This window comes from Bradyrhizobium campsiandrae, assembly GCF_014529705.1.
Lineage (GTDB): Bacteria > Pseudomonadota > Alphaproteobacteria > Rhizobiales > Xanthobacteraceae > Bradyrhizobium > Bradyrhizobium campsiandrae.
Map to the genome: position 1 here is coordinate 1 of NZ_JAANIH010000012.1, position 56,843 is coordinate 56,843.

Sequence of the window (56,843 nt, forward strand, 5' to 3'; positions counted from 1 at the left end):
GTTGCTATCGGCAGCGGACGCGAGCGTGGTCCACAAGGTCCTGCCGACAGGCCATCAGCTCTCGCAGGCCGATGTAACACTCGCCCGCGACTGGATCGGCAACGTCGCCGCCGAAGTGGCCTGATCCAAACGACCCGGCGCACCGGTTCTCCGGTGCGCCGCTTTCCTCAAACAAGCGACCTTCCGCCGCAGCTGCGCAATCGGGCGCCAGCTTGCGCGAAATTTCCGCTTGCCCGCTTCCGCGACAGACTTAAAATTTGGGACATAGTTCCGAAATATGGAACCTGCCCGGATCAGCCTGCATGAGCGCCCTGACGAACGCGATCGAGATTCTCCGCTGCTTCTCCAGCGCGCGGCCGGATCTGTCGTTCGCGGATGTGATGGCGCTCACCGGCAAGCCGAAGAGCTCGACCTCGCGGCTACTACGTTCCTTGCGAGACTGCGGCCTGCTCGAGCAGGATCCGCATACGCGCCGCTATCGGCCGGGCCTGCTCACCTTTGAACTCGGGCGGCTGCACCGCGCCCACGACGACCTCATCAGCATGGCCGAGCGCGAGCTGCGCGAGGTTTGCGCGCGCACCGGACACACCGGTTACATCGCCGTGCTCGACGGTTACGAGCAGGTCGTGCTCCGCATCGTGCCGGGCTCCAATCCGCTGCGCGTCGTCAATCCGCCAGGCCAGCGCACGCCAGCGCTCGCGACTTCGAACGGCCGCGCCATGCTGGCCCGCCTGTCGGACGAAGACATCCGCGCGCGCGTGCCCGCGACCTATCCAAAGCTGCCGCGCAACTCGCCACAGAATTTCAGGCAATTAATGGTGCGTCTCGACGAGATCCGCCGCACCGGCGTGTCGGAAGCGGCCGATGAATCGATCGAGGGCGTTGGTTCGCAAGGCTTTGCGCTGAAGAGCGGCGAGACCGGCGAGATGGTCGGAATCGCGGTGTCCTATTCAGTGCAGGCGACCACAGCCGCCGAGCGCGCCAACGTTCGGCGCGAACTCGCCGCGATGGCCGCGAAATTGCGACGACTGACCGGCGATCCGCTCGATCAGGACGCCGCCCACATCCGGACAGGGACGCGATGAGCAGCGTAGCCAGCCAACGCCCCAATGGCCTTGCGCTCTTCATCCTGCCGGGCGCGCTCCTGTTCGCCTCGTTCTTCTTCCTGCCGATCGGGCTGATGGCGCTGATGAGCGTGCTCACCGGCAATCCCGTGGTTATGCCGAAGGTCTCCTTCACCACGCGCCATTACGCCCGCATGATCGGCGATCCCTATTATCTCGAAGTGATCTGGACCACGATTCGGATCGGGCTCGTGACCACACTCGTCGCGCTGCTGATCGGCTATCCGCTGGCACATTGGATGGCACGGATCAAGAGCCGCACCGGGCATGCGCTACTGCTGATGGCGGTGCTGGCGCCGATGCTGACCGGGATCGTGGTGCGGACCTTTGCTTGGATGACGCTGCTGTCCGACAAGGGCGTGGTCAACCAGACCCTGATGTCGCTTGGACTCATCGCTCAGCCGCTGAAGCTGATGTACACCGAAACCGGAATCGTTGTCGGTCTCGTCCACATCTATGTGCCTTTCATGGTGCTGACGCTCACCGGCGTGATCGGCCGCATTGACGAGAGGCTGGAGCAGGCTGCGGAAAATCTCGGCGCCAGCCCGTTGCGCGCCTTCCTCGAGGTGACGCTGCCGCTCAGCCTGCCCGGCATCCTCGCGGGCTCGCTGCTGGTATTCGCGCTGGCGATCAGCGCCTATGTCACGCCGATCCTGCTCGGCGGCTTCCAAATTATGACGCTGCCGATCCTGATCTATCAGCAGATCTCCGCGAACTTCAACGTCGGCTTCGCGGCGGCGCTCGGCATCGTGCTGCTCGTGATCTCGCTTCTGCTCGTCATCGCCTATAACCGCGCACTCGGCCTCGTCTCTGGCCAACGCGAATTGCAGTGAGGCCGATGATGCAGACCTCGGCCTCGCATAGTCCCTCACTCCCGACGGCCCGGCAAACGACGTCTGTGCGGATGCCCGGGCCGGCCAGGCATTACGGCCGCTACCTCTACCTCGCGCTCAACGCCGCGATCCTGATCTTCCTGCTGGCGCCGATCGCGATCGTCGTCGTGTTCGCGCTGAACCCCACGCCGTTCATCCAGTTTCCTCCGGTCGGCGTCTCCTTGCGCTGGTTCGAGAAATTCTTCGCCTCGCGCGATTTCATGCAGGCGCTCGGCTTCAGCCTGGAAGTCGCCGTGCTCACCACGCTGTCGGCAACCGTGCTCGGCGCTTCGGCCGCCCTGGCGCTCGCGCGCGGCAACCTGCCGGGCACGCGGCTGATTGTGGCGACCATGCTCTCGCCCTTGATGCTGCCGGCGATCCTTACGGGCCTCGCGCTGTTCCAGACCTACGTGCTGCTCGATGTGGGACGGCCGACCTGGGGCCTGGTTGCCGGCCACACGCTGGTGACGCTCCCTTACGTGGTGCGGACCACGCTCGCCGTGCTGCATAATTTCGATACGCGCCTGGAGGAAGCCGCACAAAATCTCGGCGCGAGCCCGCTGCGCACCTTCTTCGAAGTGACGCTGCCACTGATCAAGCCTGGCGTCATGGCCGGCGCGATATTCGCTTTCATCGTCTCCTTCGACCAGTTTCCGGTATCGCTATTCCTGGTCTCGCCGGGCAACGAGACGCTTCCAGTGACGCTGTTCAACTATCTCAAGTTCGATCTGGACGGCACCATCGGCGCGGCTTCGGTGGTGTCGATCGTGCTCGCCTTCGTTGTCGTCATCGGGCTCGACCGCACGGTCGGCCTGCGCTCCTACGTCAAATTGTAACGCACACCCGAAGGAATCGACACATGATGAAAGCTCTGGGATCGTCACGGCTCAGCCGCCGCCGCTTTCTGATCGCAAGCGCCTCGCTCGGCGTCGGCACCATTGCCGCTCCTTACGTCGCTCGCGCCGACGATCCGACGCTGCGCATCACCGGCTGGGGCGGCAAGTGGGGCGAGGTCATGAAGGCCGAGATCGGACCCGCCTTCGAGAGCGAGTTCAAGTGCAAGCTCCAGATTGACTCCGCCTTCCCTTATCTGCCGAAACTGCAAGCGAGCTCGCGCTCGGCGCCGATCTACGACGTGCTGCACACCAACTCCAACGAGCAGTGGGCGGCCGCCGAGATGGGTCTGGTCGAGCCGAAGATCGATCCCAACCTGGTGCCGAACCTCGCCGACGTCTATCCCTACGCGGTCAGCGACAAGATCGTCGGCGTCTCGATCTTCACCAGTGCCATCGGCCTCGGCCTTCGCACCGACAAGGGCTATGGCCCCATCACCTCCTGGAAGGAGCTGTGGGACGCGAAATACAACGGCGTCCGCGGCGGCTATGTCATTCCCGTCAACAGTCTCGGCCAAGCCTTCCTGATGATGTGCGGTACGCTGTTCGGCAAGGGCCAGACCGATCTCGACGCAGCCTATGCCGCACTCGAGAAGCTGAAACCGATCAAGATCGTCGATTTCACCGGCGCGATGGAGAAGATGCTGCTGTCGGGCGAAGTCAGCCTCTGCGTCATCCACGATTCCGGCATCTACCGCTATGACGGCCAGAACCAGCCGACCGATTTCGTCTCGCCGAGCGAAGGCGTGCTGTCGCTGGAGCAGGTCCTGACCATCACGCCCGGCAGCAAGATGAAGGAGCTCGCCAACGCCTATGTGAACTATATGCTGCGTCCGGAGGTGCAGAAGCGCCTTGCGGAGACCGTGTGGTACTCGCCGGCCAACAAAAAGGTGAAGCTCGACGCCAAGTACGACGCCAAGCTGCTGACCACGCCGGAGAAGGTCTCGAAGCTGATCCAGGTCGATTGGAAATGGTACAATGAGCGCAAGGACGAGATCGACCAGCGCGTCAACCGGATCTTCCGCGCATGAGCGCCTCGATCGAGATCGCCGGCGTCAGCAAGGTCTATGACGGCGGCGTCCGGGCGGTGGACACGGTCGCGATGGATATTCGGCAGGGCGAATTCTTCTCCCTGCTTGGTCCGTCCGGCTGCGGCAAAACCACGACGCTGCGCATGATCGCCGGCTTCGAGACACCGAGCGCCGGCGCGATCCGGGTCGACGGCGCCGACATCACCCATGTGCCCGCGCACAAGCGCGACATGGGCATGGTGTTCCAGAACTACGCGCTGTTCCCGCACCGGACCGTCGCCGAAAACGTCGCCTTTGGTCTGCGCATGCGCGGGCTCGACAAGACGACCATCGCCGCCAAGGTGAAGGCGGCCCTCGCCATGGTCGAGCTCTCCGGCCTGGAAGACCGCCGGCCTGCGCAACTCTCGGGCGGACAGCAGCAGCGCGTGGCGCTTGCCCGCGCCATCGTCATCGCCCCCCGCGTTCTGCTGTGCGACGAGCCGTTAGGCGCCCTCGACAAGAAGCTGCGCCAGCAGATGCAGTTTGAGCTCAAGCAACTTCAAAAGAAGCTCGGCCTCACCCTGGTCTTCGTCACCCATGATCAGGAAGAAGCGCTCGCCATGTCCGACCGCATCGCCGTGATGAACGGCGGTCGTGTCGAGCAGGTCGGAACGCCGACCGAGATCTACGACCAACCGAAGACGCGCTTCGTCGCGGACTTCATCGGGGACACCAACATCTTTCGTGGCGAGCGCGTCGGCCCGAACCTGGACGTCGGCAAGAATTTGATCCTGGCCTTGCCGGCCACCGAGGCGCAAGGTGCCGCCGTTCTCTCGGTTGCGCTGCGGCCCGAGAAGATTCGACTCACGCTGCGCGCTGACGTCGCCGGCGCGGCCGGAAGTTCCGTCCACGGCATGGTCGAGAACACCAACTTCCTCGGCGGTGCCGTACTTTACCGGGTCACGCTCGAGGGCGGCCATCGCGTCCTCGTGCAGCAGCCCAATGCAGGCACGACCCACCTGTTCGTCCCCGGCAACGGTGTCACGCTCGAATGGACGCCGGCCGATCTCGTCGTGTTGAAGGACTAGGCCAGATGAATATGCCATTGAAGCACCAGCGCATCGGAGTGGTCGTGATCGGCCAGAGTCCGCGCCCCACCGTTGCGGCCGAGATCGCCGCCGTGCTGTCGCCGGGCATTCAGATCGAGCTCCGCGGCGCACTCGACGGCATGAGCCGCGCCGAGATCGATGCGATCCCGCCGATGGACGGCTACGACACGCTGTTCACGCTGCTGCCGAACGGCGACGGCGTCACCATCAGCAAGAAGGAAGTCGAGCGGCGCGCGAGCCAGCAGATCACCCGCTTCAAGCACGAGGGCGTCGGCGTGACGCTGATGGCCTGCACGGGCAAATTCCCCAATCTTGCTGCCGACGGTCTCGTCATCCTACCCTCGGCCGTTCTGCACAACCTCGTCGAGGCCGTGCTGCCGAAGGGCCGGCTCGGGGTGTTCTCGCCTTTGCCCGAGCAGACCGCACTGATCGACAAGAAATGGCAGCGCGACGGTGTGGAGGTCGTCGGCATCACACTGCGTCCCGGCTCCGGCGACGCCACGGTGGACGAGGCCGCGCGCACGATGGCGGACCTCGAGCCCGCTCTCGTGGTGATGGATTGCATCAGCTACTCCAGCGCCAACAAGGCGCGCGTGCGCAAGGCCTATCCGGGTCCCGTGATCCTCGGCATCGCTGCCGCGGCCCGCATCGTCGAGGAGCTGGTGTCGTGAGCACGGTGGAATTGAAGACGATCAGCCTCGACGAGATCGAAGCACTTGCGGTCGGTGCCTGGATCCTCGGCACCGGCGGCGGCGGAAGTCCGTATCTCGGCCTGCTCAACCTGCGCCGGCTCTACGCCGAAGGCCACCTCGTGCAATTGATGTCGCCGCTCGATCTCGACGACGAGGACTGGGTCGCGGTGGTCTCCAACATGGGCGCGCCGCTGGTCGGACAAGAACGCCTCGCCGACAGCCGCAACATCGCGCGCGCCGTGCGCATGCAGGAAGAGATCAACAATATCAAGTTCCGCGCGGTGATGTCGGTGGAGATCGGCGGCGGCAACGGCGTGCAGGCGCTGATGGCGGCTGCGCATCTCGGCATCCCGGTGGTCGACGCCGACTGCATGGGCCGCGCCTTCCCCGAGGCGCAGATGACCTCGGTCGCGATTGGGGACTTACGTCCGTACCCTTGCACGCTGTACGATCCTCGCGGCATCGAGGCCGTGGTGACGAAGGTACCCACCTGGAAGTGGATGGAACGGGCGAGCCGCAAGATTTGCGTCGAGATGGGCTCGATCGCCTCGACCAGCAAGGCGCCGCGCACGGGGCGCGAGGTCAAGGACTGGGGCATCCACTTCACCACCACCAAGGCTATCCGCATCGGCCGCGCCGTGCAGGAGGCCAAGCGCCGCCACGAAGACCCGATCGCGGCGCTGCTCGGAACCGAGGGCGGCAAGAAGCTCTTCACCGGCAAGATCGTCGACGTCGCCCGGCGCACCACCGAAGGCTTCCTGCGCGGCATCGCGATGGTCGACGGCAGCGATGCCGATCGCGGCACCAAGCTCAAGCTCTCGTTCCAGAACGAATGGATCGTGGCCTGGCGCGATGAGGAGGCGATCGCGACCTCGCCCGATCTGATCTGCGTGCTCGACAGCGTCAACGGTCACGGCATCGGCACGGAGACTATCCGCTATGGCCAGCGCGTCACCGTCGTCGCCCTGCCTGCCCCGCCGGTGCTGACGTCTCCCCGCGGCCTCGAATTCGTCGGCCCGCGCGCCTTCGGCTACGATCTCGATTTCCATTCCCTCTTCTCGTCCGCAGCAGCCGGAGCTTAAGATCCCATGAAGCGTATTGGCATCGATGTCGGCGGCACCAACACGGACGCCGTGCTGATCGTCGACGAGAAGGTCGTCCATTCCGTCAAGCGGCCGACCACGGCCGACGTCACCTCGGGCATCCTCGATGCGCTGAAGGCGCTGCGCGCCGAGCCGACCGCGGCCGTCAAGGTCGACGCGGTCGTGATCGGCACAACGCATTTTATCAACGCCGTGGTGCAGCGCCGCCACGTGCAGAAGATCGGCGCGATCCGCATCGGCATGCCCGCGAGCGCCTCACTGCCGCCGTTCTGCGACTGGCCGACGGATCTCGCATCCCTCGTCAACGGCTCGATCTTCATGCTGGAGGGCGGCCACGATTACGACGGCCGACCGTTCATGCCGCTCGACGTTGCCGGCCTCAAGAGCGCCGCGCGCAAGATCAAGGATGCGGGCCTGCGTTCGGTCGCGGTGTGCTCGAGCTTCTCGCCGCTCGATCCCTCCTGCGAGACCACCGCGCGGGAGATCCTCGCGGACATCTGCCCCGACGTCGCGGTGACGCTGTCGCACGATCTCGGCCGCATCGGCCTGCTCGAGCGCGAGAATGCCGCCCTGCTCAACGCCTCGCTGCACGATCTCGCCGTCACCACGGTCGCGGCCTTCCGCAAGGCGATCGCCGACAGCGGCGTCGATGCACCGCTGTTCCTGACCCAGAACGACGGCACGGTGATGCAGGCGGAGATCGCCACCGCCTTCCCGGTGATGAGCTTTGCCTCCGGCGCCACCAATTCCATGCGCGGCGCCGCGCACCTCTCCGGCCTCGATGACGCCATGGTCGTCGATGTCGGCGGCACCACCAGCGACATCGGCCAGTTGCGTCACGGCTTCCCGCGTGAGGCGAATGCCGTGGTCGAGGTCGGCGGCGTGCGCACGCTGTTCCGGATGCCCGACCTGCTCTCGATCGGCCTCGGCGGCGGCAGCCATGTCGACGAGGATCCGGTACACGTCGGCCCGCTCAGCGTCGGCTATCGCCTGACCTCGGACGCGCTGGTGTTCGGCGGCGCGCGCCTCACGGCGACCGACGTCGCGGTCGCCGCCGGCCTGATCGACATCGGCGACCGCTCGCGCGTCGCGAACCTGCCGAAGCGCCTGGTCGAGGGCGCGCTGCGCGATGCATGGCGCAAGCTGGAAGAGGACATCGACCGCATGAAGACCGAAGCCGGCGACGTGCCGCTGCTCGCGGTCGGCGGCGGCGCCTTCCTGGTGCCCGATCGCCTTCCCGGCATTTCCGAGATCGTGCGCGTGCCGCATGGCGACTGCGCCAATGCGGTGGGTGCTGCGATCGCGCAGGTCTCCGGCGAGGCCGACCAGGTGTTCCGCGACCTCAGCCGCGAGGATGCGATCGCGGCTGCGCGCGACATCGCCGCCGACCGCGCGGTCCAGGCAGGCGCCGCGCGCGACAGCCTCAAGACCGTCGACGTCGAGGACATGCCGATCGCCTATCTGCCCGGCAACGCACTCCGCGTCCGCGTGCGCGTCGCAGGAGCGATCGCCGATCCGGATCTACCCGCGGCGGCCTAGGCCTCCGCCAAAATCCGAAAACAACCCCATGCACAGTAGCCGGGGAGTAGGAAAATCAACGGTTTGCCCCCGGCCAAACCGCAACCCCGCGAAGGCGCCCGTATCGGCCGGCCCGGCTGCCCTCTCCGCAAGCCGAGCACACAACCCGTTTGACTCGTCGGGCAAAACAGGAGCATACTGCCATCTTCTGAAAATCCGTATACCGGCATCATTCCGCCGGCCCGCAAAGCTCGACACATTTGCCGCGCGTCGGAGCGCGAGCCGGCATCGTGGTCGGTGCTCGTCGGTTGCTATTTCTGTTGAATGCGATTCAGATAATCGATGACAGCGAGGATGCGCGTTCGCACGACAATTTCCGGATTTTGCTCCGGTCCGGCCTTTTGCCAATAATAGGGATCGACGGAGTGCGGCAAATTGACGATGGGGTTGAAGCGTTCCCCCCATATCGGCATTTCACGCGTGCCGTGAGCGACAACGGGCTTCGAACCATAGATGGTTTCATAGACGGCATTCGTTGGAAAAACGCCGTTGTTGGTCTTGGCCAGGATCGTCAAATCGGCAGGCGGCACCTTGAGCTGCTCGCTGACGGGCCCTTTGCCCTTTCCATCCGCGCCATGACAGCTTGCGCACGAGGACAGGAATTCCGACTTGCCGATATCGATGTTTTCGGCCTGAGCCGCGCCGGCAAACCCGGCGACAAGTCCGGCAATCATCAATCCCTTCAGGCACGAGATCATCATGGCTGCGCCCCGTTTTCGGCTGAGCCTTGTTAGCAGCCCCGGTCGGGTTCGGTTTGACGCAGGTCAACGACCTCTGGGGCGTAGGATCTGCCCTGGCGTTCGCTGATGCCCACGACGTCATCCCTCGAGGCTCCCGGCGCACCTCAGGATGACGGCAGCGTGCTTGTGGTCAATATGATGAAACAACCTTGAGTACGCCGCCGAATCCGCCTTCAAGACCGGCGCCACGACTTCTCATCCCGTCATCCTGAGGCGCGAGCCCGGCGGCGCGGCTGCGCTGCCGGGCGAGCCTCGAAGGATGAACGGCCGAGATCCCGCCGGACGCACGCTTACTTCTTCAACTTAGGCGCTCCCGCGCGCCTGCGCGCGAGCAGGCTCACCGATTTCCAATCCGAACGAATGAGCGCCTCCTTCTTGGCACGGCTCCATCCCTTGAGCTGTCGCTCGGCCGTAATGCCGTCGGTGATCCGCTCGAAATACTCCGACCACACGAGCACGACCGGGCGTCTCGAATAGGTGTATCCCGGATAAGCGCCGGCATTGTGCTGATCGACCCGCTTGGATGTATCCTCGCCGGTGGCGCTTCCAATGTAGAAGGAGCCATCGGCACAGCGCAGCATATAGACATAGATGCCCACGACGTCATCCTTCGAGGCTCCCCGCACGGTGCTTTGCACCGCGCGGCTGCGCTGACGGGCGAGCCTCGAAGGATGAACGGCCGAGATGCTGCCGGGCCGTCGCCCCTCGAGGCTCCCGGCGCGATGCTTTGCATCGCGCCATTCGCACCTCGGGATGACGGTGACGTTCCGTGTCCGTCCGAAGCTACTCCCAGGACCAGGCCGAGAGGTCGTTCTCGAATTGCGGGACTTCCTTCCAGACGCCTTTCAGCTTCTTGCTGACGACCGTGGGCCATTGCGGCTGGAACAGGAAGCCGGCCACCGCGTCGGTTGCCAGCATCTTCTGGGCGTCGCCGAGCAGCTTGGCCCGGCCGGCCTCGTCCGGCGTCGACACGATCTGCTTGTAGAGCGCGTTGAAGGCCTCGCTGTTGTAGCCGAGATAGAAATCCGGCTCGGTCAGCTTGACGAGATCGAACGGCTCGACATGGGAGACGATGGTGAGGTCGTAATTGTGCGGCCCGTTCGGCGCGAAGGCCTGCGACAGCCACTGCGCCCACTCGACGTTCTCGATCTTGGCGGTGATGCCGACCTTGGCGAGCTGCGCTGCGACGATCTCGCCGCCCTGCCGTGCGTAAGGCGGCGGCGGCAGCTTCAGGCTGAGTTCGAGCGGCGTGGTGACGCCGGCCTCCGTCAGCAGCTTCTTCGCCTTCTCGGGATCGTAAGGGTTGATGGCGGTGGTGTCGACATAGCCGAGCGATCCCGGCGTGTAGAAGCTGCCGATCGGCGTGCCGAAACCTTCGACGGAGCCGTCGATCAGGGCCTTGCGGTCGATCGCGGCGAGGATCGCGCGGCGCACTCTGACGTCATCGAGCGGCTTCTTCTTTTCGTTGATGGCCAGAATGGTCTTGGCCTTCGAGCCTCCGATCAGCACGGTAAAGCGGGGATCGGCCTTGAACTGGGCGACGACGCGGGTCGCGATGCGCGGAAATGCGTCGACGTCGCCCGAGAGCAGCGCCGCCGCCTGGGCCGCAGGATCGGAGATGAAGCGGATCGTCACCTTGGACAGCTTGATCGCAGAGGCGTTGCGATAGTCGGCCCATTTGTTCAGCGTAATCGAGGAGCCCTTGGCCCAGGCGCCGAGCTGATAGGGGCCGGTGCCGACCGGCTGCGTGACATTGGTCGCGGCGCTCTTCGGCTCGACGATCGAGGCGCTTGCCTGCCCCAACAGGAACGGCAGGTTCGGCTCGGAATTCTTCAGCGTGATGGCGACCGTGTCCGCGTCGGGCGCCTCGACCTTCTCGAACGCCTGGAACAGGCTCTTGTCCTTGTTGGTGCTGTTCGCGGCCGCGTTGCGCTCGAACGAGAACTTCACCGCGGCGGCATCGAACGCCTCGCCGTTCTGGAATTTGACGCCCTTGCGCAGCTTGAAGGTATAGGTCTTCAGGTCAGGCGACGCCGTCCAGCTCTCGGCCAAGAGCGGCGAGACCGAGCCATCCTCGTTGATCTTGGTCAGGGTCTCATAGATGTTGTAGAGCGTCACCTCGGCGATCGCCGCGGCCGCGGCGTTGGTGGGATCGAGCCCCGGCGGCTCCAGCGTCATGCCCATGACGACGCTGTCCTTCTTTCCCTGCGCCAGCACCGGCAGCGGCGCCGCCGCCAATGCAGCGGCAAAAGCGACGATCGATAGCTTCTTCAACATGCCCAACTCCCGGCCTTCTCTGTTCTTCAGCCTACGCCAATCTCGCGGCGGACACTAACCTTCCAGGGCCGCCTGCGGCAATGCCATCACCGCCTCCGCCTTGTGGCAGGCGGCGAGATGCCCCTCACCCACCCTGCCTAGCAAGGGCGGGACCTCGCGGCAATGCTGGTCGGCGAGCGGACAGCGCGCGACATAGGGGCACCCGCTGGCGGCCGCCGATTGCGAGGCGATCGCCTGGGCTCCGCGCCGGCGCCGGCTACCGCCGGCGCGCGCCCGCGGCACCGCATCCAGCAGCGCCCGCGTATAGGGATGGGCGCAGCGCTCGAACAAATCCTCCGGCCGCCCCTGTTCGACGACCCGGCCGAGATACATCACCGCGACCTCGTCGCAGAGATAATCGACGACGGCGAGGTCGTGGCTGATCAGGATGTAGCTGAGGCCGAACTGCTCCTGGAGGTCCTGCATCAAATTGAGCACCTGGGCCTGTACGGAGACGTCGAGCGCGGAGACCGGCTCGTCCGCGACGATCAGTTTCGGCTGGGTGATCAGCGCACGCGCGATCGCGATGCGCTGGCGCTGCCCGCCGGAAAACTCGTGCGGATATTTGTCCATGTCCGCTTCGCGCAAGCCGACCTGCTTCAGCACGGCGGCGACGCGGGCGCGGAATGTGGTGCGGTCGGCATCGTCAAGCACGGTGAGCGGCTCGGCGACGATGCGGGCAATGGTCTGGCGCGGGTCGAGCGATCCGTAAGGGTCCTGGAACACCATCTGGAAATCGCGCCGGGCGCGGCGCAATTCGTCCGGAGAGATGCGGTTGAGATCGCGGCCGAGCAGCGTGACCTCGCCCGCCGTCGGCCGCTCCAGCGCCATCACCACCCGCGCAAAGGTGGACTTGCCCGAGCCGGATTCGCCGACGATGCCGAGGCTCTTGCCGGCCTCGACCTGCACGCTGACGCCGTTCAGCGCCCGCACCTGGCCGGGCGGACGGAACAGGCTTTCGCGCGGCAGCGTATAACGCTGCTCGAGATTCCTGACGTCGAGAAGAGGTGCTGCGCTCATGCGGGTAGCGCTCCGACATTCGCAGCCATGGAGACATCGGTCCTGATGCAGCGCACGACATGGCCGGGACCAACGTCGACCATCGGCGGAAGCGCGGTGCGGCACTCGTCGATCACCAGCGGACACCGATCGGCGAACGTACAACCCATCGGCAGATCGGCGAGCTCCGGCACGGTGCCGGAGATCGTCTTGAGACGCGTTCCCTTGCGCGCGCCGAGCTTCGGCCGGGCGCGAAACAGGCCTTGCGTATAGGGATGGCCCATGCGGCGGAAGACCTCGTCGGTCGGCCCGCTCTCGACGACGGTGCCGCCATACATCACCATCATGCGCTGCACGTTCTCGGCGATGACGCCGAGATCGTGCGAGATCAGGATCATCGACATGCCGCGCTCCTCGACGAGGTCTGCGATGAGATCGAGGATCTGGCCCTGAATGGTGACGTCGAGCGCGGTGGTCGGCTCGTCCGCGATCAACAGGTCCGGCTCGCAGGCGAGCGCCATGGCGATGGTGACGCGCTGGCGCTGGCCGCCGGAGAACTGATGCGGATAGGCGTCGACGCGCCTGGCCGGATCGGGCAGCCCGACACGGTCGAGCAAGGCGATCGCCTCTCTCCGCGCCTGCGCGGCGGAATATTTCTTGTGACGCCGCAGCGGCTCGGCGACCTGATGGCCGATCGTGTGCATCGGGTTCAGCGCCGTCATCGGCTCCTGAAAGATCATGCTGATGCGGTTGCCGCGCAGCTTACAATAATCCGCGTCCGGGAGCCGCGCGAGCTGGCGCCCATCGAGCCTGACGCTGCCGGTGACGATTGCGCTGTCGGGCAACAGGCCCATCAGCGACAGCGCCGTCACCGATTTGCCGCAGCCGGACTCGCCGACGAGCCCGAGCGTCTCGCCGCGCTTCAGCGCAAAGCTGACGTCGCGCACGGCCTGCGCCGGGCCGCGGCTGGTGTTGAGACGGACGCCGAGATTGTCGACCTCGATCAGCGGCATGGTGGCGGGATCAGCCATCGTCATCGCTCCCGCGCCAGTCGGGGATCGAGCAGATCGCGCAGGCCGTCGCCGAGCAGATTGAGGCCAAGCACGGCGATCGCGATCGCCGCGCCCGGATAGACCGCGAGCGTCGGCGACTGGAACAGCAGGGTCTGCGCATCGTTCAGCATGCGGCCCCAAGACGGCTGCGGCGGCTGGGTGCCGAGGCCCAGATAGGACAGCGCGGCTTCGGCGAGGATCGCGAGCGCGAACTGGATGGTCGCCTGCACGATCAGGATCGACAGGATGTTCGGCAGGACGTGCTCGACGGTGATGCGGAAGGCGCCCTTCCCCGAGGCGCGCGCCGCCAGCACGAATTCGCGCGCCCAGATCGCGTTGGCCGAGCCACGCGTCAGCCGGGTCAAGGTCGGGATCTGGAAAATGCCGATCGCGATGATTGAGGTCACCATGCCGGGCCCCGCGACCGCGGCGAGCATGATGGCCGAGAGCACGGCGGGAAAGGCGAAGGTGAAGTCGGAGAAGCGCATGATGATCTCTTCGGTCCAACCCCGCTTGGCCGAGGCGATCAGGCCGAGGCAGACGCCGAAGGAAAGACCGATGCTGACAGCGATGATACCGACCAGGATGGTCGAGCGCGCACCCGCGAGCAGCAGCGAGACGATATCGCGGCCGAAGGAATCGGTGCCGAGCCAGTGCGCCGCCGACGGCGGCTGAAGTTTCGAGGCGATATCGATCTCGGCGGGCGGCCACGGCGTCCACACCAGCGAGAGCAGCGCCGAGGCGACCACCAGCAGGCTGAGCGCGCCGCCCAGCACGAAGCTGCGATGGCGCAGCGCACGGCCCCAGAACGTGCGGGCGGGCAGGAATCGCGTTGCGACCGGCGCGTCGTCAGGCGTGGAAAGCTGCGCGCTCACAGGTCATGCACCTTGATGCGGGGATCGATGAAGGCGTAGAGCACGTCGACCACGAAATTGACGATGACGACCATGGCGGCCAGCAGCATCACGCAATTGCGCACCACGATCAGGTCGCGGTTGGCGATCGACTGGAAGATCAGGCGGCCGAGGCCGGGCAGATAGAACACGTTCTCGATCACGATGGTGCCGGCCAGCAGATTGGCGAATTGCAGGCCCATCACCGTCATGACGGGGATCATGGCATTGCGCAGCACGTGGCTCCACAGCACTTCTCGCCTGCCGAGCCCCTTTGCGCGCGCGGTGCGGACGAAATCCTCGCGCAGAACCTCGAGCACGGCCGACCGCGTCACACGGGCGAGGATCGCCGCCTGCACCACCGCAAGCGAGATCGACGGCAGCAGCAGTGATTTGATGCCTGGCCAGATCCCGTCATCCCAACCGGCGAAGCCGCCCGCGGACAGCCATTGCAGCCGCACGGCGAACAGCAGAACCAGGAGAATGGCGAACCAGAAATTCGGCAGCGCGATGCCAATTTGCGTCAGCGACATCACGCCGACATCGCCGAGCTTGTTGTGGTTGGCCGCGGTGTAGATGCCGGCCGAGAGCGCCAGCACCACGGTGATCAGCATCGACATGATCGCCAGCGGAATGGTCAGCACCAGCCGCTCCGCGATCAGGCTCGCGACCGGCGTGCCGTAGACATAGGAATTGCCGAGGTCGCCGACGAGGAGCCCCTTGATCCATTGCAGATAGCGGACCGCCAGCGGCTGGTCCAGCCCGAGCTTGACGGTGAGCGCACGGACCGCGTCGGCCGAGGCATCGGCGCCCATCAGCATCTGCGCCGCATTGCCCGGCAGCGCATCCAGCACCAGGAAAATGATCACGGACGCGCCGACCAGCGTCGCCAGCAATGTCAGGACACGTCGGAGGACAAATACGCTCATGCGCGATCGGTTTCAGGGCTCATCGGCGGCACGAACACCATGTCCGGACGTCCGATGCAAGCCCTTTGCGAGCGCAGCGCCCCTCCATAACCGTCACCCCGCGCAACGGCAAAGCCGTTGTCGCTGGAGGTGCGCGCCCTTCGGCGCGGCGCGCCGCAGGGCAAGCCTCGAAGGGCGACGGCCCGGCTGCATCTCGGCCGTTCATCCTTCGAGGCTCCCCATGGGACGCGTTGCGTCCCATGCCTCGCACCTCAGGATGACGGGACTGCAAGCTGTCATCAGTCCGGTCGACGGGCCAAGAGATCAGCCGAAGCCTCAAACAGCGCGCTGACGCGCAGCAATTCCGCATCGGCCCGGAAGCGGCCGACGAGCTGGAGCCCGATCGGCAGCCCGTCGCGGGCAAAGCCGCAGGGCAGACTGATCGCGGGATGGCCGGTCATGTTGAACGGCATGGTCCAGGGAAACCAGTGCGGGCGGACGCTGTCAAAGCGCTGGCCGTCGATGTCGATGGTGCCGAACAGGTCCTGGTCGATCGGCAGGGCGGTGCGGGTGATGGTCGGCATCGCCAGCAAGTGCCCGCGCGCAAGCAGGGATTGCACGCGACGAAACAACGTCGTGCGCGCGAACATCGCCTCCTGATAGTCAACGCCGCTGACATTGCTCGCGAGTGCGATCTGCTTGATGAAGGCCTCACTGAGGACCTCGCGATGCTCGGCCACCAGCTTCGAAAAACGCGAGCGCCAGACGGTGTGATTGATGGCGCGCCAGATCGGCTCGACGTCGTAGCCCTCGCCGGAGAACTCCTCGAGCTCGGCGCCGAGGCTTGCGAGCCGGTCGAGGCTCGCCTTGAAGGCCGTGGCGACGTCTGCTGACACCGGGCGTCCCGGCGGCGAGGCGCAGAACAGGATCTTTTGGCCGCGCAGATCGCCCCGCGGCACGGCGGTGCCGATGAAGTCGGGCACTGGCATGCCGATCGACCAGGGATCACTGGCATCCTCGCCTGCCATCGCCTGCATCATCAAGGCGGTGTCGGCGACGGTGCGCGTGGTCGGCGTGACATAGGTCTGATTGCCGAATGCATCGAGCGCCTGGCTGTGTGCGATCACGCCGTTGCTCTGCTTCAGGCCAACGACACCGTTGCAGGCGGCGGGAATTCGCGTCGAGCCGCCGCCGTCGGTCGCGATCGCCAGCGGCGCGATGCCGCTCGCCACCGCCACGGCCGCGCCGCCGCTGGAGCCGCCGGAGGAACGCCGCGCGTCCCAAGCGTTGCAGGTGCGGCCGAACAGCGGGGAATCGGTCAGGCACTTGCTGCCGAATTCCGGCGTCGTGGTCTTGCCGATCAGGATCGCGCCTTCGCTGCGCAGCTTTGCGACTGCAACGGCATCCTCGGTGGGGACGTTGTCCTTGTAGGGAACGGCGCCGAAGGTGGTCTTGACGCCGGCGGTGTTGACGATGTCCTTGACCGTGACAGGCAGGCCATGCAGCAGGCCAAGCGGCTCGCCCGACATCACCTTGCGCTCGGCCTCGCGGGCCGCTGCCATCGCCTCATCGCCGCAGATCGTGATGAAGCAATTCAGCCTTGGCTGCAGCGCCTCGGCGCGCTCGAGCACGGCGCTGGTGAGCTCGACCGGCGAGACCGTCTTGTCAGCAATGCGTTCGCGCAGTTCGGTCGCGGAGAGGAAACAGAGGTCGTTGCTCATACTGATAGGCTCGCGTCAGGACGCGCAGACCTTGCCAGCAGGCAGCCGACCTGTCCATTTCAGCTGGCGCATGGCCACCGCCCGCCGTGAACATCGCGCCGCGCCAGCCGGACTACCAGCTCCAGCTGACCTCATGGCTCCAGGGCGGATCGGCGCCCGGGCGGGTGCAGGTGAGGCCGGCGCAATTGGCGGCAAAGGACAGCGCGCGGCGGAGCTCGTCGGTGCTGATGTCCCTGAGCTGCTGCCGCGCGAGGCAGCCCTGCTTGTGCAGAGCGAACAGCAGCGCGGCCTGAAAGCTGTCGCCGGCGCCGATGGTGTCGGCGACCGCGACTTTTGGCGCCTGGACCTCGATCTGGCCTGCCTTCGCGTGCCAGGCGATGGCGCCGTTGTTGCCGCGGGTGATGACGACGAGGCTTGGCCCCTGCGCCAAGAGCGCATGCGCGCGCTGCTGATATGGCTCTTCGCCGAAGAGATAAGCGAAATCGACATCGGACATCTTAATGAGATCGGCGTCGCCGGCGAACTCCGCCATGCGCGCGAGATAGGCCGGCTTGTCCTTGACGAGGTTGGGCCGGCAGTTCGGATCGAAGGAGATCGTCGACGACGCCTTCGCGTCGGCGACCAGGGCCCTGGTCTCGGCCGCGCCCTGGTCGTTGACCAGCGTGGTCGAGCCGACATGGATGGCCTCGACCGCATCAAACGCGATGGTGCCGCGCCGAAACGTCCAGTGCCGCGTCGCGGTCTCGGCGTCGTAGAAGGCGTAATGCGATTCGCCGGCGACGATGCGGACGAAGGCGAGCGTGGTCTGGTGGTCGCTGCGGGTGGCAAGGCCCAGCTCGACATGCGAGGCGGCGGCGTGGTCGGCGATCATGCGCCCGAACATGTCGGTCGAGATGCCGCCGACAAAGCCGGTCGCCGCGCCGAGCCGCGCGATGCCGATCGCAACGTTGAGGCAGGAGCCGCCGACGGCCGGCATCACCGCTTCGCGGCCGTCAGCGGTTTTCGTCGGCACGAAATCGATCAGCGCATCGCCGCAGGAAATCAGCATGTCCCTCAACGTGTCCTTCTAGCTTTTGGCGATGTCGGCCATCGCCGCCCGGCTGCCGCGATCGACCTCACGCAGCAGCTTGTAGACCTCGCGCTTGCGTTTGTGAAACGCGGACATGTCGGGCGCGGTCGGCTCGCTCTTGCGTCCGAGCGCCGACATCTTCGCCATGGTTTCGCCGATCGAGACACAGGCCCCGCCGGCGACGGCACCCAGCATCGCCGCGCCCAGCAGCACCGGCTCCCTGGTCTGCGGCAGCGCCACGGTGAGACCGGTCGTATCCGCCATGATCTGCCGTACCAGAGGACTACGGCTGGCGCCGCCGCCCATGATCATGCTGCCCGCATGCACGCCCTGCGCGGCAAAGGCTTCGATCACCTCGGCAAGCCCGTAGGCGAGGCCGCAGAGGCCGGCGACGAACAACCGCTCCATCGCGCCGACGTCGGTGTCGAGATCGAGCCCTGCGATCACCGCGCGGGTGTCAGGATCGGCATGGGGCGAGCGGTTGCCGATGAATTCGGGGAGCACGTGCACGTCGCGGGCGAGCAGTGCTGCGCGGCTGGCATCGCCGGCGCGCGCAATGATGCGGCGCTCGAGGAATTCGATGAGGTCGACGCCCTCGCGACGCGCTGCCGCGCTCGCCTCGGCATGGCCCGGGTGTGACTTGAGAAGATGGTCGATCGCCGCGCCCGCGGCCGACTGGCCGCCCTCGTTGAGCCAGAAATCCGGCACCATGCCGGAATAATAGGGACCCCAGACGCCCGGCACGAAGCACGGCTCCTTCGTCGTCGCCATGATGCAGGCCGACGTTCCCATGATATAGGCGAGGCGATCGGTGACGTCGGTCGTCCCGCCCGATCCGTCACGCCCGCCGATCGCGCCGATGCCGCCGGCATGGGCGTCGATCAAGGACGCGCCGACGGGCGTGCCGGCGGACAGGCCGAGATCGCCGGCAGCCGTGCGGGTGAGACCGGCGCCGAGCCGCGTGCCGGGCGCCACGATCTCGGTGCCGATGCGGGCGTATTTTTCGCCGACGAAGTCGGACAGGCCGATGCGTTTGAAGAACGGCGCGCTCCAGCCGCCGCCGTCATGGGCGAGATAGTTCCATTTGCAGGTGACGGTGCAGGTCGAGCGCTGCAGCGATCCGGTGGCACGCCAGGTCAGATAGTCCGCCAGATCGAAGAAATGCCCCGCGGCATCGAAGCTCGCGCGCAGGTGACGCTTGAGCCACAACAGCTTCGGCATCTGCATCTCCGGTGAGATCGAGCCGCCGACATAGCGCAGCACGGCATCCTCGGTCTCGTTGATCAGCCGCGCCTCGGCGATGGCGCGATGGTCCATCCAGACGATGACGTTGCGCTGCGCCTCGCCGGAGGCGCTGACGGTGAGCGGCTCGCCCTTGAAGTCGAGCACCACCAGGGAACAGGTCGCATCAAAACCGATACCGCCGACCTGATCGGGCGCAATGGCCGCTTCCGCCATCGCCGCGCGGACCGATGTGACGCAGGCCTGCCAGATGTCCTCGGACGATTGCTCGACGATGTCGCCGGCCTCGTGCCAGATCCGGATCGGATGCCTGGCGGTCGCAAGCAGCGTTCCCGCCTCGTCAAACACCCCTGCCCGCGTGCTCGTGGTCCCCACGTCGACGCCGATATACGCTCGCGGCATTGTCGCTCCCGGAAGCTCTCGCCAGTTTTGACGGCGAGCCTACCAGCAAGTGTAGCCGCCATCCACCAGCACGATGCTGCCGGTCATCAGGCTCGCGGCCTCCGAGGCCAGGAACAGCACGACCGAGGCAATCTCCTCGACCTGCCCCATCCGGCCCATCGGGGTTCCACCGATCCAGGCATCGTACATTTTCGGGGTGCTTTTGACGAAGGCGTTGAGCGGCGTGTCGATATAGGTCGGCGCCACCGCATTGACGCGGATGCCGCGCGCGCCCCATTCGGCGGCCAGCGACTTGGTCAGATGGTGCACGCCGGCCTTGGAGGCATTGTAGAAGCACTGCTCCTGCGGCTTGTTGACGATGAAACCGGACATCGAGCCGACATTGACGATGGCGCCGCTCTTGGCGCTCAGCATGTGCTTGCCGAACTCGCGGCAGCACCAGAAGGTGCCGTTGAGGTTGACGTCAATGACATTGAGCCAGTGCTCGTCGGTCACGGTCTCGGCCGGCGTCTCGCTGCGGGCAATGCCGGCATTGTTGACGAGGATGTCGACCTTGCCGTGGCGGGCGACGAGATCATTGGCGACCTCCGCCACACGCCTGGTGTCGGTGACGTCCATGATCGCGGTCTCGATGTCGTAGCCTTTCGCCTTCAGGCCGGCCTTGGCGTCGCCGGCGACCTTGCTGTCGCGGTCGCCGATGATGACCTTGGCGCCGGCCTCGGCCAGCGCTTCGGCGCAGGCAAGCCCGATGCCCTGCCCGCCGCCGGTGATGAACGCGGTCTTGCCGCTCAGCTTGAATTTTTCCAGGTACATGGTCTCATTCCCGTTTCTTGTCAGTTCCGAAGCGCGTTCCCGCTCTGGTCGAAGCGGTGAATGCGCGCGGGGTCCGGCACCAGCGACACGCGGTCACCGGCATGCAGGCTCAATTCGCCGATGTAGCGCGCGGTCAGCATCCCGAGCGGCCCGGCATCGACGTAGAGAAAAGTATCGCTGCCGAGATGCTCGGCAACGGCGATCGTGCCCTGCCAGCCGCCGCCGCCGTCGCGCTCGATCTTGAGATGCTCCGGCCGCACGCCGATCGTGGCTGCGCCCTTCTGCGCGGCGCTCTCGCCTGTCACGAAGTTCATCTTGGGCGAGCCGATGAAGCCGGCGACGAATAGGTTGGCGGGCCGCTCGTAGAGCTGCAGCGGCGAGCCATATTGCTCGATCTTGCCGCCGTTGAGCACGACGATCTTGTCGGCCATGGTCATGGCCTCGACCTGGTCGTGGGTGACGTAGATCGCGGTGGTGCCGAGCTGCTTCTGCAGCCGCGTCACCTCGATGCGCATCTGCACCCGCAACGCCGCGTCGAGATTGGACAGCGGCTCGTCGAACAGGAACGCCTTGGGTTCGCGGACGATCGCCCGCCCGATCGCAACGCGCTGGCGCTGGCCGCCGGAGAGCTCGCGCGGCTTGCGCTCGAGATACGGCGTCAGGTTCAGCGTAGCCGCGGCCGCCTCGACCTTGCGGTTGATCTCGTCCTTCGCCAGGCCCGCCATCTTCAGGCCGAAGCCGATATTGCCGCGCACGCTCATATGCGGATAGAGCGCGTAGGACTGGAACACCATCGACAGGCCGCGCTTGGCCGGCGGCGTGTCGACGACGTTCTTGCCGTCGATCAGGATGGCGCCGCCGGTGACGTCCTCGAGCCCCGCGATCAGCCGCAACAGCGTGGTCTTGCCGCAGCCGGAGGGACCGACGAACACGACGAATGAGCCGTCGGCGATGTCGAGGTCGGCACCCTTGATGATGTGCACGGGGCCGAAGGATTTCTGCACGCCTTGAAGTGTGATCTGACCCATGATCCGGCAGCCCCTTTACTTCACCGCGCCGAAGGTGAGCCCGCGCACGAGCTGCTTCTGGCTGAACCAACCGAGGACGAGAATGGGCGCGATCGCCAGCGTCGAGGCCGCCGACAATTTTGCCCAGAACAGCCCTTCCGGGCTCGAATAGGAGGCGATGAACGTGGTGAGCGGCGCGGCGTTCGAGGTCGACAGGTTCAACGTCCAGAACGCCTCGTTCCACGCCAGGATCAGGTTGAGCAGCAGCGTTGACGCCAGCCCCGGGATCGCCATCGGCGTCAGCACATAGACGAGCTCGCGGCCGATCGTGGCGCCGTCCATGCGCGCGGCTTCGAGGATGTCGCGCGGGATCTCCTTGAAATAGGTGAACAGCATCCAGATCACGATCGGCAAATTGCCGAGGCAGAGGATGAAGACGAGCCCGATGCGGGAATCGAGCAGACCGAAGCTCTTGTAGATCAGATAGATCGGCACCAGGACGCCGACCGGCGGCATCATCTTGGTCGACAGCATCCAGAGCAGGATGTCCTTGGTGCGCTTGGTCGGCGAGAACGCCATCGACCAGGCCGCGGGGATCGCGATCAAGAGCGCAATCAGCGTCGAGCCGCCGGCGATGATGATCGAGTTCATCGCGTGGAGGACATAATCGCTGCGCTCCTGCACCGTCGCGTAGTTCTCGGTGGTCCAGTGGAAGAACAGGAAGGATGGCGGAATGGCGAAGGCCTCGAGCTCGGTCTTGAAGCTCGCCAGCACCATCCACAGGATCGGGAAGAAGATCAGGAAGCCGAAGAACCACGCCCCGATCGTCGAAACCACCACCCGTCGTGTCGTTGACTTGCGCGCCATGATGTCAGGCTTCCAGGTTGCGGCCGACGATGCGGACGAGGAAGAACGCGACGATGTTGGCGATGACCACGGCGACGAGGCCGCCCGCCGAGGCGCTCCCGACGTCGAACTGGATCAGCGCCTGCGAATAGATCAGGAAGGCGATGTTGGTGGTCTGCAGGCCCGGCCCGCCGCCGGTGGTGACGAAGATCTCCGCGAACACGGTGAGCAGGAAGATGGTCTCGATCAGGATCACCACGGTGATGGGACGCGCGAGGTGCGGCAGCGTGATGTAGATGAAGGTCGAGACCGCGCTCGCGCCATCCATCTCGGCCGCCTCCTTCTGCTCCTCGTCGAGCGATTGCAGCGCGGTGAGCAGGATCAGGGTCGCGAACGGCAGCCATTGCCAGGCGACGATCAGGATCACCGAGAACAGCGGCACGTCGTTGAACCAGTCGATCGGCGTCAACCCGACCAGCTTTGCAAGCCAGGCGAACAGGCCGGACACCGGGTGCATCAGGAGATTCTTCCAGACCAGCGCGCTCACCGTGGGCATCACGAAGAACGGCGCGATCACCATCAGTCGCACGAAGTTGCGCCCCACCACGGGCTGGTCGAGCAGCAGCGCGAGCGGAATGCCGAGCAGGATGGTCAGCGCCAGCACCGATCCGACCAGCACCAGCGTGTTCTGGAGCGAGGCCAGAAAGGCGGGATCGGTGAGGAAGTAACGGAAGTTTTCCAGCCCGACGAATTCCTCGGAGCCGGGATCGAGCAGGCTGTAATGCAGCGTGGAGAAATAGAGCGTCAGCGCCAGCGGGACGATCATCCAGATGAACAGCAGCCCGACGGCCGGGCTCAGGAGCGACCGCGCCAGGAACTGGGTTTGCCGGGTTGCCATCCTCGGACTCTCCGCTTGGAGAAAGAAGGCGGCCATCCATCGCGCAAGGAGTGGATGGCCGCAAGTTTGAGCTCAGGGAGAGCTCGGGTTCACTTGATGTAGCCGGCGCGCTTCATCTCGCGCTCGGTTGCGGATTGCGCGGCGGCAAGCGCCGCATCGACCGTCATCGATCCCGCAAGCGCCGCGGAGAACTGCTGCCCCACTTGCGTGCCGATCCCCTGGAATTCGGGGATGGCGGCGTATTGCACGCCGACGTAAGGCACCGGCTTCACCGTCGGCTTGTTCGGATCGGCGGCATCGATCGAGGCCAGCGTCATCTTGGCGAACGGCGCGGCCTTCACGTAGTCAGGATTCTGGTAGAGCGAGGTGCGCGTGCCCGGCGGCACGTTGGCCCAGCCCTCTTTCGAGGCGACGAGCTTGGTGTAGTCCTTGCTGGTGGCCCAGGCGATGAACTTCTCGGCCGCGTCCGACTTCTTCGAGCCGGCGGGAATCGCCAGACTCCAGGCCCACAGCCAGTTGGCGTTCTTGCCCAGCCCCGTGTTGGGAGCGAGCGCGAAGCCGACCTTGTCGGCGACCTTGGAATCCTTCGGGTTCGTGACGAACGATGCCGCCACCGTGGCGTCGATCCACATCGCGCACTTGCCGGCGTTGAACAGCGCCAGGTTCTCGTTGAAGCCGTTCGAGCTCGCCCCGGGAGGGCCGGCTTCCTTCATCAGGTTGACATAGGTCGTGAGCGTCGTCTTCCATTCCGGCGTGTTGAATTGCGGCTGCCACTTCTCGTCGAACCAGCGCGCGCCGTAGGAATTCGACATGGCGGTGAGGAACGCCATGTTCTCGCCCCAGCCGGCCTTGCCGCGCAGGCAGATGCCGTAGACGCCGCCCGCCTTGTCGGTCAGCTTCTTGGCGGCATCGATGACGAAATCCCAGGTCGGCTTCTCCGGCATCTTCAGCCCGGCCTTGTCGAACAGGTCGGTGCGGTACATCACCATCGAGCTCTCGCCATAGAACGGCGCGGCATAGAGTTTGCCGTCGAGGGAGACGGCATCCTTGATCTTGGGCAGGAGGTCGGCGACGTCGTAATCGGCACCGAGATTGGCGAGCGGCACCAGCCATCCCTTCTTGGCCCAGATCGGCACCTCGTAAGTGCCGATGGTCAGCACGTCGAACTGGCCGCCCTTGGTGGCGATGTCGGTGGTGACGCGCTGGCGCAGCACGTTTTCCTCGAGCGTCACCCATTTCACGGAAATGTCCGGGTTCGCCTTGGTGAATTCGCCGGTCAGGCCCTGCATGCGGATCATGTCGCCGTTGTTGACAGTGGCGATCGTCAGGGTCGTTTCGGCCATCGCGGGGACGGCAAGCAAGACGGACGCGCCGCAGACGGCGCCCAGAATGTGTTTCACGGTGAACCTCCCTAGCCCGCGCTTTTGAGCATATGCCCACGCGTTGGGCGTATGTTCGGACGAGGTGCGGCCGATGTCAAGCACACGGACGGGCGTTCCAGCAACTTATGCGTGCTGCGGTGCGGGAGACGGTGGCAATGGACCGAAACAAGGTGCTGCTGGTTTTCACCTCTCCCGCTTGCGGGAGAGGTCGTGTCGCATCGCAGATGCGATACGGGTGAGGGCTTCCTCCGCTGGGGGAATCCCACTGCGGAGACACCCTCTCCCCAACCCTCTCCCGCAAGCGGGAGAGGGAGCGCGGTCCCGCTCGCACCGCGGCTCAACGCTCCAGAATCGCTCTCGCGGTGGCCTCGTCGGTGATCAGGCCGTTGATCAAGCCCCCGCTCAGCGCCGCTGCGATCGCCGGGACCTTGGCCGCGCCGATCGCGGCGCCGATCGTCATGGTCTTCGCCGGCACTTCCGGCGGAATGCTGGTGAGGCGCTTGTTGGTTCCAGCCTTGAGCAGCCGTCCCTTGGCATCATAGGCCCAACCGGTGATCTCGCCGATGGCGCCCTGCCGCATCATCTCGAACAGTTCATCGCGCGTGAGGAAGCCGTCGACATGGACTTGCGCCTTCTGGTCCATCTGACCGACACCGACCAGGCGCAAATCGGCTTTGGCCGCGACCGCTTTCACCTTCGCGATCGGCTCGATCCGCACCATCTTGTTGCGCTCGTCCTCGGACGACATCAGGAACGGCAGCGGCATCGGGTAGTGCCGCGCGCCGGTGCGGTCGGCAAGCCGGCCGACGGTGTCGTAGAAGCTCGCCGAGCCGTCCGCCGAGATGTTGCCGACCAGCGAGACGATCTGGTGGTTGGGCCGGTCGATCGGCGTGACACGCTCGACCGCGGCACGCACCGCCCGCCCGGTCCCGAGCGCCACGATCACAGGGGTCTCCGATCGCAGCGTCGCATCGAGCAGATTGGCGCAGCGCTCGGCGATGCCCGCGGTCGCCTGCGGGGCCGCAGGATCTGCAGGCACCACCTCGGAGTGGCGAAGGTCGAACCGCTCCCGCAACCGCGCCGCCAACTCCATGCAGGCGGCGATCGGGTGTTCGAGCCGGAACGTGATCAGTCGCTCGGCCAGGCACAGCGACACCAGCCGCTGCGCCGAGGCGCGCGACACCTGGAGCATCCTGGCGATCTCGTCCTGGGTGTGGCCGGCAATGAAATAGAGCCAGCCCGCACGCGCGGCGTCGTCGAGCCTGGATTTTTCGTTCTCGGCGGCCATGCGGCCTCACGCCTCCCAGAAATCGCTCATCTGCGCAAAGACCCGATCGGCTCCGGCTGCGGACAATATAGCCCGGCCGTCACGGCCGCGATAATGGCCGCCGCCGACAAATCCCCAGACGGTCATGCCGGCCGCCTTGGCAGCCTGCACGCCGCTGACGCTGTCCTCGATCACCAGCGTGCGCGCGGGTTGCGCGCCCATCTTCTCGGCGGCGTAGAGAAAGAGGTCCGGTGCGGGCTTACCGTGCTTGACCATCTGTGCGGTGTAGAGCCGGTCGGCGAAATGCGATGCGAGGCTGGTCACGTCGAGGGAGAGCGAGACGCGATCGATGTCGCTGGACGAAGCCACACAAAACGGCACGCGCAATTCGGAGAGCACGGCGGCGATTTCGGGAATCGGCCGGAGCGCTCCGGCAAAGGTCTTCAGCACATGCGGCTTCAGGCGCAGGAAGAAATCGTTCGGCAGGATCTGCCCACGTTCTCGATAGTATTGGGCGATTGCAGCTGTACTGCGCCCGAGAAACAGTTCGAGCGCCTGCTCCACGCCGAGTTGCAATCCAAACTCAGCCAGCACTTGTGACAGGCACTGACAGCTCAACAGTTCGCTGTCGACGAGCACGCCGTCGCAGTCGAAGATGATGAGATCGGGCCAGCCGGGATCCATCGGGCCATTCGATCATATACTCATCGACTGGGCAATAGCTCAGCCGCAATTGATAAGCTGCCGCAACACCCGTCATTGCGAGGAGCTCTTGCGACGAAGCAATCCAGAATCTTTCCGCGGAGGGATTCTGGATTGCCTCGCTGCGCTCGCAATGACGGAGAGAGACGTAGCCCGCATGGAGCGTTGCGGAATGCGGGGCGGCGGTCCCGGATTACGCTGCGCTCCATCCGGGCTACGGCGTCCCTCACCTCCGCTGATTATAAACGTCGATACACACGGCCCCGAGCAGCACCAGGCCCTTGATGACCTGCTGGTAATCGATGCCGATGCCGAGGATGGACATGCCGTTGTTCATCACGCCCATGATCATGGCGCCGACCACGGCGCCGCCGACGCGGCCGACGCCGCCATAGGCCGAGGCGCCGCCGATGAAGCAGGCGGCGATGACGTCGAGCTCGAAGCCGAGACCCGCCTTAGGCGTCGCGGTGTTGAGGCGCGCGGCAAAGACGAGGCCCGCGAGCGCGGCGAGCACGCCCATGTTGACGAAGGTGAAGAAGGTCAGCCGTTCGGTCTTGATGCCCGACAGGCCGGCCGCCTTGGCGTTGCCGCCGACGGCATAGATCTGCCGGCCGATCACGGTGCGGCGGGTGACGAAGCCATAGAGCGCGATCAAGGCGCTCATGATCACCAGCACGTTGGGCAGGCCGCGATAGGTCGCGATCAGATAGGTGAAATACAGCACGGCGCAGGCGAGCACGACGCTCTTGCCGAGGAAGAACGCATAGGGCTCGACCTCGACGCCGTGCGACACCTCGCGCGCACGGCCCTTGGCGCTGGCATAGACCAGGCCCAGCGCCAGCACGGCGCCGATCAGCATGGAGGTCGGATGCAGCGTACCGGTTTCGGGCAACAGCTCCGGAATGAAGCCCGACGACAGCTTCTGGAACGTCGACGGGAACGGCCCGAGCGACTGGCCCTGCAGCACGGCAAGTGCTAGGCCCTTGAACACGAGCATACCCGCCAACGTCACGATGAAGGACGGGATCTTGAAATAGGCGACCCAATAACCCTGCGCGGCGCCGATGGCTGCGCCGACCACGAGGCAGGCGATGAAGGCAAGCGTGTAGTCGACCTTGTAGGTCACCATGAGAAGCGCCGCCACGGCGCCGACGAAACCGGCGACCGAGCCGACGGAGAGGTCGATATGGCCGGTGACGATCACCAGCAACATGCCCAGCGCCATGATGACGATGTAGCTGTTCTGCAGCACCAGATTGGTCAGGTTGAGGGGCTGCAACAACGTGCCGCCGGTCATGACCTGGAAGAACAGCATGATCGCGATCAGCGACATCAGCATGCCGTAATTGCGCAGATTGTTCTTGATGAAGCTGCCGTGGCTGCGCTCGTCGGGCAGCGACACCGTCTTGTCGGTCATGGCTGCGATCCTCCCATTTCCGCGGCCTTCGCCGCGCCGTTTCCGTTGCTTCGTTCGTTGCGCATGATGGCGCGCATGATCTTTTCCTGTGTCGCCTCAGCGCCCGGGAACTCGCCCACGAAGGCGCCGTCGTTCATGACGCAGATGCGATCGCAGATGCCGAGCAGCTCGGGCATCTCCGAGGAGATCACCACGACGCCGCGACCGGCTTCCGCCAGCTCGTTGATGATACAGTAAATCTCATACTTGGCACCGACGTCGATGCCCCTGGTCGGCTCGTCCAGGATCAGAACTTTGGGGTCGGTCATCAGCCATTTCGACAGCACCACCTTCTGCTGGTTCCCGCCGGAGAGCTGGCCGGTTTCCTGATAGACGTCCGAGCAGCGGATGCGCATCCGGTTCCGGTAGTCGCTGGCGATCTTCAGCTCGGCGATATCGTCGATCACCCTGCCCGGCGCCACCTGGTCGAGGCTTGCCAGCGTGATGTTCTTGCGGACGTCGTCGGCCAGGATCAGGCCGAGCTGCTTACGGTCCTCGGTGACATAGGCAAGGCCGGCGTCGATTGCCGCGGCGACGCTCGGCAGCACTATCTGGTGACCCTCCAGGGCGATGCGGCCGCTGATATTGGTGCCCCATGAGCGACCGAACAGGCTCATCGCGAACTCGGTGCGGCCGGCGCCCATCAGGCCGGCGATGCCGACGACCTCGCCGCGCCTGACGCTGAAATTGACGTTCTTGATCACCTGCCGTTCGGGATGGATGGGGTGATAGACCGACCAGTTCTCGACGGTCATGACAGGCTCGCCGATCTTCGCGCTGCGTTCCGGGAAACGGTGAGCCATATCGCGGTTGACCATGCTGCGGATGATACGGTCTTCCTGGATCGGCTCGGCGCGGCAGTCGATGCCGTCGACGGTGCGGCCGTCGCGAAGCACGGTGATGTGGTCGGCGACCTTGGCGACCTCGTTGAGCTTATGCGAGATCAGGATCGAGCCGATGCCCTGCTCGCGGAAGGCCATCAGACGCTCCAGCAAAGCGGCGCTGTCGGCCTCGTTCAGGCTCGCGGTCGGCTCGTCCAGGATCAGCATCCGCACCCGTTTGGACAGCGCCTTGGCGATCTCGACCAATTGCTGCTTGCCGACGCCGAGATCGGTGATCAGGGTGTCAGGCGATTCCTTGAGGCCGACTTGCGCGAGCAGTTCCCGGGTCCGCCGGTAGACCTCGTCGCGATCGATCACGCCGAACTTCGACGGCGGATGTGACAGAAAGATGTTCTCCGCGATCGACATCAGCGGGATCAGCGCCAGTTCCTGATGGATGATGATGATGCCGAGCGCCTCGGAATCGTTGATGTCGCGGAAGCGGCGCTCCTCGCCCTCGAAGACGATGGTGCCCTCATAGCTGCCTGCGGGATAGACCCCGCTCAGCACCTTCATCAGCGTCGACTTGCCGGCGCCGTTCTCGCCGACGAGGGCGTGGATCTGGCCGGCCTCGACCGAGAAATTGACGTCGCGCAGAGCCTGCACGCCGGCAAAGCTCTTGCTGACGTTGCGCATCTCCAGCATGGCGGTCATTGCGTTGTCCCTTGCCTTACTTCCGCTCTCCCCGCGTGCGGGAAGAGGTTGAATGAAATAACTGCATCCACACCGTCATTGCGAGCGAGGCGAAGCAATCCAGACTTCAGCCTCGCCCCAACCCTCTCCCCGTAAGAACGGGGAGAGGGAGAAGAGAGAGTCTTACTGGAATTGCGACTTCTTGTAGTAGCCGCTGTCAACCAGCACCTTCTCCCAATTGTCCTTGTACACCACGACCGGCTTCAGCAGGTATGACGGCACGGTCTTGGCGCCGTTCTCGTAGGTCTTGGTGTCGTTGACGGTGACCTGCTTGCCGGCAAGCGCGGCGTCGACCATGTCGGCGGTCACCTTGGCGAGATCGCGGGTGTCCTTGAAGATGGTCGAGTACTGGTCGCCGCGCAGCATGGCCTTGATCGAGGGCACCTCGGCGTCCTGGCCCGAGATGATGGGCATCGGCTGGTCGGCGCTGCCGTAGCCGACACCCTTGAGCGAGGAGATGATGCCGATCGAGAGGCCGTCATAAGGCGACAGCACGGCGTTGACCTTCTTGTTGCCGTAGTAGGCGCTGAGCAGATTGTCCATACGGGCCTGGGCGGTGGCGCCGTCCCAACGCAAGGTCGCGACCTTGTCCATGCCCATCTGACCGGAGACGACGACGAGCTTGCCGCTGTCGATATACGGCTTCAGCACGCTCATCGCGCCGTTGTAGAAGAAGTAGGCGTTGTTGTCGTCGGGCGAGCCGCCGAACAGCTCGATGTTGAACGGACCCTTGCCCTCCTTGAGCCCAAGGCCCTTCTCGATCGACTCCGCCTGCAGTACGCCGACCTGGAAATTGTCGAAGGTGGCGTAATAGTCGACATTCGGCGTGCCGCGGATCAGGCGGTCATAGGCGATCACGGTGACGCCCTTGGCCTTGGCCTGCTTGAGCACGTCGGACAAGGTGGTGCCGTCGATCGCCGCGATCACCAGCACCTTGGCGCCCTTGGTCACCATGTTCTCGACCTGCGAGAGCTGGTTCGGAATGTCGTCCTCGGCATATTGCAGGTCGGTGTTGTAGCCGCGCTCCTTCAGCACCTTGACCATGTTGTTGCCATCGTCGATCCAGCGCGCGGAGGATTTGGTCGGCATCGCGATGCCGACCGTTGCCTTCTCCTGCGCGGAGACGGAGACGCTTGCGGCCATCGTTGCGGCGCCGGCCAGCGCCAGCGCGAGAAATGTCGTCTTCAGTTTCAACATGCTTCACTCCCTTTGGGTGTCAGACTGTTTCTTCGTTCGTCGCGTCCAGTGGTGGTAGAGGTCGGCTTCGGATCTCCTATGCGAGCTTGACATCAGGCTCCGCACGCCCGCGTGCGGATGCCTCCAACAGAAAGGTGCAGCCTCCTTGCGGATCGGCGGCGCGCGCTTCGGCGTCCATGTCCTGCCAGGCGGAGGTGACGAGCAGGCGCGATAAATCCGGGCCGACGAAGGCCGGGCAACTCGCCTGCTTGGCCGGCACGCGCAACGAACGCAGGCGCTCGCCTTGCGGAGAATAGACGTCGACCCGGCTGGCGCCCCAGCAGGCGTTCCAGATCCGGCCGTCGGCGTCGCACACCGAACCGTCGAGGCCACCGACGCCGGTATGGCGCAGCAGAACTTCGGGCTCGCCGCGCGGCAGGCCGGTGGCAGGATTGAGCGGCACCGCATAGAGCACGGCGCGCGCCGTATCGGTGAAGTAGCCCGTGGCGCCGTCCGGCGAGAAGCAGATCGAGTTGGGAATGCTGATGCCGGGAAACAGCGTCGAGATCCTGCCGAGATGGAGCGCGTAGATTGCACCGGCAGCCCGCTCGGCGTTGCGCCCCATGGTGCCGATCCAGAACGTGCCGGATTGATGCACGCGGCTATCATTGGAGCGCGTGGCGGGATTGTCCGCTTCGAGCGGACAGAACAGCGTCATCGCACCGTCGGCGACGTTGCGGATATAGCAGCCATCTTCTGCGACGATCAGCTGGCGCTCGGCATCGATGCGTCCGAGCGCGCTCGCCATCCGGCCGAGCGCGTGAACGCGGATGCTGCCGCTGCCGAGATGAGCCTCGAACAGACGTCCTTCGCGAATATCGAACCACCAGGCGGTGTCCGTGGAGACATCATAGGTCGGGCCTTCGCCGAGATGACATCGTTCGGCGGAGAGAACGGTGGTTGGTACCTCTTCGATCATGGCGCCCTCACTCCGAAGCGATAGACGGTATGATGGCGATAGACGCCGCCCGGATCGAGGCGCGGGCTCGGAAAATCCGGCCGGTTCGGCGCGTTCGGCCAGATGTGCGGCTCGAGGCAGATGGCGTCCGACTGCCGGATCAGCTTGCCACCCTTGCCGGAGATCGTGCCGTCGAGATAATTGCCGGAATAGACTTGAAGGCCGGGCTGATCGGTGAACAGTTCCATGATCCGCCCCGAGCGCGGTGCCTCCAGCCGGGCCGCAAGCGCGAGCTTGCCGTCGCGCGCAAGGCAGTACGTATGGTCATAGCCCCTGCCGTTGCGCAATTGCTGTTCGCTTTCGCGGATGCGCGCACCGACAGGGTGGGCCTCGCGGAAGTCGAATGGCGTACCGGCGACGCTGCGCGGCGGCTCCGGCAGCGGAATGGCGGTAGGGTCGATGGCCAGGAAATGCTCGGCCTCGACCGTGAGCCTGTGGTCGAGCGTCGACATGCCCGACGTCGCGCCTTCCAGATTGAAGAAGCTGTGATTGGTCAGGTTGACGATGGTCGGCCGGTCGGTCCGCGCCTCCATCGTCAGCGACAGCTCGGTCGGACCGGTGACGCGATAGGTCAGGCGGACATCGAGTTTGCCCGGATAATTCTCCTCGCCATGCGCGCTCGTATAGGTAAGCGTGACGGCAGGGCTGGCGCCATCGTCGATCTCGGCAATGCCCCAGAGCTTGCGGTCGAAACCGTCAAGGCCGCCATGCAGCGCATTCGGACCGTTGTTGACGGCAAGCCGGAAGGTTTCGCCGTCGAGCGAGAACTGTCCGTTGGCGATGCGGTTGGCATACCGACCGACGGTCGCGCCAAAGAACTTCCGTTCGGCGAGATAGCCGGCGAACGCATCATGGCCGAGCACCACATCGTCGGTACCGCCTTTGGCATCCGGCGCGATCAGCGCCTGGATCACCGCGCCATGGGTGATGATACGGGCCTCGAACCCGCCTTCCCCGCGCAACACGATGCGCTCGACATCGCGTCCATCAGGCAGCGTTCCGAAGACGTCTCTTGTTATTCTGGAGCCGACCATGCCTAGTCCACGAACGGTTCGACGATGTTACGCTTACCGAGCAGAAAAGCGTCGGCAACAAGGCGAAGCGGTGCAAGATCGACATCGCTCGCGCCTGAAGCTGCGAGCTTGACGAAGTGCCGGTACAGTTCGCGATATTCCTCGTCGGGCGCCTCCGCGACGACCTTGCCGTCGATCTCCATGATCCGGCCGCCGCGCGACAAGGTCATGCGGCCCTGATCGGTTTCCGCGACGATGTCCCAGCTCTGCGGCCCGGTCTGGCGAAAGTCGAATTCGGCCGTGACAGGCAGGCCGTCGATCGTGGTCAGCTTCAGGCTGGCGGCGATGGGTGACTGGCAATTGGCCGGAAAGGCCAGCTCGGCCGCCGTGACGAACAGCGGATAGGGCAGGATGCGGGTCAGGATCGAGAGCGCATTGATGCCGGGGTCGAACACGCCGAGGCCGCCAGGTTCCCAGATCCAGGTCTGACCGGGATGCCAGACACGGACGTCTTCCTTCCAGATGATGTGGACCGATTTGATCCGGCGTTTGGCCAGCCACTCGCGCGCCGGCTCGACCGCGGGCGCATGGCGCGAGTGCCAGGTTGCAAAGAGGGTCCGCTTTGCCTTCGCCGCCATCGCGACGAGCGGGTCGAGCTCGGCGACGCCGGTGCCGGGCGGCTTTTCCAGCATGACATGCTTTCCGGCGGCCAGCGCCGCCGCGGCCTGGGCACGGCGCACCTGTGGCGGCGTGCAGAGCGACACCGCATCGATCGGGGGACCCTTCTCCAAAAGTTCCTCGACGGTTGCGAAATGCGGCAGGCCCGGTAGCGACGCGTTGCGGCTGGCGATGGCGGCGAGCGTCGCGCCCGGCACGGCGGCGATTGCGCCGACATGCTGGTCGCGCGCGATCTTGCCGAAGCCGACGATGGCGATACGAAGTTCCGTCACGCTCATTCTCCACTTTCCGCAGACGGCAACGGCTCGGCGGGGGCCGTCTCGATCACGCTGCCCTGATGACGGCGCATGCCGTTGTGAATGACATGGACCATCGCCTCCGACGCGGTCCCGGCATCGCCGGCCGCGATCGCATCGACAATTTTCTGATGCCAGAGCAGCACGGTGTCGCGGTCCTCCGGCTCAACCGGGGCACTGAGCAGGAACGAGGCGCGCAAGGCCGCCTCGATCACATGCCCGATCGAACGCATGAACAGATTACTCGATGCCCGCGCAACCGCAACGTGCAACGCCAGATCGGCATCGGCAAAGCCGACGGAATCGGAGGCCTCGAGCCGCATGCGTTCCATGGTGAGGCGAAGTTCGGCGACATCCTGCTCCGACCGGTGCACCGCCGCCAGCGCCGCCGCTCGCGGCTCGACGGCGAGACGGATCTCGGCGAGGTCGTCGAGGAAACGCTTGTCGATGCCGGCATCGAGATGCCAGGCCAGGACGTCGGCGTCGAACATGTTCCAGGCGCCGCGCTCGCGCACGACGGTTCCGACCCGTGCCTTGGTGGTGAGCAGGCCCTTGGCGACGAGCGTCTTCACACTCTCGCGCAGCACCGGCCGCGACACGCCGAACATCGCGGTCAGCTCGGCATCGCCCGGAAGCCGCGCCCCTTCCGGATAGCGGCCGGCGATGATATCGACGCCGATCGAGCGGGCCACTTCCGCGTGGTTGGAATGGGCCCGCCGTGTCGGGATGACGACGATGCGCGAGGTCATGAGGCGGCTCCTGCATGCTTCGCCGCCGGCCGTCGCGCCAACGCGACCAGCCCCTGCTGCAGGGCGATGAAGGCGAACAGCAGCACACCGGTCGCGATCTTGGTCCACCAGCTCGACAAGGTTCCGTCGAAATTGATGTAGGTCTGGATCATGCCCTGGATCAGCACGCCGAGGATGGTGCCGATCACCGAGCCCTGCCCGCCCGTCAGCAGCGTGCCGCCGATCACGACGGCCGCGATGCTGTCGAGCTCGACACCGACGGCGGAGAGCGAGTAGCCGGCGCTGGTGTAGAAGGAGAACACGATGCCGGCGATGCCCGCAAGCAGGCTCGACAGCATGTAGATCTTCACCGTCATCTTGCCGACCGCAACGCCCATCAGGCCCGCGGTCGCCCTGTTGCCGCCGAGCGCGTAGACATTGGCGCCGAACCGGGTGAGATGCAGCAGCAAGGCGCCGCCGATCACGATCGCGAGCATGATGATCGCGATCGCGGTCAGCCGTCCGCCGCCGGGCATGCGCAGCGCGAAGTCGGACACCGTCGAATAGACCGGCGCGGTGATCGGCACCGATTCCGTCGAGAGCAGGAAGCTCGCGCCGCGCGCCAGGAACATGCCGGCCAGCGTCACGATGAAGGGTGGCAGGTCGAAGACATGGATGACGGCGCCCATCGCCGCGCCAAAGGCCGCCGACAGCGCGAGGATCGCGACGAAAGCGACCAGTGGCGGCACGCCCCAGCGCTCGACGGCAAGCGCGACGAACACCGTGGTGAAGCCGATCACCGAGCCGACCGACAGATCGATGCCGCCGGAGATGATGACGAAGGTCATGCCGGTTGCGACGATGCCGAGGAAGGCGTTGTCGGTGAGGAGATTGCCGACCACGCGCGTCGAGGCGATGTTGGGAAACTGCACAGCGCAAGCCGCAAAGCCCGCGACGAGAACGATGGCTGTGATCACGACGGGCGGCAGGCCTTTCATGGTTTCGTCCTCCGCAGCCGCGCCATGACGCCGGCAAAGCCGGATAGTTTCGGCGATTGCAGCAGCAGCACCGCGAGCACCACCACCGCCTTGACCAGCAGGTTGAACTCCGGCGGATAGCCGGACAGCAGGATGCCGGTGTTCATGGTCTGGATGATCAGCGCGCCCAGCACGGCCAGGACGAGGCTGAAGCGGCCGCCGAACAGCGAGGTGCCGCCGATCACCACCGCAAGGATGGCGTCGAGCTCGAGCCAGAGGCCGGCATTGTTGGCATCGGCGCCCATGATGTCGGCCGCGGCGATCACGCCGGCGAGCGCGGCGCAGACGCCGCACCAGACATAGACCGAAAGGATCATCGCGCGGGTGCCGACGCCGGCAAGCTCGCTCGCCCGCGCATTGCCGCCGGTCGCCTCGATCAGCAGCCCGAGCGCGGAACCGCGCACCACCGCGCCGGTGAGGATCAGCATGCCCAGGGCAATCGCAACCGGCACCGGCACGCCGAGAATGGCCCCGTTGCCGAGCCAGACCAGGTCCGGCGAGGTGAAGGTCACGATGCGCCCCTCGGTGATGAGCTGGGCGATGCCGCGTCCCGCCACCATCAGGATCAGCGTTGCCACGATCGGCTGCATGCCGAGCACGGCGACGAGGAAACCGTTCCACAAGCCGCAGACGAGACCCGCGCCAAGCGCCTCGGCCAGCACCACCGGCAGGCCATGGCTGTCGGCAAGGCTCGCCGCGATCGCGCCTGAGATCGCCATCACCGCGCCGACGGAGAGATCGATGCCGCGCGTCGCGATCACCAGCACCATGCCGAGCGAGAGCAGCGCGACCGGCGTGCCGCGATTGAGCACGTCGATCAGGCTGCCGAACAGCCTTCCGTCCTGCAGGCGCAAGTCGAAGAATTGCGGCGACACCACGCGGTCGACCGCCAGGATGACGATCAGGGCGAGGATCTGGGCAAGGCCACGGCGCGGCAACAGCGCTGTCATGTGTGGGCCTCGAGCGCGACGGCGGCGCCATCTGCGGCAATGGCGGCGAGGATGTTGCCGACGTCGATCGCCCCGCCGGCGAGCTCCTCGACATGGGCACGGTCGCGCAGCACCACGACCCGGTCCGAATAGGTCACGATCTCGTCGAGCTCGGAGGAGATCACGAGCAGCGACAGCCCGTCATCGCAGAGATCGCGGATCAGGCGGATGATCTCGGCATGCGCGCCGACATCGATGCCGCGGGTCGGCTCGTCCAGCACGAGCAGCCGTGGCGAGGTCGCGAGCCAGCGCGCCAGCAGCACCTTCTGCTGATTGCCGCCGGAGAGCAGCCCGACGGGGCGCTCGGGATCGGGCGGGCGGATGTCGAGCATCTTGATGTAGCGCCGCGCGATCTCGTCCTGCTCGCGCCGTGACAGCGGCCGGTAGAGGCCGCGCTTGGCCTGGAGCGCCAGCGCGATGTTTTCGCGCACGCTGAGCTCGGCGACGATGCCCTCGGTCTTGCGCTCCTCCGGACAATAGCCGAAGCCGTGGCGCACGCCGTCGCGCGGCGATTGCAGCCGCACGGGGGCGCCCTCCACCCTCGCCTGCCCGCCGTCGGCGCGCTCGGCACCGAACACCAGCCGCGCGGTCTCGGTGCGCCCGGAGCCGAGCAGGCCGGCGAGGCCGACGACCTCGCCATGGCGCAGTTCGAGATTGAAGGGAGCGACATAGCCGGCCTTGCCGTAATTCTCGAAACTGGCGCAGACCCCGCGCGCCCTGTGCTCGCCTGCCGCGGCCCGCGCGCTGGTGGTTTCGGCCAGCTCGCGGCCGAGCATCATCCGGATCAGCTCGAGGCGCGGCAGCGAGGCGGTCTCGCGCTCACCGACCAGGCGGCCGTTGCGCAAGACGGTGATGCGGTCGGAGATCTCGTAGACCTGATCAAGAAAGTGGCTGACGAAGACGATGCCGATGCCGCGTCTGGCGAGCTGGCGCATGATGCCGAACAGGATCTCGACCTCGTGACGATCGAGGCTCGCGGTCGGCTCGTCCAGGATCAGCACGCGCGCGGAGAGATCGACCGCGCGGGCAATCGCGGTGACGTGCTGGATCGCCACCGAATAATTGCCGAGCGGCGCGGCGACATCGATGTCGAGACCGAACCCGGTGAGCAGCGCCTTGGCGCGGCGGCGCATCTCGCCTTCGCGCACGATGCCGAAGCGCATCGGCTGGCGGTCGAGGAACAGGTTCTGCGCCACCGACAGGTTCGGCAGCAGATTGACCTCCTGGTAGACGGTGGCAATGCCGGCCTGCAGCGCCGACTTGGCCGAACGCGGCGCGACCTCTTCGCCAGCCAGACGGACGACACCGGCATCGCGTGGAAACACGCCGGTGACGACCTTGATCAGCGTGGACTTGCCGGCACCGTTCTCGCCGAGCAGCGCATGGATCTCGCCGGCGCGAAGCGTGAAGTCGACCTCCTGCAACGCGCGCACCGTGCCGAAGCTCTTGCTGATCCCGCGCACCTCCAGCAGGGAAGGAGCAGAACCAAGGCTGTTCTCCATGACAACGTCACTCCCACCGGTGCCCGCCTATGACGCGGACACTCAGCCTATTCTTTCGCACAGCGGATTCGAAGGGGATCGCCGGGCCACCGGGAGCGGTCCGGCGGGGCCCGCCTCAGTAGCCGAGGCCCTTCTTGCTGTCGTAGATCTTCTGCGGATCGTCGGCGGCCGTATAGAGCTTGGACTCGGTCTGGATCCACTTCGGCGGAACCGTGCCCTTGTCCTTGAAGGCCGCGATGGCATCGAGCGCCGGCCCCGCCATGTTCGGCGTCAGCTCCACCGTGGCATTGGCTTCGCCTGCGGCCATCGCCTTGAAGATATCGGGAACCGCGTCGATCGAGACGGTGAGGATATCCTTGCCCGGCTTGAGGCCGGCTTCCTTCATCGCCTGGATGGCGCCGACCATCATGTCGTCATTGTGGGCGTAGACCGCGCAGATGGTCTTTCCGCCGCCTTCGGCCTTGATGAAACTTTCCATCACTTCCTTGCCCTTGGCGCGGGTGAAGTCGCCGGTCTGGCTGCGCACCACTTTCAGGTTGGCGTGCTTGGCGATGGCGGTGTCAAAGCCCTTCTTGCGGTTGGCGGCGACGCTGGCGCCAACTGTGCCTTGCAATTCGACGATGTTGCAGGCCTTGTCGCCGACGGTCTTGGCCAGCCAGTCACCGGCGACCTCGCCTTCGTGCACGCTGTCCGAGGTGACGGCGGTGAGATAGAGATCCTTACCCGACGGATCGATGTCGCGGTCGAGCAGCACGACCGGGATCTTGGCTTCCTTGGCTTCCTTCAGCACGGAGTCCCAACCGGTCGAGACGACCGGCGCGAGGAAGATCGCATCGACGTTCTGCGCGATGAAGGAGCGGATCGCCTTGATCTGGTTCTCCTGCTTCTGCTGCGCGTCGGCGATCTTGAGATTGACCTTGCGCTTGGCGGCTTCCTGCTTGGAGACCGAGGTCTCGGCGGCACGCCAGCCGGATTCCGATCCGATCTGCGAGAAGCCAATGGTGAGCTCGGCAGCCTTGGCCGGCAGCGCGAGCAGCAAGGCAGTCGTGGCGCTCGCCGCGAAAAGAGCTTTGAGGGTCATCAGGCGTGTCTCCCAAGGTGTTATCCGGGGCGCCGCTCGGTAGCATGACACCCTCAGGCCAGCCTTTTAGGTGGCGGGAGGCACTATTTCATGGAAGATAGGTTCCGACTAGTCATATTATTTGACTATTTAGCGGAACGCACGCGATGGCAGATGGACAGCTTCATGACACGCCTAGCGCGTTTTTGATCCAAGCACGCAACGCGAAGATGAAGGCAAGGGCACGGTGCCCCATCCTTTGTCATCCGCCACCGGAGCGTCGCGGTATGGAAAAGTTTGCGCACAACGAACTGTGAGAGCGTGCAAGATCGCTTTCGTCCGCGTTCTAACCGACCAACCGAAGACCTCTCTCGTGCGCATCCTGAGTTGCGATCCGAGCGCGTCGGTCAGACTCGAAATATCGTTGTTGAGCATGCACTTGGGAAACTATGACGACCACTTAAAGGTGCGCTTCACCCGTCGGTCTTAATGCACGATTGTTGATGCTCTTTATCGTGTGCCCGCAGTCGGAAAGTCATCCAAGACTCGCCCTCGGCTGAACGACCCCCTCTTGCAAAATCACCCTAAAGTCGTATCACCAAAGAAATCTATTTTAGCGAACAATTGAATTTCACGACTACGGTCCACGGCAAGCTCCCCCAGCATCAGAACGCCCGATTTACGTCGTTCGCAGCCAGCAGCGAGAGAAGGCGATGGCAGACAAGCCAGTGAAGCCGGCAATCATCATGCCGAAAGGACTCGAAGCGACCGTCATTTTCGGATTCAACGCAAAGCAGTGGTCGTTCATGCCACGCCGCATCTTTCGGCCGACTTACGCCGAACAGGATCCAAGTGGCACCGGCCGCGGCTGGATCTATCTGAAGGACGTGCATATCAGCCTGGAAGACACCGCATTTTCCGTACCAGACGGCATGGAGGCGCGGCCAGATCCGCGATTTGGCTTGACCAAGACGCTCGTGTTTCACGGCACGCATGCGCTGGACGAGCACGAATTCAAGATGTCGGTGAAGTCGTCGGTGAGCATCGAAGGGTTCAACTCGTCAGTCAGCACCTCGCTCGCGACAAAATCGTCGGTCACGACGAATACGAAGCAAAGCACCGCACTGATTGCGGAGTGGAAAGCATTCTACGCTGTCGATGTGGTCGACCCGCCTCATTTGGAAGTGGACTTCGCTGCTGCGTTGAAGGCCCTGCCGGCATCCCACTCCGCCGACAACCAGCCCGTCTTTGAAGCCTTTTTCGCGAAATGGGGCACTCATTACCTGAGCCACGGCGTCTACGGTGGCACTTACCGAATGTCGACGGTGCTGTCGGAGCAAGACACGCTCAAAATAGATGAAACGAAATTGAAGGTCGCTGTCGAGGCCGGCTTCAAGGCGGGCAAGGACGGCGCTTCCGTGAAATCCGAGTTCGAAAACAACACCCGCAAGGAATTGGGTACGACCGACGAAAGTACCGACATCACGATCACCGCGATCGGGGGAGATACCGACGAGAATCCGAACACCTGGGCTCTGAGCATCCCGGGCGCGCCAATCCTGATGTACGATGCCCTCGCAGTCGCAACCGACGAATTGCGTCCCGTCTTCGAGCCGCTTTGGTCCTTGTGCGATCAAATTCCGATCGCACAGGGCGAGGTGGACAATCGGTCCGCGATCGGCGAGGCCTTGAAACAAGCAACCCTGGCCTATTTGCCCAACGAGGCCGCGGATCTTCCCTCGGTGTTCGGCGACGTAGAAGTCGCGGCGGCAAACCGCACGTTCCAGGCGGACACCAACGGCTTTTGCCTGCTGTCAATTGCCGATACTACGCCCTCGAGCGCGACACTGTCGATCGAAGCACGCGCGGACCAGTCCGCACAATCACCGCTGCTCGTCGAAGCCAAAGCACAAACCTTGGCACGCAATGATTATGATGCCTGGATCGCCAGTGCGTCTCTGTTCGTCCCGGTCCGGCGAGGCAACTGGGTCAGTCAAAGCGGCGATACGAACGACGTGAAAACTCAATACAGCGGCTTCATGCCCGCCAACCTCGCATTCGGCGCGTGGAAACCCAGTCCGCCCGCCTTCCAGGCCAGTTCCGATGGCTTCCTGTCTGTCGTCGTCAGAGCCACAGCGCGCGAGTATGGTCGATCTATCCAAGTAGGCTCTCAACTGGTTGCCAAATGCATCATGGCTTCCTCCCATTCGGGGTTGGGTTCAGCTTACGACAACAACCCGGTCATCGGGTACATGTGCGCTCCGATCCCGAAGGGTAGCAATGTCGCGGTGGTTGGACCGCCGGATATGGAAGGCTCGACAAGTTGCTTCTGGCTTGATGTGGATGACCCAGTCGTCGCCTTTGGTCCAATCCAGCAATTGCCGGCGCTGACCGGGTCAGCCCAGGGTTTGCGTCACGATTTCCCGCGCGATGAACAGGATCGATTTGTCTTTGGCTCAATCGCCGTCAACAACGACGGCGGCCGCGGGACTCTTTCCCTTGCCGTCGTGCCGGAACGTGGTGGGCCGCCTCGCCCCTACGCGACGGCGGCTTGCCATCTTTGGCACGACGGTCCTCGAGCGACCCCGGTGACAAGCGCAATTGCAGCGGTGCCGCGCGGACATCCCTGGTTCGCCAACGTCGTCGAATCGAGCCCTGGCGTTTCGGCGCAACTTTTCTCCTTACCTCTCATCCCGCGAAAAAGCTGAACCATCCCCAACCCATTATGGAGCGATCGATATGAAGATGAGACTTCAATCCGTTAGCCCGAAATTCAAGTTCTCTCCGGTTCGGGTCGCAGCCTGGATCAAGGACTGGGAAGAGGCGGCTGACGCAACTTTCGGTGCACCACAGGTTTCGGACGACCTCGTCGTGGTCGATATCGAAGACGCAGATGACCAGATTACCCAGACGCTACGGGAGAAAGTCGAAGAGACGCTGGAAGAAGCCGATCTGACGGATGACATCGCGATCAGCTTCAAGGATTAAGTTGCGAAGACTTCCGACTGCCCTGAGGCTCCAGTTCCTCTAGATCAACTTCCGCCGCGCCAGGTTCTTCATCAGCGCGCCGATGCCGAACGTCCAGGGCTCGCACTCGTCGCTGGTGCGCATGCGGTTGACGAGCTTGCCGAGTTGAGGTGCGGCGATCGTGACGATGTCGTCGCGCTTGTGGGTGAAGCCCTGCCCCGGCGCATCGCGATCCTTGACCGGCGCGAACATCGTGCCGAGGAACAGCACGAATCCGTCGGGATATTGATGCACCTTGCCGATGGTCTGCGCGACGAGATCGGTCGGATCGCGGCTGATCTTGCTGATCGAAGAATGGCCGTCGAGGACGAAGCCGTCCTTACCCGTCACGTTCAGGCTGATGTCCAGCTTGCGCGCGTCATCCAGCGTGAAGGTGTCGTCGAACAGGCGCAGCAGCGGGCCGATCGCGCAGGAGGCGTTGTTGTCCTTGGCCTTCGACAGCAGCAACGCCGAACGGCCCTCGAAGTCGCGCAAATTCACGTCGTTGCCGAGCGCGCCGCCGACGATCTTGCCGCGGCTCGAGACAAACAGCACGAGTTCCGGCTCAGGATTGTTCCAAGTCGATTTCGGATGCAGCCCGGCATCCATGCCGGTGCCGACCGAGGACATGGTCGGGGCCTTGGTGAAAACCTCCGCGTCGGGGCCGATGCCGACTTCGAGGTATTGGCTCCAGGCGTTCTGGTCGATCAGCACCTGCTTCAAATGCATCGCCTGGTCCGAGCCCGGCTTGAGCTTCGACAGGTCATCGCCGATCAGCCGCGTCACCTCTTTGCGGATCGCTTCGGCCGAAGCCGGATTGCCCTTGGCGCGCTCCTCGATCACCCGCTCCAGCATCGAGATCGCGAAGGTGACGCCGGCGGCCTTCAGGGTCTGCAGGTCGACCGGTGCGAGCAGCCAGGGCTTGTTCGGATCACGTCCGTCGGGTGCCGTATTGGCGACGATGGCTTCGAGGTCGCCGATGCGCTCGCCCTTGACGGCGGCCAGCGCCTTGGCGGGATTGTCCTCCTCGCAGAGCGCGCTGACGGTCGGAAATCTGGCGGTGACATCGAAGACACCGTCGGCGCGCACGGCGACCACGGCCGGGCCATTCGCCTGAGGCAGCCAGACGCGGCCAACCAGCGTTCCCGTCGTTCCATCCTCGGGAAGAAGGTCTTTAACGGACAGTGTCGTCATGGCCGGCGTCCTCGCTGCTTTTCGGATCGGCTGGGCTTGCTCAACGGCCAATCACATTGGCGAAAACCAATAGCGGTCTCGTGTGGGAAGTCCAGAGCGGCGGCGCACCGCAGTTCCGCGCGCCATTGCGGCCGCGCCCCTTTACTTGAACCAGTGCACGAGCGCGATGCTGATGCCGAGCAGCAGCAGCAGCGACAGCGTGACTGCGGCCGTCACCCTGCCGCCGACATTGGCCAGCACCCGCACATCGACGCCGAGGCCGAGCGCGGCCATCGAGACCACCGTGAGGAACGTGGTGATCTTCGTCACCGGTGCGACCACTGTGCCCGGCACGATCTCGAGCGAGCGCAACGTCGCCAGCGCGAGGAAGCCGAGGATGAACCAGGGGACCAGGCGGAAGAAGCCGACATTGGTCTTCTTTGCACCGGCCTCCCAGCGCGAGGCGACCAGAGAGAGGCCGACGACGACGGGACCGAGCATCAAGACGCGCATCAGCTTCACCAGCGTGCCGATCTGCGTGGAGATCAGGCCCGCCGGCACCGTCGCGGCCAGCACTTGCGGCACCGCGTAGACGGTCAGGCCGGCGAGGATGCCGTATTGCGTTGCGGTGAGTTGCAGCAGCGGGATCAACAGCGGCAGGCCCAGCACCATCATCACGCCCAGGATCGCGGTGAAGGAGATCGAGGATGCGATCTCGTCGCTGTTGGCACCGATGATGGGGGCTACGGCCGCGATCGCGGAATTGCCGCAGATCGAATTGCCGCAGGCGATCAGGATCGACAGCCGGGTCGACAAGCCAAGCAGACGGCTGAGGCCGAACGACACGCAGAGCGCGATCACGACCACGGCCGCAATCGAAGCCAGCAGCACGATGCCTGACGCCGCGATGGCCGCAAAGCTGATCGAGGCGCCGAGCAGCATGACGGCGACTTCAAGCAGCTGTTTGGCGCTGAAGGCGATGCCGGCCTGCCAGCGGGGGGCCGGCTTCCAGAAGCTGCGCACGGCCATCCCGAGCAGGATCGCCATCACCAACGCCTCGATATAGGGATGCTCGAACACGCCCAGTTCGGCCCGCTCCAGCAGGGCCGAGATGCCGGCAACGGCGACGCAGAGGAGGATGCCGGGAATCAGCGCGACAACGCGGCTGGCGGCACTGGTCGGCTTGGCGTCGGCCGGGCTGGATGCTTGATTCTGCGACACAAATCTCTCCCGAGGAGAAAGATTTATACGCAGCGCTACGCGGTTGGGAAATAAGTTTTCGACATGTCTGGCCCGAAGGAAGTTCTATCCTCGGCCCGGAATAATCCGGCTCAGAACAGCAGATTGGTCTTAGAAGAGCAGGTTCTTGGCAAGCGAGGCCACGTGATTGAAGCTGTCATAGACGCCCGGCTCGAAAAACGCGGCGCGGGCGAACACGATGGCGGCGACCAGCGACCAGAACAGGCCCGTGCCGACCCGCAGCAGAAGCTTGGACGCACGCGACCGCGGCGGGGTGTCCGTTGCGGACACCAGCTGCTCGCCGAAGGGTTCAAATCCAGTGCGTTCCATGGTGGTCAAATCCATCAATTCTGACGGGAATGTCGTCGTTTCGGACCCAAACGGCAATGGAAGCGATTGGCCTTTTTGGCCCCCGGAGGGGAAACTCTTTCCGTCTGACCGTCCTTGGACACTAGTTTTCTTCTTCCGCCTTATTTGGGCACCGGGGCCGGCCGCGTAGACGACCCGGGGCGCGTCGACTACGGTGGCACACCGCTAGTCCCTCGTGCGTCCCCTGCAAGATCGAACACATGGGATCGCCGGAGATCAGAAGAAGACGATGAACATCGCATCTCCGCACCAACCGCTGGACCTCGCTTCGGCCATCGCCGAAGGCGACATCCGCTGCCTACTGATGGTGCTGGTGCACATGACCGGCGACGAACGCTGGCTCTCCCCGCCCTATTTGCCCAAGCGCGACATCCGCCTCATTCCCGATCCCGAGGCCGGCATGCCCCGCGAGATCCAGGACGAGATCCGCGCGGCGGTGGTCCAGCTCTTTGCCAAGGGGACGCCGACGCCTGCGATCGCCGATCCGGGCGAGGAGCTGCTGCTGAGGATGATGCGCGCCTGCCTCGGCGAGAACGTCGCGCCGGAATATGCGCCTCTGATGCGCGAGGAGATGGGCTTTGTCTCGCGCGAGGCGCGCTGGACGAGGCGCCCTGCCGACGCCAAGCTCGCCGAGCAACACGTCCTCATCGTCGGCGCCGGTGTCTGCGCCATCGCGCTCGGCGTGGCGCTCGGCCATCTCGGCATCCCCTACACCATCGTCGAGAAGAATGCCGAGCTCGGCGGCACCTGGTGGATCAACCGCTATCCCGGCTGCGGCGTCGACACGCCGAACCACTCCTATTCCTACTCGTTCGGCTCGGGCAATGCCTGGACGCGCTATTTCTGCCAGCGCGAGGAGCTGCTCGGCTATCTCCTGAAGGTCGCCGACGAATACGGCATCCGGAAACATCTGCGCGTCAATACCGAGCTGACTTCGTCGCACTGGGACGAGCGCAAGCGACGCTGGATCTCGACGCTGAAGACGGCGAATGGCGAAGAGATCTTCGAATCCACCGCGCTCGTCTCGGCCATCGGCCAGCTCAACGATCCCTCACGCGCGCATTTCAGGGGTGAGGAAAACTTCAAGGGCACGATCCTGCACTCGGCGCTTTGGTCAGACGACATCAAGCTCGACGGCAAGCATGTCGCCGTGATCGGCACCGGTGCGACGTCGATGCAGCTCGTGCCGACGATCGCCGGCCGTGTTGCCTCGCTCACCATCTACCAGCGCAGCGCGCAATGGGCGCGACCAGTGAAGGGCTATGCCGACCCGATCAGCGAGGGCGCGCGCTGGCTGCTCGCACATCTGCCGTTCTATGTGCAGTGGTACCGCTTCAACATGTTCTGGCGCTACGGCGACGGCCTGCTGCCGTTCCTGCGCAAGGACCCGGCCTGGCCGCACCCCGAACGCGCCGTCAACAAGGGCAATGACCGGCATCGCCAGGAACTGACCGACTTCATCCTGTCGGAGCTGCAGGGCCGGCCCGACCTGATCGAGAAATGCGTGCCGACCTACCCGCCCTATGGCAAGCGCATTCTGCTCGACAACGCCTGGTTCAAGACCTTGAGGCGAGACAATGTCGAACTCGTCACCGATGCGATCGACCGTTTCGACGAGAGCGGCATCGTCACGGCCGACGGCTCCCACCGGCCCGCCGACATCATCGTGGTCGCCACCGGCTTCAAGGCCACGGAGATGGCGGCGCGCCTCAACATCAGCGGCCGCGATGGCAAGGATTTGCGCGAAGCCTGGGCCAACGACAATCCGACCGCGTTCCTCGGCCTCACCGTGCCCGGTTTCCCGAACTTCTTCTGCATGCTCGGCCCGAACTCCGGTCCGGCGCATGGCGGCAGCGTCATCTTCCAGTCGGAATGCCAGAGCCGCTACATCTCGGCCTGCCTCGCCAGCATGATCGAGCAGGATGTCGCTGCGATCGACGTCCGTCCCGAGGTCCTCGACGACTATGTCCGCAGGGTCGATGCCGAGCACGAGGCCATGATCTGGACCCACAAGGGCATGAGCACCTATTACCGCAACCGCAGCGGCCGCGTGTTCTCGGCAATGCCGTGGCGGTTCGTGGACTATTGGCGCATGACCCATGATCCGGATCTGAGGCAGTACAAGCTGACGACGGCGTAAGCCCCTACGCCGCCAGCCCACTCCCAACAGGCGCGAACTCCATCCCGAGACTCTCGGCCACCGCCTTGTTGGTGATGCGGCCGCGATGCACGTTCAAGCCGTTGCGCAGGTGCGGATTTTCCAGCACCGCGGCAAAGCCCTTGCCCGCGAGCATCAGGCCGAACGGCAGCGTCGCATTGTTCAGTGCCTGGCTCGAGGTCACCGGCACCGCGCCCGGCATGTTGGCGACGCAATAATGCACGACCCCGTCGACCTCGTAGGTCGGCTCCGTGTGCGTCGTCGCATGCGAGGTCTCGAAGCAGCCGCCCTGGTCGATCGCGACGTCGACCAGCACCGCGCCCGGCCGCATCGATTTGAGCATCGCGCGCGTGACCAGCTTCGGCGCGCTGGCGCCCGGCACCAGCACGGCGCCGATGACGACGTCGGCGGCGAACACCTCGTCCTCGACCGACTCGATCGTCGAGAAGCGCGTACGCACACGTCCGGCGAAAAGATCGTCCAGTTCGCGCAGGCGCGGAAGCGAGCGATCGATCACCGTGACCTCAGCGCCAAGGCCAGCGGCCATGCGCGCGGCCTGCGTCCCCACGACACCGCCGCCAAGAACGACGACGCGCGCCGGCTGCAGGCCGGGCACGCCGCCGAGCAACACGCCGCGACCGCCAGCCGATCGCTTGAGCGCGGCGCCGGCGGCCTCGATGGCGAGGCGGCCGGCGACTTCGCTCATCGGCGCGAGCAGGGGGAGGTGGCCAGCCGCGTCGGTGACGGTTTCATAGGCGATCGCAGTGCAACCGGAGGCCAGCAGACCGTTGGCCTGTTCGGGATCCGGCGCGAGATGCAGGTAAGTAAACAGGATCTGGCTTTCGCGGAGCTGGGCCCACTCGCTCGCCTGCGGCTCCTTCACCTTCACGATCATGTCGGATCTGGCGAAGACGTCGCGCGCGCTGGCGGCAATGGAGGCCCCTGCCCGCTGGTAGACCTCGTCGGAGGCGCCGATGCCGCTGCCCGCCCCGGTCTCGATCGTCACTTGGTGCCCGGCTGCGACATATTCGCGGACGGCGCCCGGGGTGAGCCCGACGCGATATTCCTGCACCTTGATCTCCTTGGGCACACCGACACGCATCCTGGGCTCCTCTTGATTCACGCCGTGATGGTAGCGACGCAGCCGGTTTGGTTTCGTGCAAATATCAGCTAGTTTCTCGGAACTTGCGCCGGTTTCCGGCGCGCAAACGCCCTTTCACGCTGGAAACAAAACCTTGGCCCTCGACCGCAAAGATCTGGCGATTCTCGCGGAACTCACCACCAATGCGCGCGCCAGCCACACCGAGCTCGCCAACAAGGTCGGGTTGTCGAGCACGGCGCTGGCGCGTCGGCAGAAGGCACTCGAGGATGACGGCTACATCCAGGCCTACCAAGCCGCGCTCGACCTCGCGCAGTTCGGCCTCACCACGACGGTGCTGGTGCGCATCGCGCTGGAGAGCCAGAGCGACGAGGCGCTGAAGGCGTTCGAGGCAGAGGTGGTGAAATGCCCGTCCGTCGTGCGCTGCTTCCTGATGTCGGGCACCGACGACTACATCCTGATCGTGCTGGCCCGCGACATCCAGGATTTCGAGCGCATCCACCGCACCGAATTGTCGCGTCTGCCGCGCGTCGCACGCGTGCAATCGAGCTTCGCGCTCCGCGAGGTCGTCAACCGCGCGGTGCCGACCGTGGTGTTCGGCGAGACGCGGCGGTAGCCAGACCCGACTGGGCCGCGCGCCAAGCGCATCGCTTTGCCAGCCACCTCCTCCCGCGATCAAAGAAAGTTGAATTGTGGCTTCAACCATACGGTTGAGGCCCAACAGACCCGATCATCAGACCCAATTGATAGGGCGCGAAGCCACCGCGCCCCATGTCACGCAACCATTTTGCCCAATCTTCTGGCTCTTGAGGGTCTTTCGATGTTCAAATCTAGCCGCCGTCTTTTCATTCAATCCGTTGCATTCGGTGCCGGCGTGCTTGGCGCCGCCAGATCCGCACTCGCAGCGCCCGACGGACATGCCGCCGGCTACGACGTGGCTCCCGCGTCCGAGTTCCTGAAGACAATCCCGCGCAAGTCGGGCGACCCGGTGGTGTTCACCGCATCGCTCGACAAGGGACCGATCAAGGCCACCTCCGGGGGCTGGGCGCGCGAGGTCACCACGCGCATTCTTCCGCTCGCGACCGGAATTGCCGGCGCGCATCTGTTCGTGAACGCCGGCGGCGCTCGCGAGATGCATTGGCATAATTCGGCCGAATGGGCCTATGTCGTCGACGGCCATTGCCAGGTGACGGTGGTCGATCCCGAGGGCCAGCTCGAAGTCGTCAACCTCGCACCCGGCGATCTCTGGTTCTTCCCCAGAGGCCACAGCCACGCCATCCAGACGCTGGGCCCCTCCCCCTGCCACGCCATCCTCGCCTTCGATGACGGCCTCTATTCCGAGCACGGCACGTTCGGCATCAGCGACTGGATGAGCCGTTACGATGCGCCGACCTTGTCACAGGCGCTCGGGGTGTCCGCGGAGACCTTCAGTCCGAACCCGAAGGCCGAGACCTACATCATGCAGGGCGAGGTGCTGGCACTCGACGGTCCGCAGGCAAAAGTCGCCCGCGCGCTGGACCGCGACCGCACCCACCGTTTCCCGCTGATGGCGCAGAAGCCGCGCGTGAGCACGGCGGGCGGACAGCTTTACGTCGCCTCCGCCAAGGAGTTTCCGGTTTCGAGCTCCATGACCGGGACGGTACTCAAGCTCAGGCCCGGCGCGATGCACGAGCCGCATTGGCACACCAACGCTAATGAATGGCAATACGTGCTGAAAGGACGCACGCGCGTCACCCTGTTCGCGTTCGACAAGCGGGTCGCGGTCGCGGAGCTCACGGCGGGAGAATGCGCCTACATCCCCGCCAATTGTGGCCACTCCATCCAGAACATCGACAAGGACGACGCCGAGATGGTCGGCGTGCTCGACAGCGGCACCTACCACGAAAGCAGCCTCGGCGACTGGCTCGCAAAGGCGCCGCGGCACCTCTTGGCCAACAATTTCGGCGTCGCGGAGGCAGCGGTGGCGAATTTCGGCCGGAAACGGATGGTCATCGCCAGCGCAAGCTGATCGCTCCGCCGCTCAGGAGGCGTTGTCATCGAACTGTCATCGAATGTGCAGAGACGTGTCTGTCTCTGCACATTCGGGACCTGCCCATGGATTATTTCAAGCGCTTCAACTTCCTGTTCGCCGCACCTGTGTTCGACGCCGACGATCTCGAGGGCGTGCGCTTCAACCAAATCATCGAGGAGATCCAGCGCTCCGGCTTCGAGGTGGTCCGGGCCCGCAAGCTGGAGGACGCCGAGATCGCGGTGCAGACCGATGCCGCGATCGGCTGCATGGTGGTGGACTGGGGCAAGAAGGGGTTCGAGGGCAAGACCTCGGCCCTGATCAATCTGATGCGGCGCCGCGGCCTCGATTTCCCGATCATCCTCCTGATCCGGCGCAAGCGCTTCGAGGATTTGCCGGTCGAGGTGCTCGACTTCATCGACGGCTACGTCTTCCTGTCCGAGGAGACCCCGACCTTCATCGCCAAGAATCTGATCAGCCGGCTCAAGCAATATGCCGAGACGCTGAAGACGCCGTTCTTCGGCGCGCTGGTCGACTATGCCGAGGAAGGCAACCAGCTCTGGACCTGCCCGGGCCACAATGGCGGAGTGTTCTACAACCGCAGCCCGATCGGCCGGGTCTTCGTCGAGCACCTCGGCGAGTCCGTGTTCCGCGACGACCTCGACAATTCCGTGCTCGACCTCGGCGATCTCCTCACCCATGAGGGGCCGGCGCTGAAAGCGCAGAAGGAGGCCGCGGCGATCTTCGGCGCGGAGAAGACCTATTTCGTGCTCAACGGCACCTCGACCTCTAACAAGGTCGCGCTCGGCGCCCTGGTCACCGACGGCGATCTCGTGCTGTTCGACCGCAACAACCACAAGGCCGCCCATCACGGCGCGCTGATGATCGGCGGCGGCATCCCGGTCTACGTCCCGACCATCCGCAACGCCTGGGGCCTCATTGGCCCGATGCGCTGGGACGTGCTCGACGAGAAGGCCTTGCGCGAGGCGATCCGCAATCATCCTTTGGTGACGGACAAGGAGGCCTGGCGGAAGGAGCGGCCGTTCCGTGTCGCCGTGGTCGAGCAATGCACCTATGACGGCACGATCCACAATGCCGAAATGATCCTGAAGCGGATCGGCCATCTCTGCGAATACATCCTGTTCGACGAGGCCTGGGCCGGCTTCATGAAGTTCCACCCGCTCTATGCCGGCCGCTTCGCCATGGGGCTCGCCAATCTGCCGCCGGAGGCGCCAGGCATCATCGCGACGCAGTCGACCCACAAGCAGCTCGCGAGCTTCTCGCAGGCCTCGCAGATCCACATCAGGGATCGTCATATCCGCGGCCAGAAGCGGCGCGTCGAGCATCGCCGCTTCAACGAGAGCTTCATGCAGCACGCCTCGACCTCGCCGTTCTATCCGCTGTTCGCATCCCTCGACGTCGGCGCGCAGATGATGAAGGGCCGCTCGGGCGAAGTGTTGTGGGACGATACGATCCGCCTCGGCATCGAGTTGCGCAAGAAGATCCGCGCGATGCGCCGGGAGTTCGAGGAGAAGGAGCAGAATCCGGACCGCCGCTGGTTCTTCGAGCCGTTCGTTCCCGATCGCGTCGCCATCCCCGATGTCAGCCGCCCCGGCGCTGCGCATAACGTTGCCTGGGAAACGCTGTCGACCGACGAGCTCGCCACCACGCCGGCGCTCTGGCAGCTCGGCCCCGACAGCCCCTGGCATGGCTTCCCCGGCATGGAAGAGGGCTTTGCCATGACCGATCCGAACAAGCTGACCCTGCTCACGCCCGGCTTCGACCGCACCACCGGGGCCTATGCCGAGCACGGCATCCCCGCCCCCGTGGTCGCGCAATATTTGCGCGAGAACCGCATCGTCCCTGAAAAGAACGACCTCAACTCCCTGCTCTTCCTGCTTACGCCCGGCGTCGAGGCCAGTAAGGCCGGCACGCTGATCTCCGGCCTCGTCGCCTTCAAGAAGCTGCACGACGACAATGCGCTGCTGGCCGACGCGATCCCGGAATTCTATCAGCGGCGGCAGGCGCGCTATGCCGGCGTGCGACTGCGCGATCTCTGCAACGAGATGCACCGCTTCTTCCGCGCCGCCGATGTCAGCGCGCTCCAGGCGCGGCAATTCATGCCCGAACACATGCCTGACATTGCGATGTCGCCCCGCGATGCCGCGCGCTATCTGTTCAAGAACGACGTCGATTATCTGCCCATCGAGGCGATCGCCGGCCGCATCGCCACCACGCCCTTCGTGGTCTATCCGCCAGGCATCGCCACCATCGTCCCCGGCGAGCGGCTGACGGAACGGGCCAAGCCGATGGTGGATTATCTCAAGATGTTCGAAACATGTTTCAACACGTTTCCGGGCTTCGACGTCGAAATCCAGGGCGTCTACAAGGAGGTCGATTCCCGCGGCCGCATCGGTCTCTATACCTATGTCGTTGCCGAGTAGATGCCGATGAACGAAACAGCAATCGCGCGCACCGACGACGAGCCGGTCCTGGTCCGCACCTCACGCGAGAGCGACATCGAGGCGATGATGGCGATTTACCGCCATCATGTTCGTAACGGCGTGCCGCGGGACGTCGAGGGAACCGGCGCGCCGGAGCCGGATGATTTGCGCGACCGGCGCAAGAATTTGAAGCAGACCCGCCTGCCGCATCTGGTCGCGACCTGGCGCAGCGAGGTCGTCGGTTATGCCTACGCCGTGCTATTCCGCAAGCGTCCGGCCTATCGCTACACGGCCAAGCACTCGATCTATGTCCACCACGAGCATCTCGGCCGCGGCGTCGGACGACTGCTGCTGCAGGAGCTGATCGACGCTTGTGCCGCGGCCGGCTTTCGCCAGATGATCGGCTACATCGATGCCGACAACGCGCCCTCGCTGGCGCTGCACGAGAAATTTGGATTTTCGCGCGTCGGCCTGCTCTGCGGCGTGGCCTATCGCCACGGCCGCTGGTCGGACACCGCCATGGTGCAGCGCTCGCTCGGCGCCGGCGTCACCGCGCCGCCGCCTGTCGCCGCACCGGGCCGATAAGTTTCACGAAGGAAAGTCAGCCGGTCTGACGTGGATGCGATCGGCATGCAGGGACCAGTGATGCAACGCCTGATCCTCGCAGAATTTTGCGATCGCCCGTTCCGTCGCCTCGTCCTCGTCGGCCGCGTCGATCTCGAGCGTGCCCTGGCAGACCTCGCACTGACGGCCGTACTCGCCAAGCACGTCCTTCATGAACCTGACGACATAAGTTGACATGGGACCTCCTGCTGTGCCGGCAGCACTCTAGTCCCATTTAGGCCGGATCGGGCGAGGAGATTTTGACGCGGATCAAGGTCGATCGCGGTTCCTGTTGCCCATTCAGGCGGCAGTCCGGGCTCAACTGGTTATGTCGAGCAGCGACTTTTCCGTCTCGGAATAGGCCTGGATGACCTTCGCATTGGCGATGAAGCTGTACTTCGCGGTCGCCAGCTGAACGAATTGGTCGGCGAGATCGACGTTCGGCGCGGCGACCAGCCCGTCCTGGTTCGCGAAGGGAGCACTCGGGTCCGATTGCGCAACGTAGCTCGGCGAGACCGTCGAGACGGTTGCAGCCGTACCGCCTGGCGTCGAGCCGCTCGATTGGGAGACCTGATCGACCCGCAGCGGCACGTAGGCGGGGGGAAAGGTCGGAGCAATGCTCGAACCGGCCGCACCAGCCGACGTGCCCGCTCCGGCTGACGCGGGCAGCGCACCGGTCGTGCGAACATTGGCGATGTTGCTCGCGGCCACGTTCACACGCAGGCTCGCCGCAGAAAGTCCTGATGTCGCGATCGAATATATGCTCATGCCCCTGATCTACAGGACAAGTCATACGCGTTCATTCACGGCATCGGTAAAATCCGCCGGGTTCCGTTTTCGGCCTCGTAACCAACCATCGGAGCGTGATCGGACCTCGCGCGCCCTATCCCGGCGTCACGCCGAACGCCTGCTTGAAGCGCTCGGCATAAACAGGCCAGACCTCGGGGTTGATGATGCGCGGCGGCCGCCTGCCGTCGAGCGTCTCCAGCACCTGCTCGGCGGCGATCCGGCCCATGTTCTGGCGCGCCTCGACGGTGACGCCGGCGGTGTGCGGGCTCGCCAGCACATTGTCGAGCTGAAGCAGCGGGTGCTCCGGCGGCGGCGGCTCCTTGGACCAGACGTCGAGGCCAGCACCGGCAATGCGCTTGTCGCGCAGCGCCTGCAGCAGCGCGTCCTCGTCGTGAATGAAGCCGCGCGCGGTGGTGATGAAATAAGCGTGCGGCTGCATCAGCGCGAACTCGCGGGTGCTGATCATGTTGCGGCTGCCCTTGTTGAGCGGGCACGAGATCGAGACGAAATCGGCGCGGCGCAAGAGCTCGTCGAGCTCGACCTTCTCGCCGCCCCGCTCGGCCATCACCTCTTTCGAGAGATACGGGTCGTAAGCCAGCACCTTCATGCCGAGCAGGCCGTTGCAGAGCGCTGCGATACGACGGCCGACATTGCCGAGGCCAATGATACCGACAGTCTTGTGCTCGACCTCATTGCCGACGAGCTCGTTGCGATTGACGTTGGGTTCGCGGCGGAGCCGGCGGTCGGACTGGATGATGCGCTTGGACAAGGTCAGCATCATCGCCAGCGCGTGCTCGGCCACCGAATGGGCATTGCCGCCGGATTGGTTCACGACCAGCACGCCCGCATCGGTGCAGGCCTCGACGTCGACAGGGTCGAAGCCCGCGCCGTTGCTGGAGACCAAGAGCAGGTTCGGCGTTCGCTTCAGGAAGGCGGCATCGACATGGAAATGCGGCGCCAGCTCGTCGCGGGCGGCGCCGATCTGGTAGACATGCGCCGCACTCAGGATCGGCGCGTAGAAATCCTCGGGGCTCTCATTCTCGATGCGGTCGAGCCGGACGTCGGGCCGCGCCTTGAGAATATCGACATAGATCGGATTGGCCAAGTATTTGACGTAGAAGACACGCTTGCTGTTGACCGACATCAGGACCCTTCCGGCTCTCATGGAGAACCCGCTAGGTCAGCGCGACGCGCGCTCAACTCCTGGCGTCCCTCCTGATTTTTCATTATCCCGCTTATGACATGGCGGTGCCGGCCATGGCAGGCCGTCTGGCGCAGATCACGGTGCCGGCCCGGACATGTTGACAATCCCGCCTGCTCCGTCAAGTTCGACGGATAGCCGCGACGGACAGAGAACAAGCATGCGCGGCTGAAGGGAGAACGCAATGGCAATTGCGGAGCAGCAGCCTCCGGCGGGACAGGGCGCTGGCGACAGAAGCTGGCACGGCATCGTCCTGCAAACCCTGAAGCGGAACGAGGTCAGCCTGGTCCCCTACGTGCCCGACCGCGTGCTGACGCCGCTGATCAAGAACCTCCACGCCGATCCCTTCTTCACCACCTTTGCCACCGCACGCGAGGAGGAGGCCGTCGGCATTGTCTCGGGCGCCTGGATGGGCGGGCGGCGCGGCGCGGTGCTGATGCAGACTTCGGGTTTTGCCACGCTCGCCAATGTGCTCGCCTCGCTCGCGGTGCCCTACCAGATCCCGCTGATCATGTTCGTCTCCGAGCGCGGCACGCTCGGGGAATTCAACTATGGCCAGTCGCTGGTCTGCCGCACCATGCGTCCGGTGCTGGATTCGCTGGCACTGGAGCACCACACCATTGGCAGGCTCGACGAACTCGAATTCATTGCCGATCGCTCGATCAAGCAGGCCGTCACCACGCAGGCTCCGGTGGCGTTGATCCTCAACCCGCTGCTCACGGGCGGCAAGGTTTTTGACAAGTGAGGCCGGCCAAATGAACCCTAAAATGAACACGCACAACACCAAGGTCATGAACCGCTTCGACGTCACCTCGCGTCTGATCGCAAAGCTCAAGCACGAGGAAGCTGTGATCGGGGGCATCGGCAACACCAATTTCGACCTCTGGGCCGCCGGCCATCGCCCGCAGAATTTCTACATGCTGGGCAGCATGGGCCTCGCCTTCCCGATCGCGCTCGGCGTGGCGCTGGCGCAGCCCGATCGCCGCGTCTTCGCACTGGAAGGCGACGGCTCGCTCCTGATGCAGCTCGGCGCGCTCTCGACCATCGCGGCGCTGAAGCCGAAGAACCTGACCATGATCGTGATGGACAACGGCATCTACCAGATCACCGGCGCGCAGCCGACGCCGGCTGCCGGTGTCGCCGATCTCGTCGGGATCGCCCTGGGTTCGGGGCTCGCCAACAGCGCCTGGGCCGCGGACGAGGAGGATTTCGAGCGGCTGGTCGACGAGGCCATGTCGGCCGACGCGCCGAGCCTGATTGCGCTCCGCATCGACGACAAGCCCGGGGTCGGCACCACGCGCCGGGATCCCGTGCAGATCCGCGAGCGCTTCATGCAGGGTCTCGGCGTGCGCGAGCCACTTTGACATTTCGGCATTAACCACATGGCGATCTGATCCGCATCCCGACACAGGCCTCTGCCGATCCGTGCTAAGCGGTACGGATGTCCATTCTTATTCGCGCTTTTGCCTGGCTGCTTCGCGCCTTTGCCTGGTTGCTCGCCGCCGCCGTAACCTTTGCCACGCTTGGGCCGCCAAGCCTGCGTCCCCATTCCGATCTCGGCCAGGACGGCGAGCATGGGCTTGCCTTCC

53 protein-coding genes and 1 pseudogene (1 of these 54 running past the window's edge) are annotated in these 56,843 nt (G+C 64.9%); 19 read left to right on the forward strand and 35 right to left on the reverse strand.

Annotated elements, in window-relative coordinates:
• The 9 genes and pseudogenes from G8O24_RS44280 to G8O24_RS10985 form a co-directional block, all read left to right on the forward strand.
• Positions 1–124: pseudogene (locus tag G8O24_RS44280) on the forward strand (alpha/beta hydrolase); the annotation flags it as partial.
• Positions 125–302: 178 nt separating this feature from the next.
• Positions 303–1,085, forward strand: a complete 783-nt coding sequence (locus G8O24_RS10950; RefSeq protein WP_188099036.1) for an IclR family transcriptional regulator — start codon at positions 303–305, stop codon at positions 1,083–1,085.
• Entirely contained in the window at positions 1,082–1,957 is an 876-nt protein-coding gene (locus G8O24_RS10955; protein ID WP_188099038.1) for an ABC transporter permease, read from the forward strand. The genes G8O24_RS10950 and G8O24_RS10955 overlap by 4 nt, the downstream gene beginning before the upstream one ends.
• Before the next feature lie 8 nt (positions 1,958–1,965).
• Positions 1,966–2,832 (forward strand): ABC transporter permease, encoded by an 867-nt coding sequence (locus G8O24_RS10960; protein ID WP_376708084.1) that lies wholly within the window; start codon positions 1,966–1,968, stop codon positions 2,830–2,832.
• A 23-nt stretch (positions 2,833–2,855) separates the two neighbouring features.
• Positions 2,856–3,920 carry an ABC transporter substrate-binding protein gene (locus tag G8O24_RS10965; RefSeq protein ID WP_188099041.1) on the forward strand — a complete coding sequence of 355 codons (1,065 nt, stop codon included), beginning with the start codon at positions 2,856–2,858 and terminating at the stop codon, positions 3,918–3,920.
• The gene (locus tag G8O24_RS10970; RefSeq protein WP_188099043.1) at positions 3,917–4,987 is read left to right on the forward strand and encodes an ABC transporter ATP-binding protein; all 1,071 of its coding nucleotides are present in this window, start codon (positions 3,917–3,919) and stop codon (positions 4,985–4,987) included. Before G8O24_RS10965 ends, G8O24_RS10970 begins: the two co-directional genes overlap by 4 nt.
• Before the next feature lie 5 nt (positions 4,988–4,992).
• Entirely contained in the window at positions 4,993–5,679 is a 687-nt protein-coding gene (locus tag G8O24_RS10975; RefSeq protein WP_188099045.1) for an AroM family protein, read from the forward strand.
• Positions 5,676–6,782 (forward strand): S-methyl thiohydantoin desulfurase family protein, encoded by a 1,107-nt coding sequence (locus G8O24_RS10980; RefSeq protein ID WP_188099047.1) that lies wholly within the window; start codon positions 5,676–5,678, stop codon positions 6,780–6,782. Before G8O24_RS10975 ends, G8O24_RS10980 begins: the two co-directional genes overlap by 4 nt.
• 6 nt (positions 6,783–6,788) lie before the next feature.
• Entirely contained in the window at positions 6,789–8,342 is a 1,554-nt protein-coding gene (locus G8O24_RS10985) for a hydantoinase/oxoprolinase N-terminal domain-containing protein (protein WP_188099049.1), read from the forward strand.
• 290 nt (positions 8,343–8,632) lie between these two features.
• Here the strand turns inward: G8O24_RS10985 and G8O24_RS10990 are convergent, their stop codons facing one another.
• From G8O24_RS10990 to ytfQ, 28 genes are all read right to left on the reverse strand, one after another.
• Positions 8,633–9,082, reverse strand: coding sequence for a c-type cytochrome (locus G8O24_RS10990; protein ID WP_188099051.1), 450 nt, complete (start codon positions 9,080–9,082; stop codon positions 8,633–8,635).
• Positions 9,083–9,411: 329 nt separating this feature from the next.
• Entirely contained in the window at positions 9,412–9,720 is a 309-nt protein-coding gene (locus G8O24_RS10995) for a GIY-YIG nuclease family protein (RefSeq protein ID WP_188099053.1), read from the reverse strand.
• 184 nt (positions 9,721–9,904) lie between these two features.
• Positions 9,905–11,398, reverse strand: coding sequence for an ABC transporter substrate-binding protein (locus tag G8O24_RS11000; RefSeq protein ID WP_188099055.1), 1,494 nt, complete (start codon positions 11,396–11,398; stop codon positions 9,905–9,907).
• A 54-nt stretch (positions 11,399–11,452) separates the two neighbouring features.
• Complete coding sequence (locus tag G8O24_RS11005; protein ID WP_188099057.1) at positions 11,453–12,457, reverse strand: ABC transporter ATP-binding protein; 1,005 nt, start codon at positions 12,455–12,457, stop codon at positions 11,453–11,455.
• Positions 12,454–13,467 carry an ABC transporter ATP-binding protein gene (locus G8O24_RS11010; RefSeq protein WP_188099059.1) on the reverse strand — a complete coding sequence of 338 codons (1,014 nt, stop codon included), beginning with the start codon at positions 13,465–13,467 and terminating at the stop codon, positions 12,454–12,456. Before G8O24_RS11010 ends, G8O24_RS11005 begins: the two co-directional genes overlap by 4 nt.
• 2 nt (positions 13,468–13,469) lie before the next feature.
• Positions 13,470–14,363, reverse strand: a complete 894-nt coding sequence (locus G8O24_RS11015) for an ABC transporter permease (RefSeq protein ID WP_188099061.1) — start codon at positions 14,361–14,363, stop codon at positions 13,470–13,472.
• A complete protein-coding gene (locus G8O24_RS11020) occupies positions 14,360–15,310 on the reverse strand; it encodes an ABC transporter permease (protein WP_188099063.1) in 951 nt (316 codons plus the stop codon). Before G8O24_RS11020 ends, G8O24_RS11015 begins: the two co-directional genes overlap by 4 nt.
• 278 nt (positions 15,311–15,588) lie before the next feature.
• On the reverse strand, positions 15,589–17,010 hold the full coding sequence (locus G8O24_RS11025) for an amidase (protein WP_188099065.1): 1,422 nt from the start codon (positions 17,008–17,010) through the stop codon (positions 15,589–15,591).
• Between the two features lie 112 nt (positions 17,011–17,122).
• A complete protein-coding gene (locus G8O24_RS11030) occupies positions 17,123–18,058 on the reverse strand; it encodes a carbohydrate kinase family protein (RefSeq protein WP_188099067.1) in 936 nt (311 codons plus the stop codon).
• 18 nt (positions 18,059–18,076) lie between these two features.
• Positions 18,077–19,723: an FGGY-family carbohydrate kinase gene (locus tag G8O24_RS11035; RefSeq protein ID WP_188099069.1), complete on the reverse strand. Its 1,647-nt coding sequence runs from the start codon at positions 19,721–19,723 to the stop codon at positions 18,077–18,079.
• A 39-nt stretch (positions 19,724–19,762) separates the two neighbouring features.
• Entirely contained in the window at positions 19,763–20,536 is a 774-nt protein-coding gene (locus G8O24_RS11040; protein WP_188099071.1) for an SDR family NAD(P)-dependent oxidoreductase, read from the reverse strand.
• 20 nt (positions 20,537–20,556) lie between these two features.
• Positions 20,557–21,564 (reverse strand): ABC transporter ATP-binding protein, encoded by a 1,008-nt coding sequence (locus tag G8O24_RS11045; RefSeq protein ID WP_188099073.1) that lies wholly within the window; start codon positions 21,562–21,564, stop codon positions 20,557–20,559.
• Positions 21,565–21,579: 15 nt separating this feature from the next.
• Positions 21,580–22,410 carry a carbohydrate ABC transporter permease gene (locus G8O24_RS11050; protein WP_188099075.1) on the reverse strand — a complete coding sequence of 277 codons (831 nt, stop codon included), beginning with the start codon at positions 22,408–22,410 and terminating at the stop codon, positions 21,580–21,582.
• A gap of 4 nt (positions 22,411–22,414) precedes the next feature.
• A complete protein-coding gene (locus G8O24_RS11055; RefSeq protein ID WP_188099077.1) occupies positions 22,415–23,287 on the reverse strand; it encodes a carbohydrate ABC transporter permease in 873 nt (290 codons plus the stop codon).
• An 89-nt stretch (positions 23,288–23,376) separates the two neighbouring features.
• Positions 23,377–24,630, reverse strand: a complete 1,254-nt coding sequence (locus tag G8O24_RS11060) for an ABC transporter substrate-binding protein (protein ID WP_191093147.1) — start codon at positions 24,628–24,630, stop codon at positions 23,377–23,379.
• Positions 24,631–25,006: 376 nt separating this feature from the next.
• On the reverse strand, positions 25,007–25,957 hold the full coding sequence (locus tag G8O24_RS11065; protein ID WP_188099081.1) for a sugar-binding transcriptional regulator: 951 nt from the start codon (positions 25,955–25,957) through the stop codon (positions 25,007–25,009).
• Between the two features lie 6 nt (positions 25,958–25,963).
• Positions 25,964–26,620 (reverse strand): HAD family hydrolase, encoded by a 657-nt coding sequence (locus tag G8O24_RS11070; RefSeq protein ID WP_188099083.1) that lies wholly within the window; start codon positions 26,618–26,620, stop codon positions 25,964–25,966.
• 244 nt (positions 26,621–26,864) lie between these two features.
• A complete protein-coding gene (gene mmsB, locus G8O24_RS11075) occupies positions 26,865–28,055 on the reverse strand; it encodes a multiple monosaccharide ABC transporter permease (RefSeq protein ID WP_188099085.1) in 1,191 nt (396 codons plus the stop codon).
• The gene (gene mmsA / locus G8O24_RS11080) at positions 28,052–29,629 is read right to left on the reverse strand and encodes a multiple monosaccharide ABC transporter ATP-binding protein (protein ID WP_188099087.1); all 1,578 of its coding nucleotides are present in this window, start codon (positions 29,627–29,629) and stop codon (positions 28,052–28,054) included. The genes mmsB and mmsA overlap by 4 nt, the downstream gene beginning before the upstream one ends.
• 162 nt (positions 29,630–29,791) lie before the next feature.
• Entirely contained in the window at positions 29,792–30,865 is a 1,074-nt protein-coding gene (gene chvE / locus G8O24_RS11085; protein ID WP_188099089.1) for a multiple monosaccharide ABC transporter substrate-binding protein, read from the reverse strand.
• 76 nt (positions 30,866–30,941) lie between these two features.
• Complete coding sequence (locus tag G8O24_RS11090) at positions 30,942–31,823, reverse strand: SMP-30/gluconolactonase/LRE family protein (protein WP_188099091.1); 882 nt, start codon at positions 31,821–31,823, stop codon at positions 30,942–30,944.
• Positions 31,820–32,896: an aldose epimerase family protein gene (locus G8O24_RS11095; protein ID WP_188099093.1), complete on the reverse strand. Its 1,077-nt coding sequence runs from the start codon at positions 32,894–32,896 to the stop codon at positions 31,820–31,822. The genes G8O24_RS11090 and G8O24_RS11095 overlap by 4 nt, the downstream gene beginning before the upstream one ends.
• 2 nt (positions 32,897–32,898) lie before the next feature.
• Positions 32,899–33,825: a Gfo/Idh/MocA family protein gene (locus G8O24_RS11100; protein WP_188099095.1), complete on the reverse strand. Its 927-nt coding sequence runs from the start codon at positions 33,823–33,825 to the stop codon at positions 32,899–32,901.
• Positions 33,826–33,827: 2 nt separating this feature from the next.
• Positions 33,828–34,598 carry a FadR/GntR family transcriptional regulator gene (locus tag G8O24_RS11105; protein ID WP_188099098.1) on the reverse strand — a complete coding sequence of 257 codons (771 nt, stop codon included), beginning with the start codon at positions 34,596–34,598 and terminating at the stop codon, positions 33,828–33,830.
• A complete protein-coding gene (gene yjfF, locus G8O24_RS11110) occupies positions 34,595–35,575 on the reverse strand; it encodes a galactofuranose ABC transporter, permease protein YjfF (RefSeq protein WP_188099100.1) in 981 nt (326 codons plus the stop codon). Before yjfF ends, G8O24_RS11105 begins: the two co-directional genes overlap by 4 nt.
• On the reverse strand, positions 35,572–36,564 hold the full coding sequence (locus G8O24_RS11115) for an ABC transporter permease (RefSeq protein WP_188099102.1): 993 nt from the start codon (positions 36,562–36,564) through the stop codon (positions 35,572–35,574). Before G8O24_RS11115 ends, yjfF begins: the two co-directional genes overlap by 4 nt.
• Positions 36,561–38,105 carry a sugar ABC transporter ATP-binding protein gene (locus G8O24_RS11120; protein WP_188099104.1) on the reverse strand — a complete coding sequence of 515 codons (1,545 nt, stop codon included), beginning with the start codon at positions 38,103–38,105 and terminating at the stop codon, positions 36,561–36,563. The genes G8O24_RS11115 and G8O24_RS11120 overlap by 4 nt, the downstream gene beginning before the upstream one ends.
• A gap of 115 nt (positions 38,106–38,220) precedes the next feature.
• Positions 38,221–39,186, reverse strand: a complete 966-nt coding sequence (ytfQ, locus tag G8O24_RS11125) for a galactofuranose ABC transporter, galactofuranose-binding protein YtfQ (RefSeq protein ID WP_188099106.1) — start codon at positions 39,184–39,186, stop codon at positions 38,221–38,223.
• Between the two features lie 692 nt (positions 39,187–39,878).
• On the opposite strand from ytfQ, the gene G8O24_RS11130 reads away from it, so the two are divergent.
• Together G8O24_RS11130 and G8O24_RS11135 are read left to right on the forward strand one after the other, a co-directional pair.
• Complete coding sequence (locus tag G8O24_RS11130; RefSeq protein ID WP_188099107.1) at positions 39,879–41,873, forward strand: MAC/perforin domain-containing protein; 1,995 nt, start codon at positions 39,879–39,881, stop codon at positions 41,871–41,873.
• A gap of 31 nt (positions 41,874–41,904) precedes the next feature.
• Positions 41,905–42,153 carry a hypothetical protein gene (locus G8O24_RS11135; protein WP_188099109.1) on the forward strand — a complete coding sequence of 83 codons (249 nt, stop codon included), beginning with the start codon at positions 41,905–41,907 and terminating at the stop codon, positions 42,151–42,153.
• Positions 42,154–42,192: 39 nt separating this feature from the next.
• On the opposite strand, the gene G8O24_RS11140 is transcribed toward G8O24_RS11135, so the two are convergent.
• The 3 genes from G8O24_RS11140 to G8O24_RS11150 form a co-directional block, all read right to left on the reverse strand.
• Positions 42,193–43,365, reverse strand: coding sequence for a fumarylacetoacetate hydrolase family protein (locus G8O24_RS11140; RefSeq protein WP_188099111.1), 1,173 nt, complete (start codon positions 43,363–43,365; stop codon positions 42,193–42,195).
• 141 nt (positions 43,366–43,506) lie between these two features.
• On the reverse strand, positions 43,507–44,565 hold the full coding sequence (locus G8O24_RS11145) for a YeiH family protein (RefSeq protein WP_188099113.1): 1,059 nt from the start codon (positions 44,563–44,565) through the stop codon (positions 43,507–43,509).
• Positions 44,566–44,694: 129 nt separating this feature from the next.
• Positions 44,695–44,913 (reverse strand): hypothetical protein, encoded by a 219-nt coding sequence (locus tag G8O24_RS11150; protein ID WP_188099115.1) that lies wholly within the window; start codon positions 44,911–44,913, stop codon positions 44,695–44,697.
• 268 nt (positions 44,914–45,181) lie between these two features.
• Between G8O24_RS11150 and G8O24_RS11155 the strand changes: the two genes are divergently transcribed.
• A complete protein-coding gene (locus G8O24_RS11155) occupies positions 45,182–47,092 on the forward strand; it encodes a flavin-containing monooxygenase (RefSeq protein ID WP_188099117.1) in 1,911 nt (636 codons plus the stop codon).
• Between the two features lie 4 nt (positions 47,093–47,096).
• On the opposite strand, the gene ald is transcribed toward G8O24_RS11155, so the two are convergent.
• Positions 47,097–48,212 (reverse strand): alanine dehydrogenase, encoded by a 1,116-nt coding sequence (ald, locus tag G8O24_RS11160; RefSeq protein WP_188099119.1) that lies wholly within the window; start codon positions 48,210–48,212, stop codon positions 47,097–47,099.
• Positions 48,213–48,345: 133 nt separating this feature from the next.
• Between ald and G8O24_RS11165 the strand changes: the two genes are divergently transcribed.
• From G8O24_RS11165 to G8O24_RS11180, 4 genes are all read left to right on the forward strand, one after another.
• Positions 48,346–48,825 (forward strand): Lrp/AsnC family transcriptional regulator, encoded by a 480-nt coding sequence (locus G8O24_RS11165; RefSeq protein WP_188099121.1) that lies wholly within the window; start codon positions 48,346–48,348, stop codon positions 48,823–48,825.
• 204 nt (positions 48,826–49,029) lie between these two features.
• The gene (locus G8O24_RS11170; protein WP_188099123.1) at positions 49,030–50,217 is read left to right on the forward strand and encodes a cupin domain-containing protein; all 1,188 of its coding nucleotides are present in this window, start codon (positions 49,030–49,032) and stop codon (positions 50,215–50,217) included.
• Between the two features lie 86 nt (positions 50,218–50,303).
• A complete protein-coding gene (locus G8O24_RS11175) occupies positions 50,304–52,661 on the forward strand; it encodes an Orn/Lys/Arg family decarboxylase (RefSeq protein ID WP_188099125.1) in 2,358 nt (785 codons plus the stop codon).
• 6 nt (positions 52,662–52,667) lie between these two features.
• Positions 52,668–53,246: a GNAT family N-acetyltransferase gene (locus G8O24_RS11180; protein ID WP_188099127.1), complete on the forward strand. Its 579-nt coding sequence runs from the start codon at positions 52,668–52,670 to the stop codon at positions 53,244–53,246.
• Between the two features lie 3 nt (positions 53,247–53,249).
• On the opposite strand, the gene G8O24_RS11185 is transcribed toward G8O24_RS11180, so the two are convergent.
• The 3 genes from G8O24_RS11185 to G8O24_RS11195 all read right to left on the reverse strand — a co-directional run bounded on the left by G8O24_RS11185 (position 53,250) and on the right by G8O24_RS11195 (position 55,197).
• Positions 53,250–53,462 (reverse strand): hypothetical protein, encoded by a 213-nt coding sequence (locus G8O24_RS11185; RefSeq protein WP_188099128.1) that lies wholly within the window; start codon positions 53,460–53,462, stop codon positions 53,250–53,252.
• A gap of 120 nt (positions 53,463–53,582) precedes the next feature.
• Positions 53,583–54,032: a flagellar basal body rod protein FlgC gene (locus G8O24_RS11190; RefSeq protein WP_188099130.1), complete on the reverse strand. Its 450-nt coding sequence runs from the start codon at positions 54,030–54,032 to the stop codon at positions 53,583–53,585.
• A gap of 115 nt (positions 54,033–54,147) precedes the next feature.
• Positions 54,148–55,197 carry a hydroxyacid dehydrogenase gene (locus G8O24_RS11195; RefSeq protein WP_188099133.1) on the reverse strand — a complete coding sequence of 350 codons (1,050 nt, stop codon included), beginning with the start codon at positions 55,195–55,197 and terminating at the stop codon, positions 54,148–54,150.
• Between the two features lie 241 nt (positions 55,198–55,438).
• Here G8O24_RS11195 and G8O24_RS11200 point away from each other — a divergent pair, with 241 nt between their 5' ends.
• The 3 genes from G8O24_RS11200 to G8O24_RS11210 all read left to right on the forward strand — a co-directional run.
• Entirely contained in the window at positions 55,439–55,999 is a 561-nt protein-coding gene (locus G8O24_RS11200) for a thiamine pyrophosphate-binding protein (protein WP_188099135.1), read from the forward strand.
• Positions 56,000–56,021: 22 nt separating this feature from the next.
• A complete protein-coding gene (locus G8O24_RS11205; RefSeq protein WP_188099136.1) occupies positions 56,022–56,618 on the forward strand; it encodes a thiamine pyrophosphate-dependent enzyme in 597 nt (198 codons plus the stop codon).
• A gap of 77 nt (positions 56,619–56,695) precedes the next feature.
• On the forward strand, positions 56,696–56,843 hold the beginning of the coding sequence (locus G8O24_RS11210; protein WP_188099138.1) for a VanZ family protein. It continues 236 nt past the right edge of the window; only the first 148 of its 384 coding nucleotides appear in the window; it begins with the start codon at positions 56,696–56,698; its stop codon lies beyond the right edge, outside the window.

What these genes read in the sequence shown, in the direction of transcription:
- G8O24_RS10950 (WP_188099036.1), top strand. Translation starts at nt 303, where the DNA reads ATGAGCGCCCTGACGAACGCGATCGAGATTCTCCGCTGCTTCTCCAGC.
- G8O24_RS10955 (WP_188099038.1), top strand. Translation starts at nt 1,082, where the DNA reads ATGAGCAGCGTAGCCAGCCAACGCCCCAATGGCCTTGCGCTCTTCATC.
- G8O24_RS10960 (WP_376708084.1), top strand. Translation starts at nt 1,966, where the DNA reads ATGCAGACCTCGGCCTCGCATAGTCCCTCACTCCCGACGGCCCGGCAA.
- G8O24_RS10965 (WP_188099041.1), top strand. Translation starts at nt 2,856, where the DNA reads ATGATGAAAGCTCTGGGATCGTCACGGCTCAGCCGCCGCCGCTTTCTG.
- G8O24_RS10970 (WP_188099043.1), top strand. Translation starts at nt 3,917, where the DNA reads ATGAGCGCCTCGATCGAGATCGCCGGCGTCAGCAAGGTCTATGACGGC.
- G8O24_RS10975 (WP_188099045.1), top strand. Translation starts at nt 4,993, where the DNA reads ATGAATATGCCATTGAAGCACCAGCGCATCGGAGTGGTCGTGATCGGC.
- G8O24_RS10985 (WP_188099049.1), top strand. Translation starts at nt 6,789, where the DNA reads ATGAAGCGTATTGGCATCGATGTCGGCGGCACCAACACGGACGCCGTG.
- G8O24_RS10990 (WP_188099051.1), bottom strand. Translation starts at nt 9,082, where the DNA reads ATGATGATCTCGTGCCTGAAGGGATTGATGATTGCCGGACTTGTCGCC.
- G8O24_RS11000 (WP_188099055.1), bottom strand. Translation starts at nt 11,398, where the DNA reads ATGTTGAAGAAGCTATCGATCGTCGCTTTTGCCGCTGCATTGGCGGCG.
- G8O24_RS11005 (WP_188099057.1), bottom strand. Translation starts at nt 12,457, where the DNA reads ATGAGCGCAGCACCTCTTCTCGACGTCAGGAATCTCGAGCAGCGTTAT.
- G8O24_RS11010 (WP_188099059.1), bottom strand. Translation starts at nt 13,467, where the DNA reads ATGGCTGATCCCGCCACCATGCCGCTGATCGAGGTCGACAATCTCGGC.
- G8O24_RS11020 (WP_188099063.1), bottom strand. Translation starts at nt 15,310, where the DNA reads ATGAGCGTATTTGTCCTCCGACGTGTCCTGACATTGCTGGCGACGCTG.
- G8O24_RS11025 (WP_188099065.1), bottom strand. Translation starts at nt 17,010, where the DNA reads ATGAGCAACGACCTCTGTTTCCTCTCCGCGACCGAACTGCGCGAACGC.
- G8O24_RS11030 (WP_188099067.1), bottom strand. Translation starts at nt 18,058, where the DNA reads ATGCTGATTTCCTGCGGCGATGCGCTGATCGATTTCGTGCCGACGAAA.
- G8O24_RS11035 (WP_188099069.1), bottom strand. Translation starts at nt 19,723, where the DNA reads ATGCCGCGAGCGTATATCGGCGTCGACGTGGGGACCACGAGCACGCGG.
- G8O24_RS11040 (WP_188099071.1), bottom strand. Translation starts at nt 20,536, where the DNA reads ATGTACCTGGAAAAATTCAAGCTGAGCGGCAAGACCGCGTTCATCACC.
- G8O24_RS11045 (WP_188099073.1), bottom strand. Translation starts at nt 21,564, where the DNA reads ATGGGTCAGATCACACTTCAAGGCGTGCAGAAATCCTTCGGCCCCGTG.
- G8O24_RS11050 (WP_188099075.1), bottom strand. Translation starts at nt 22,410, where the DNA reads ATGGCGCGCAAGTCAACGACACGACGGGTGGTGGTTTCGACGATCGGG.
- G8O24_RS11055 (WP_188099077.1), bottom strand. Translation starts at nt 23,287, where the DNA reads ATGGCAACCCGGCAAACCCAGTTCCTGGCGCGGTCGCTCCTGAGCCCG.
- G8O24_RS11060 (WP_191093147.1), bottom strand. Translation starts at nt 24,630, where the DNA reads ATGGCCGAAACGACCCTGACGATCGCCACTGTCAACAACGGCGACATG.
- G8O24_RS11065 (WP_188099081.1), bottom strand. Translation starts at nt 25,957, where the DNA reads ATGGCCGCCGAGAACGAAAAATCCAGGCTCGACGACGCCGCGCGTGCG.
- G8O24_RS11070 (WP_188099083.1), bottom strand. Translation starts at nt 26,620, where the DNA reads ATGGATCCCGGCTGGCCCGATCTCATCATCTTCGACTGCGACGGCGTG.
- mmsB (WP_188099085.1), bottom strand. Translation starts at nt 28,055, where the DNA reads ATGACCGACAAGACGGTGTCGCTGCCCGACGAGCGCAGCCACGGCAGC.
- mmsA (WP_188099087.1), bottom strand. Translation starts at nt 29,629, where the DNA reads ATGACCGCCATGCTGGAGATGCGCAACGTCAGCAAGAGCTTTGCCGGC.
- chvE (WP_188099089.1), bottom strand. Translation starts at nt 30,865, where the DNA reads ATGTTGAAACTGAAGACGACATTTCTCGCGCTGGCGCTGGCCGGCGCC.
- G8O24_RS11090 (WP_188099091.1), bottom strand. Translation starts at nt 31,823, where the DNA reads ATGATCGAAGAGGTACCAACCACCGTTCTCTCCGCCGAACGATGTCAT.
- G8O24_RS11095 (WP_188099093.1), bottom strand. Translation starts at nt 32,896, where the DNA reads ATGGTCGGCTCCAGAATAACAAGAGACGTCTTCGGAACGCTGCCTGAT.
- G8O24_RS11105 (WP_188099098.1), bottom strand. Translation starts at nt 34,598, where the DNA reads ATGACCTCGCGCATCGTCGTCATCCCGACACGGCGGGCCCATTCCAAC.
- yjfF (WP_188099100.1), bottom strand. Translation starts at nt 35,575, where the DNA reads ATGAAAGGCCTGCCGCCCGTCGTGATCACAGCCATCGTTCTCGTCGCG.
- G8O24_RS11115 (WP_188099102.1), bottom strand. Translation starts at nt 36,564, where the DNA reads ATGACAGCGCTGTTGCCGCGCCGTGGCCTTGCCCAGATCCTCGCCCTG.
- G8O24_RS11120 (WP_188099104.1), bottom strand. Translation starts at nt 38,105, where the DNA reads ATGGAGAACAGCCTTGGTTCTGCTCCTTCCCTGCTGGAGGTGCGCGGG.
- ytfQ (WP_188099106.1), bottom strand. Translation starts at nt 39,186, where the DNA reads ATGACCCTCAAAGCTCTTTTCGCGGCGAGCGCCACGACTGCCTTGCTG.
- G8O24_RS11130 (WP_188099107.1), top strand. Translation starts at nt 39,879, where the DNA reads ATGGCAGACAAGCCAGTGAAGCCGGCAATCATCATGCCGAAAGGACTC.
- G8O24_RS11135 (WP_188099109.1), top strand. Translation starts at nt 41,905, where the DNA reads ATGAAGATGAGACTTCAATCCGTTAGCCCGAAATTCAAGTTCTCTCCG.
- G8O24_RS11140 (WP_188099111.1), bottom strand. Translation starts at nt 43,365, where the DNA reads ATGACGACACTGTCCGTTAAAGACCTTCTTCCCGAGGATGGAACGACG.
- G8O24_RS11150 (WP_188099115.1), bottom strand. Translation starts at nt 44,913, where the DNA reads ATGGAACGCACTGGATTTGAACCCTTCGGCGAGCAGCTGGTGTCCGCA.
- G8O24_RS11155 (WP_188099117.1), top strand. Translation starts at nt 45,182, where the DNA reads ATGAACATCGCATCTCCGCACCAACCGCTGGACCTCGCTTCGGCCATC.
- ald (WP_188099119.1), bottom strand. Translation starts at nt 48,212, where the DNA reads ATGCGTGTCGGTGTGCCCAAGGAGATCAAGGTGCAGGAATATCGCGTC.
- G8O24_RS11170 (WP_188099123.1), top strand. Translation starts at nt 49,030, where the DNA reads ATGTTCAAATCTAGCCGCCGTCTTTTCATTCAATCCGTTGCATTCGGT.
- G8O24_RS11175 (WP_188099125.1), top strand. Translation starts at nt 50,304, where the DNA reads ATGGATTATTTCAAGCGCTTCAACTTCCTGTTCGCCGCACCTGTGTTC.
- G8O24_RS11180 (WP_188099127.1), top strand. Translation starts at nt 52,668, where the DNA reads ATGAACGAAACAGCAATCGCGCGCACCGACGACGAGCCGGTCCTGGTC.
- G8O24_RS11185 (WP_188099128.1), bottom strand. Translation starts at nt 53,462, where the DNA reads ATGTCAACTTATGTCGTCAGGTTCATGAAGGACGTGCTTGGCGAGTAC.
- G8O24_RS11190 (WP_188099130.1), bottom strand. Translation starts at nt 54,032, where the DNA reads ATGAGCATATATTCGATCGCGACATCAGGACTTTCTGCGGCGAGCCTG.
- G8O24_RS11195 (WP_188099133.1), bottom strand. Translation starts at nt 55,197, where the DNA reads ATGTCGGTCAACAGCAAGCGTGTCTTCTACGTCAAATACTTGGCCAAT.
- G8O24_RS11200 (WP_188099135.1), top strand. Translation starts at nt 55,439, where the DNA reads ATGGCAATTGCGGAGCAGCAGCCTCCGGCGGGACAGGGCGCTGGCGAC.
- G8O24_RS11205 (WP_188099136.1), top strand. Translation starts at nt 56,022, where the DNA reads ATGAACACGCACAACACCAAGGTCATGAACCGCTTCGACGTCACCTCG.